This is a genomic window from Pseudoduganella rivuli (genome assembly GCF_009674485.1).
GTDB classification, from domain to species: domain Bacteria; phylum Pseudomonadota; class Gammaproteobacteria; order Burkholderiales; family Burkholderiaceae_D; genus Rugamonas; species Rugamonas rivuli_B.
Genome location: NZ_WKJJ01000006.1, coordinates 224,593 through 282,263, shown reverse-complemented (window position 1 = coordinate 282,263; position 57,671 = coordinate 224,593). Strand labels below are relative to the sequence as shown.

Genomic DNA, 57,671 nt, shown 5'->3' with positions numbered 1-57,671 from the left:
GCGCCTGCTGCACCTGCGGCGCGGGGCCGCCACCACTCAGCATGCCCAGCATCGTGAGCGGATTGATGCCGAAGATCCATGACCCCAGCAGCGCCAGTATCACGGTGCCGATACCGATGGTGCCGCCACCGAATCCGAAACCGCCACCCCCGCCACCGCCGCGGCGGTCTTCCACGTTATCGCTTTCGCGGTTGCCTTCCCATTTCATAGGAATTTCCTCCAATAAACTACTTGCTCTCAAGCTCTTTTTAACACGGCCGTGGTCCGGCTGTCTGTGCGGTGGAGTCCACTGCGGGCACAGATTCGTGGCGACAATGTTGCAACAGGGCGAATTCCATAGGTAATTTGCAACGCCGTGACCGATAATGTAGGGATAGATTCCCGAAGGCTACCATCATGAGCGCCCCAGACCACGCCGCCAGGATGTCCCCCGTTTCCGTCGCCGCCATCGTGCGCTATGGACGCCACAAATACACGTTGATCCGGCGCATGCCGCGCCGCGTCGCACCGTTGCTGGTGCGGATGATGGCGCGCTTGCTGGGCGCCCGCGCCGCCTGGGGCCGAACGGCCGCCGCGCTGGCCCTGTTGACGGGATTATCGGCGCACGCGGCGCCACTGCCATCGAACACGCTGCCAACCGGCGCCACGTTGGCGGCGGGGCAGGCCACGGTCGCGCAATCGGGCAACCGCATGGACATTGTCCAGCAAAGCGGCAAGGCCATCCTCAACTGGGACACCTTCAATATCGGCAGCGGCGCCGCCGTCACGTTCCGCCAGCCGGGCGCCGATTCGGTGATCCTGAACCGGGTGGCGTCCAACGCGCCATCGCTGTTGCAGGGCAGCCTGTCGGCCAACGGCAAGGTTTGGCTGGTGAATCCGGCCGGCATCATGGTGGGGCAGGGCGCCACGCTGGATTTGCACGGTTTTGTCGCCAGCACGCTGGCCGTGCGCGATGCGGATTTCCTGGCCGGGCGCATGCTGTTCAACGCCACGCCGCAAGCGGCCCTGGGCGCGATGGTGCGCAATGACGGCACCATCGCGACACCGTCCGGCGGCAGCGTCTACTTGGTGGGCCCGGATGTGCAAAACCATGGCGTGATCCGCGCGCCCAATGGCGAAGTGCTGCTGGCGGCAGGCGCCAGCGTGGAATTGCTGGACACGGCCACGCCCGGCGTGCGCGTCGCCGTCACAGGGACCGGTGGCAGTGCACTGAACCTGGGCCAGATCGTCAGCACGGCGGGCCGCATCGGCATGGCGGGCGTGCTGGTGAAAAACAGCGGCGTGCTCAATGCCAGCAGCGTGGTCAGCGAAGGCGGCCGCATCTTCCTGCGCGCGACGCAGTCCGCCGTCGCTGACGGCGCCGCGCAAATGCTGGCGACCGGCAGCGGCAGCGGCGGGCGGATCGAGATGACGGGCGACAGTGTCGCCGTGCAGGGAACGGCGCTGCTGGATGCATCCGGCGGCCAGGGCGGCGGTACGGTGCTGGTGGGGGGCGATTACCAGGGCGGCGGCAGCCTGTCGCGTGCGCAAACCGCGCTGTTGGGGGCGGACGCCGTGTTGCGGGCCGATGCGCTGGCCAGCGGAGACGGCGGCAAAGTTGTGCTGTGGTCGGACCGCGCCACCGCGGCGCAGGGAACCATCAGCGCGCGTGGCGGCGCGCAGAGCGGCGACGGCGGAATGGTCGAGACATCCGGCCTGCGGCATCTGTCGATAGACGGGTTGCGGACCGACACCACTGCGGCGCGGGGCAAAACCGGGACGCTGTTGCTGGACCCGGCCAACATCATCATCGGCGCCGTGGCGGACGTGGACGGCACGGGCCTGGGCGGCGATGCCGGCGTGCTGGCGGTCGACCCGGCCGCGACGGTGGTCACGCTGGACGCCGGCACCTATGCCGGCAACACCAGCAAGATGACGGCCGGTTCCATTGCCACGCTGCTGGCCACCACCAGCGTGTCGCTGGCGGCCAGCACCGATATCACCGTCGACAGCAAGATTGAAAAGACGGCCGGCGGCGACCAGTCGCTGACCTTGAACGCGGGCCGCGACATCGTTTTGCGCCAACCCATCAATTCCACCAGCGGCAAACTGGGTTTGAACCTGACGGCGGGCCGTACGATCCAGTCCGACACCTTTGGCTCGCAAAGCCTGAACGGCGGCGCGCTGACGGCAACGGCAGCCGGGGATCTGTCACTCAGCAATGCGGTCGCCGCTTCCGTGTCCGCCACCTCCACTTCCGGCTCTGTGGTCGTCAATGCGCCCGGCGCCCTGAACTTGTCCGGCAGTGCCGGCAGCCAGTACGTGGTGACGGCAGGAGGCGATGTCACGCTGACCAGCCTCACTGCGGGCGGCGATATTGGCATGAATGTCGACGGCCATCAGATCCTATTCAAAGGAGGCACGCTGGCGTCAGGCGGCAACCAGTATTACCAGGGCAACCTGGCGCTTGCCGGCGGCACCACGGTCAATAGCGGCGGTACGGTGGATTTCGTCGGCAATCTCGGTGGCACGCCTGGGTTGGCCTTCGCATTGGGCGTGACCAATACGGGACTGGCGACGTTTGGCGGCGTGCTCGACAATGTGGCAAGCCTGAATGTGAGCGGCACCAGCCTGTTGAAAGGGAATGTCACCACGGTTGGCGCCCAGTCGTATGGGGGGCAGGTACGGATCGCTGGCCCCGTTGTGCTGAAAGGCAGCAGCGTGACCTTGGGGGGCGGCGGTTTGGGCAACGCGGGTTTGGCCGCCGCGCCATTGACGATCCAGGCGCAAAATACGGCGCTGTCCGGCACGTTTGAAGGCTTTGCCCGCGTCAACACCGGAGGCAGCCTTGCTGTGACATCGCTGGCCATGCCTTCGCAATGGTTCCATACCGGCGCGCTGGCGCTGGCCAACAATGGCACGCTGTCGGCCAGCGGCGGCACGACGTTGACCGGCCCGGTGACACTGGGAACGGATGCCGTGCTGACCCTGGCGGCCACCGCCGCCGACACCGTCAGCGGCGGCATCGGCGGCGCCGGCAGCATCGTGAAATCCGGCGCCGGCGCCACCGCGTTCAACAGCGCCAATACATTCACGGGCGGAACAACGGTCAATGGGGGAACCCTGACCGTGGGCGCGGCCAATGCGCTGGGCAGCGGAGACCTGACCATCGGCGCGGCCGGCACGCTCGACACGGCCGGCTTCGCGCAAACGGTCAACAGCGTGTCCAGCGCCGGCACGATCAGCGCCGCCACGGGAACGCTGACCGCGACCAACGGTTTTACACTGACGGGCGGCACGGTGTCCGGCTTGCTGGCGGGCGGCGGCATGGCGCAAATGGCGGGCGCAGTGACCTTGTCCGGTTCCTACAGTGGCGGCGCGATCCGCGTGCTGGGCGGGGGAATGACCATCGGCAGCGCCGGGCTGCAGGCGGGCGCCGCGCTGCTGCAAACAGCTTCCGGTACGACACTGGCCATCAATGGGCCGACCGCCACCGCCAATTTGCTGAACAATGGCGTGGTGGACCTGGGCGCGGCGCTGAATGTCGCCGGCGGCGTGTCGGAAAATGCGGGCGCCATCAATATCAATGGCGCGGCGGGACAATTCGCCATGGCCGCCGGCACCGCCTTCACCAACGTGGCGGCGGGTTCCGTCACACTGGCCGGTACGCACGCCACGCCCGTCAGCGGCGGCGGCACGTTTGCCAACGCGGGCACATTCAGCAAGACGTCGGCCGGCGCGCAAACGGCGGTGCTGACGTCGAATACGGGGACGGTGTCGGTCTCCAGCGGCACGCTGACCTTGTCCGGCATGGCCGCCAATGGCGGTACGCTGACGGTCGGCAACGGCGCCACCGTGGCCACCTCGTCCGGCACGCTGGCCAATGGCGCCGATGGCGTGCTGGCAGGCAGCGGCACGATTGCCGCCAATGTCGTCAACCAGGGGACCCTGTCGCCGGGCGGCGCCGGCGCCATCGGTACGCTGGCGATCGACGGCACGCTCGATACGTCGGCTGGCGCCGTCAATACGGAACTGACGTCCGCCGCCAGCTACGACAAGGTGGCCGCGACCGGCGCGGTGACGGTCGGCGCCGCCACTGTCATCAACCGCACCGACCTTGCCGGCGCCTATGCCAGCGGCGATGCGTTCGATGTCGTGCAAAGCACGGCGACGCAACTGGCCGGAACGCTGCCGGCCGTCAGCGGCTTTGACGTGGAAAAGGCCAGCCCGTCGTATCACGCGCTGCGCCTGACATCGCAGGCCGGCGACAATTTCTGGATACTCAAGAGCGGCGGGACGTATGTGTCCGGCGCGTGGGACGTCGCCGCCAACTGGCTGCTGGGATTGCCCACCGCCGCGCAAATGGTGCACATTGCCCGTCCGGATACATTGACCGTCACCCTGAACGGAACCAGCGGCCCCGCTTCCATCAGCGGCCTGGACCTGGGCAAGGCTAATACGCTGGCGCTGACGGGCAAGGCCGCGCTGGCGCTGGGCGACCGGGTATCGAAACTTGCCGGCGTGATCGACGTGGGGGGCGGCTCGGTGCTGTCGCGCGCGGGCGATCTGGCGCTGGCCGCCACCGGCGTATTGCAGGGCAGCGGCACGGTCGATGTCGGCAGCGGGATGTTCACCAATAATGGCAAGGTGATTCCGGGTGGAGCCGGCATCGGCACCCTGCAAATCAAAGGCAATTACACGCAGGGCAATGGCGGCGTGCTGGCGATGGAACTGGGCGGCCATGGGGCCGGTCAGTCCGACCTGCTGGCCGTCACCGGCAAGGCGGTGCTGGATGGTGCATTGACGACGGAGCTGATGGGCAGTTACAAGCCCGTGGCGTTCCAGCCGATCGCCATCGTGACGGCGGGCGAACGCGCCGGTACTTTCAGCAAGATGACGCTGCCGACCGGCTACCAGCCCGGCTATGGACTGGCCGCGGGCGAAGCGGTGCGTGTCAACCAGGTGGCCGACGCGAATTACTTCAGCAATGGCGCCGGCACGCTGGCCTGGGACGACGGCGACAACTGGAGCAAGCGCAAGGCGCCAGGCAATGCCGACGATGTGGTGATCGACACCGGCCTTGGACTGGTGGCAGGTGCCGGCAAGCAAGCCATGTCGACCTTGCGCATCACCCCGGGAGCGGTGCTGGACGTCAATGCCAGCCAGTTCGACGTCAAGCGTGGCGCCGTCATCGACGGGACCTTGCGTGTCAACGGTGAAGCGGCCGCCGTCACGCTCGATACCGTCACGGGCGGCGGCGCGCTGGCGTTGGGTGGAGGCGCGCTGGCACTGACGGGCAAAACGCCGACCGTCGGCGCCTTCACCATCACGGGCGGTGCGGCCGATATCAGCAAGGCTGCGCTGACGGTGGGTTCCTATACCCAGGGCGGCGGCGAACTGAAAGGCGACGGGACGTCGTCCCTGACGGCCACGTCGGCATTCAGCCAGACCGGCGGCGTGGTGACAGGTCTGGGTACACTCGACCTGACGCAAGCCAGCGGCGCCCTCACGCTGGGCAACATCACGGCCAATGCCGTCAACGCGAAGGCGACGGCCGGCAGCATCGTGCAAACCGATGGTATGGCGCTGGCGGTGGGGCTTTTGCAAGTAGCCGCATCCGGCGACGTGCTGCTGCCGCAGGCCAATACCATTGCCGGTTTGCGTGGCAGTGCGGGCGGCGCGCTGTCGGTGCAGGGTGTGGCGGCGGTGGATGGCGCGTTGTCCGCCGGCGGCGACATCGCGCTGGCGGGAGCGGGCCTGGCGATCAATGCGGGCGTGACGTCGACGGGCGGCAATGTCACGTTGCAGGCAGATGAAGTCGATGTCTATGGCGGCAGCACGGTGGCGTCGGCAGGGGGCGGCGCCAACTTCGTCAAGGTGAATTCGCTGACGGCCGCGCAGCCCATCAAATTCAGTTCGCTGGGCGGCGAAGATACGGGAACCGGCTTGCTGCTCAATGCGCGCGACATGGCGGCCTTTACCACGCCGACCCTGGTGTTGGGCGATGCGTCGCACACGGGTGCCATCAGCTTCATGGACGGCGGTGACATTGCCGCGCCCAACGTCAGCGGGACGCTGCGCTTTGTCAATAATGGCGCGTTCAGCCGCAACGGCGGCGAAACCATTACCGCCAACGGACTCGAAATCACGGCCACGGGCGGAATCCTGCTGGGCGGTGTCAACCACGTGAAGTCCTTCGCTGCTTCCAACGGCGGCAGCGGCGATATCGTCTTCACCAATAACAGTGGCGCGGTGTCGCTGGCGCTGGGGGCGCTGGCTAATCCGGTGGGCGCCATCACGGTCGATAATACAGGCGGCATTGCCGCCAGCGGCCCGGGCGCCATCACGGCGTCGGGCAAGGTCACCCTGACGGCGCACAGTCCGGTCGTGATCAACACTGGCGTCACCAGCGGCACGGGAATCCAGGTCACGGCCAGCACCGGCATCACGCTGGGCGCCGCCGCACGCCTGACCAATACCGCGCGGGGGCCGGTGACATTGTTGGCGCAAAACGGCAACGTGGTACTGGATCCCGCGTCCCGCATCGACAGCGGGGGCGGCTCGACCACGCTGGAAGCACGTGGACCGGGCGGTGCGGTGGTGGCGCCGGCGGGTTCCGTTACGGGCGGCCTGACGATTGCCTCGACGGAACTGGACAATATCGCGGCGGCAGAAGCGGCGGCGCAAGCCGCCGCGGAAGCGGAAGCCAAGGCCGCCGCGGAGGCGGCGGCCAAAGCTGCGGCGGACAAGGCGGCAGCGGAAGCCGCGGCCAAGGCCGCAGCCGATGCCGCGGCGAAAAAAGCGGCGGCGGAGGCAGCAGCGAAGGCGGCGGCGGAAAAAGCCGCAGCGGAAGCGGCAGCGAAGGCGGCGGCCGATAAAGCCGCAGCGGAAGCGGCAGCCAAGGCGGCGGCGGACAAGGCCGCAGCGGAAGCGGCAGCCAAGGCAGCGGCGGACAAGGCGGCGGCAGAAGCGGCAGCCAAGGCGGCAGCGGAAAAGGCGGCGGCCGAAGCCGCGGCCGAAGCGGCCGCCAAAGCCGCGGCGGAAAAAGCGGCGGCAGAAGCGGCGGCCAAGGCAGCAGCGGAGCAGGCTGCCGCCGAGGCGGCGGCAAAAGCAGCGGCGGAAGCAGCCGCCAAGGAAGCAGCGGAGAAAGCTGCTGCGGAAGCTGCCGCGAAGGCGGCGGAACAGGCGGCTGCGGAAGCCGCCGCCAAGGCAGCGGCGGACAAGGCAGCAGCCGATGCCGCGGCAAAAGCAGCAGCCGATGCCGCAGCCAAAGCGGCTGCGGAAAAAGCTGCTGCCGATGCGGCGGCGCAGGCCGCCGCGAAGGCCGCCGCCGATGAGGCCGCGCGGCAAGCGGCGGACAATGCCGCCAAGGCTGCGGCCAACAGTGCTAAACAGCCGGTACAGCAACCGCCACAGCCCGCGCAGGACAACAAATCGCAAGACAGCAAGCCGCCGGAGAATAAGCCGAAGGAAACCACACCGGCAGGCATTGCACAGGAGAGCGCGCCGTCCTCCAGCCCCGCCACCGTACCGTCATCGCCGGCATCCGCAGCGCTGGCGCAGGCATTCGAGCAGCAAACCATCGGCGGCGGCGCCGACAGCTTTGGCGGCGGCGAAGGGACGCCTGCTGGCGATCACAAAGATGGCAAGGATGAGAAAGAGGGCAAAGGCAAGGACGGCGGCAAAGGCGCGTCCGGGGATGGCAAGGACAAGAAAGCCGCGAAGAAAATGGCTGTTTGCAGGTAGTGCCTTCAGCCAGTGCTCAGTCGTCGTCGCCCAGCCAGACTATGCGGCCATGGCCCGCTTCGGTCAGGCGCGACATCAGCGCCGGCGCCGCATCGGCTGGTAACGACAATTCGAACAAGACGTCGTCGCGGTGCGCGACGTTATGCAGCTTGGCCTGCGCCAGTTCCACTTCGCGCCGCACCAGTCCTTCCATCGCGTATGGCGCCGTGCAGCGCAGCGTTTGCATGCGGATGATGGCGACTTTCTGCGCACCCAGCAGCGCCTGGGCCACGCTGTCCGTATAAGCCCGCACCAGTCCGCCGGCGCCCAGCTTGACGCCGCCAAAATAGCGCACGACGGTCGCCAGCACGCCTTCCAGGTCCTGGTGGCGCAGCACGTCCAGCATGGGCCGCCCGGCTGTGCCGCTGGGTTCCCCATCGTCGACGGCCGCCGACTGGCCGCCTGCCAGCAGCGCCCAGCACACGTGCGCCGCGCCCGGATGTTGCGCCCACAGTTCCGCCACCACCGCCTGTGCGGAGGCACGGTCGGGCATGGGCTGAACGCAGGCAATGAAGCGGCTTTTCTTGATGACCAGTTCGTGGTGGACGGGGGCGATGATGGTTTGCGGCATGGATGTGTTTCTATACGGCTGTCAGTACGGCAGAGGTACGATTGTACCTCACGGCTGCCGTATGGGGCGCGGAGCGGTATACTCGCACACATGACTGCTCCCCACGGTACCATCTCAGCACCACACGAACCCTACGACAGCGAAGACGAGCGCCTGTGCGAAGAACTCGGCTTGCCGCAGCGCGGCATCGCGCTGGTCAAGATGGAGGGCCGCGTGTTCCTGCGTTTTGCGGGCGAGGTGGAAGACGTCGGCTTGCGCGTGCCGTACCAGTTGGTGCCGCAATACGGCGTGCTGGCCAAGCCGTCGAAGTGGCGCAAGATGGACCGCGACACGCGCCTGGCGCTGCTGCGCGAACGCAGCGGCGACAAGGCGGTGCGCGACCTGCACGCCTATGTGCTGGAATTCGTGCGCGATATCGCGGTGGAGGCGGACGATTACGGCATGGACCCGATGGCGTTCCTGCATACGCTGTCGGACCTGCAAACGTCGGACCTGGGCAGCGAAGTGTGCGACCGCATCCGCCTGCGCCTGGAGCACGCGTTCGAGCGCCAGCGCGAAGAGCGCCATGCGGAACGTACGCGCCAGAGCATCAGCCTGGGCGAATACCCGGCGTCGTTCATCGCGGCGCACCGCATGCCGCGCCGCTTCATTGCCATCCTGGGCCCGACCAATTCCGGCAAGACCCACAAGGCCATGGAAGCGCTGGCCAAAGCGCCCAGCGGCGTCTACCTTGCACCATTGCGGCTGCTGGCGCTGGAAAACTATGAACGGCTGCAAACCGTGACGCGCCACGGCAAGCCGCTGGCGGTCAGCCTGGTGACGGGCGAAGAGCGCCGCATCGTGGACGGCGCCACGCACGTGGCCAGCACGGTGGAAATGCTCGATACGCGCACGCCGGTCGACGTGGCCGTCATCGATGAAATCCAGATGCTGGCCGACCCGGACCGGGGCGCCGCGTGGACCGCCGCCGTGTGCGGCGCGCCGGCGCGCACCGTGTACCTGGTGGGGGCGCCGGAAGCCAAGAAGGCCATCGAGGCGCTGGCCGAACGGCTCGAATGCCCGCTGGAAGTGCACCTCCTGAAGCGCAAGGGGCCGCTGGCCATGGAGCTGTCCGCCGTGCGCAAGCTGAAAAACATCCGGCGTGGCGATGCGCTGATCGCCTTTTCCCGCCGCGATGTGCTGATGTGGCGCGACATGGTGACGGATATGGGACTGTCGGCCGCCACCGTGTATGGCAATTTGTCGCCTGAAGTGCGGCGCGCGCAGGCGCAGCGTTTCCGCGACGGCGCCGCCGACGTGGTGGTAGGCACCGATGCGATTGCCATGGGCCTGAACCTGCCGATTTCGCGCATCGTGATGACCACCACCGTTAAATACAACGGCCGCGAGGAAGAGGAAATCCCGTCCGCGCTGGCGCGCCAGATCGCGGGCAGGGCGGGGCGCTACGGTATTCATGAGGAAGGCCTGGTGGCGGGGTTTGACGACGACACGCACCAGGTGATGCGCGCGCTGCTGAAGGAAAAGCCGGCGCCGCTCAATGCCACCGGTTTTTCCGTGGCGCCCACGCTGGAGCATTTGCACCTGATTTCATCGGTGACGGCGGAAACTTCGCTGGCGCGGTTGCTGAAGCGGTTCGTGCACAACATCGACGTGCCGGACGGTTTCTTCTATCCCCGCATCACGGAAGAGCAGTTCGAACGGGCCGCATGGCTCGACGCCTTGCCGCTGTCGGTGGCCGACAAATTCACGCTGTCGCTGGTGCCGGTCTCCAGCAAGGTGATGTCGCTGCAGCACGCGTGGGAACAGTGGGCGCTGGCGCTGTCGAAGGGCAAGGCCAGCCGCCTGAAAGTCAACGACCAGCCGATGCGCTACCAGAATTTGCAGGACGTGGAAGACATGTGCCGCCTGTACTCCGCCTATGCGTGGCTCGGCTACCGTTTGCCGGAATGCTTCCCGGACGTGGAGACCGCGCTGGAACTGTCGCGCATGGCATCCGACAAGGTCGACGCCATCCTGCGCGACCAGAACGCGGCGGAGCGCAAGCGCCAGCCGAAGAAATACCGGTAATCCTTATGGCTCCGCGACGGCGCGGTTCAGGTAAGCATTGAACCGGCCGTTGGCAAACGCTTCGCCGGCGGCCCGCAGGTAGCGCTCCACCAGCGACGGTGGCGCGGCCGGCGAAAACGCCGCGTACAGCGCCGTGCCGGGCACCGGCAAATCCAGCAGTTTTAGCGCCATGCCGTTGCGGGCGGCAAAGTAGCGCGCCGTGTGGCGGTCGGAAAAATAGGCGCCGCCGATGCGCCCCAGTTTCAGCTTGTCGAGATTGGTGCGTTCCCAGTCGATGGCGCCGGCCAGGTCAAGGTGGATGCGGGAATCCTGCATGAACGGCGGCAGTGCGCCGGCCTGGACCCAGCCGATGGTGATGCCGGATAAGTCGCCCGGTGCGGTGACGGCGCTGAGCGGATGCCCGGGCAGCACCGCGATGGCCGGCGTGAAGCGGATGTACGGTTCGCCGGCGAAGCGGATGTGCGCGTTTTCCCGCGCCGTGGTTTTTGCCAGGATGGGCGTAAACAGCACCCGCCCCGCGATCAGGCTTTGTTCCAGCCGCGCCACCGTCATCGGCCGCTCCCACTGGAAGCGTACCTGCATGCGCGGGGCGATTTCCTGTTCAAAGAACGCCACCAGCGCGCCTTGCGGGCCGTCCACGCCGGCGATCACGTACGGCGCGACCGTGAACACGCCCACCGTGATGGTTTCCGGCGGCTGGGTGGATTCGGCCGCCGCCGCATGCCCGGAAGACAGGGCATTCACGGCGGCGAAGGTGAAGGCGAGGGTACGTAAGCTGCGCATCGTCACAGGACGTCTCCTGCAGGAGGATGATGGCAGCGTAGCACACTTGCCGGGGGCATTGCTGCCCTGTGGTTCAGCTGTTGTACAGCGCCAGCACCGCCGATGCGGAGAGTGCGCCACGGTAGATGCGGAAGTCGTCGATCTTCCCGTTGAAGTATGGATCGCCGGAATACTGCGACCGTCCGATCCAGTTCTGGCTGGTGCTGCCCAGGCGGAACGGCGCATGGAACATGTTGGTGTTGCTGCCGACGCTGACGCCGTTGACGTACAGGGTGCCGGTATTGCCGGACAGCGTGACGGCCACATGCACCCACTGCCCGGTGGCCAGCGCCGACGTGCTGTTGATTCCCAGTTCACCCTTGCCGCCGTTGACCGTGATGGCGAAACGCGCGACGCCGGAACTGCTTTTCGGTGACAGGAACATGTACTGGCCGGTGCCGTCGCCGAAATCAAAGATGCGCTGCCAGTTGCTGGCGGTATTCCAGTAGACCCAGGCGGCAATGGTGAAGTCACCGACGTCGGTCATGAAGTCAGCCGGCAGGCTCACGTAACCGGTGCTGCCATTCAGCGACACCGCATTGTTTTTCTTGCCGGCGACCCAGCTGGCGCCGCCGACCAGCGTGCCGGTGTGGCCCAGTCCCGTCGCATCGGCGGCGGTGGTGCCGCTGCTGGCGTCGAAGGTCAGGTAGGTGTGCAGCGGTGTGCCGGTGATGACGGTGGCCTGGTTCGATACCGCCGATTCGACGCCCGAGATGATCGCGGTCACCACATAATAATTGGCGCCGGCTGGCGCGCTGGTGTCGGTATAGGTCAGCAAGTCCGTGATGCCGGTCTGGATCGTCGTGTACGGGCCGCCCGAGACCGTGGCGCGCTTGACGTTGTAGCTGGTCGCATAGGCGCTGCCCCACCAGGACAGCACCGGCACGCCGGCATTGACGTAGCCGGTCAGGCCGCTCGGCAAGGCGCCGCTGGCGATGTTGTCGCGCTTGCAGGTCAGCGTGCCGAAGCCCAATTGGTCGAAAGCGCCACTGGTGTCGCCGCCGTTGGGGCCGCCTTCCGGTTGCACCACCGTCGCGAACTGCTTGGAGTACGGCGCGGCCAGGCCCTTGCGGTTGACGTAGTGGTTATAGACCAGCGCCCAGCAAGGCCGTCCGATGCCCTGCGCCGAGGTGGAGAAGGCGGTCTGGTTGACGTTGTCGACGTTGTTGTAGGTCACGTAAGGCACCGTGTAATACGTGGTGCCGGACTGGATCAAGTTCGACTTCGCGACATATTCGGCGCCGGCCAGGAAGCGGTTGTTGTCGTAGCCATACAAGTCCACACCCTGGTTCCACGCCATTTCGCAAATCGCCCCGCCCAGCGCGATACCCAGCGTAGCGTGGCCCTGGTCGCGGCCGGATTCCTGCCACTGGCCGAGATAGCCCGGGTGCAGGTAATACACGGCTTTGAAAATGCGGCCATTGCCGCCGCCGCTCTTGAAGTAATTGACTGCTTCATCGAACTTTGCGCCATCGTCGCACAGCACGCCGATGGCCAGGATGCAGGCGATTGCGCACAAGTCCCAGTTGGCCCAGTAATGGGTCCACTCGGTGTTATTGTGGCGGACCAGGAAGTCGGTGCAGATCGGGTAGAAAATCCCGGTCATCATGTTCTTGAAAGCGGTCTGGTCGGCAGCTGCCCAGCCGCTGTAGGAGCGCATGATCTCGCCGGCGTTGGCGAATTCATAGCCATAGATACCGGCCGCCAGCAATGCATTGGAGTCGCCGCCGATAGCGGTCAGTGTGGCCGCCCACTGGTTCATGATTTGCACGGCCTTGTCGGCATGCGCGGTACTGCCGGCAATTTTCCAGCGTAGCGCACATTGATAGGCGGCTGCCACGTCGTTCATCAGCCGCACATAATTTTCCGAATGTACGCCGTCGTTACCACGGTACACCACGGTCTGCGGCATGGCCGTATAAGTGCTCTGCGAGTGGGAGTTATTGATCAGCAGGGTCCAGCTGTCGCTCCACGGGCTGGTGGTGTATTTAGCCGCCATGCGCGTGAAATCAGCGTTCGTATGCAGCAGGCCCGGATGCGTGAACGGCGTGGGTGCGCCGGCTGCGCGCGGCGTTGGCGCCGCGGCAGACAGCAATTCGCCGGCGCCGCCGCCACAGGCGGTCAGGGCCAGCGCGCCCAGGCTGTACAGGAAGGTACGGCGCGACAGGTGTTGCGCCAGCGCGGCGTCATCAGGAGGGGAAAGCATATCGATCGGCTGCGTCATCAGGGATCTCCGCAAATAGGTAGGGTGGGTGGCATGGGTATTCCGACAGCGCGACCATGGTAATACAAATACAGATATATTAGTTATCGATAACTGATATCGATAACCGTGATAATGATGGAATCCGCATATAGGTCGACGCTTGACAAGCCGTGCGGCTGGGGCAGACTAGGCATCTCATCCACTTCGCCGGGAGCTTCCCATGCTGCGCAACGCCATCCTGACCGCCACCGTCCTTGCCGCCGCTGTTGCCGGCCCCCTGGCCCGGGCCGACGACAAGCCCGTGTTCGATGAAGCGCTGGCCAAGTCGGTCGGCGCCGACCAGCGCGGCATGCGCAGCTATGTGTTCGTGCTGTTGAAGACGGGCCCGAACAAGATGGCGGCCGGCCCCGAACGCGACGCCATGTTCAAGGGACACTTCGCCAACATCGAGCGGCTGGCAAAGGAAAAAAAGCTGGTGGCGGCGGGACCGTTTGACGGCGTCGACGGCTGGCGCGGTATGTTTATCTTTGCCGTGTCCGACATCGAAGAGGTGAAAAAGCTGGTGGCGACCGATCCCGTCATCGGCACGGGCGAGATGGTGGCGGAGTATCACAAGCTATACAGTTCGGCGGCGCTGATGATGATGAATGACCTGCACGGGAAACTGAGCAAGCCGTAACGCCATGCGGCCAGTGTCCGGGCCGCCTGGTCGGCACCGGGGCCCCGACACCATCGTGCTCGCCGCGCGCCGCCTCGGCCGGACCATATTTCGGCCGGCGGGTGGCCGACCGTAGTATGTAGCAATTTTGCAACGAAAATCGTCGCATTTTCGCCGACTATGCCGCCTCGTCGACGTGAGCCGGAACGGGCTCGTAGAGCTCATCGGCGCTTCAGCAGAGGCTCTGCGGCCCACGCTTTCAATGTATCGTCGCGGCTACAAATGTGAAATGATTGCAAGGAAAAGAATTTACTTTCTATTTACTTTTCATTTTTAGTAAGTAATAATAATCATGCATCTAATTGCATAATTGATATGTCTTCACGGGTGTATGGAAAGGTACAGCGCCAAGCTTCCTTTTACTTGCATCTTTGTAGTTGCACATATCGCGCCGCTGCCCGCCGGCGAATTAGAAAGACACGCCAACATCGAGCCAAACTAAACGCTCAATGGAACGGCCTGGTCAACGAAACAAGGAACGCAATTGAACAAAGATATGTTTACAGTCGTTGTCAATCACGAGGAGCAATATTCCATCTGGCCTAGCGAGCGCGCCATCCCTGCCGGCTGGGAGAGTAAATCCATGCAGGGCTCCAGGGAAGAGTGCTTGGAATATATCCGGCTGCACTGGCTGGATATGACGCCGGCCAGCTTGAGGAAATGAGTGGCCTATTTTCGCCTGCGAAAGAAGAAAGCGTAATCGTCCCGGATTTGGCTTCACAGGCGCAAGGTAAAGAATGCCAGGGAATTCGCGCCACGCGCGCAGGGGTTGTTGTTGGACTCGGCCTGATCAATCCGCATATCGCAGAAGAGTACGCGCGTCATACATCGCGAGCATTCGTCAATGCCGCGTCGGTTGCCGCGCTTGCTGATATAGCAGATATCGCTGTCGTTTTAGTGCATGCGGATAACCTTGCCGCGGAGCTTTATGAGTATTTATACGACGGCGCATCGACGCCAGCGCCGGGAATTATATTTGCAAGTAGTGAGGCCGAGCTGGCATTGGTAAGTCAACGCCTTGCGAAAAGCTTGCTGCCTTTGTCAAAGCCTGAGGCAAACCGCGCTTGTGTTTCCATATTCCGGGAAATAGACAGTGAAAATGCGCCATATGATCTTGTCGCTGACAGGTACTCATCCTTTGAAGAGACTTGTGGTGTTTTATCTTCCGATGTCGAGTTTCTCACCTTGGAGGGGCACGGTAACGGTTTGCACCTCGCCGCGCCAGGTGGGACCACGTTATGCCCAATGTCCACGCGGTTGAAAGCCCGATCCGCGCTGAAGCCTTATTGCCTGGAAAAGCAGTGCTGCACAAATCTGCATCATCTGCCGTCGCTAGAGAACGCATGGACTTCCAACAGGCTGATCAACGTGGAAAGGGTCAATGCGAGGGTGGTATTTTACGACAGCTGCTTTGCATTCCGCGTTGTCGATCATGTCGTAAGCCCTGGCTACAGCTTGGCCTGCTCCCTGGGGGAGCGCTCCAATGTTCTTAACATTATCGGTAGTTGGCAGATTACGCTGGGCGATGAACAGGTGGACGAGTTCATTGCCGCTGGTTTGGAGGTGGGCGAGGAAATCGGCGCGGTAATCTCGCGATTCAACCGTTTGGACGAGAAGCGTCGACATGGACGCCGCTTGGCGCTGTTCGGAGATCCTGCTTATCGGTCATATACCGGGCAGGCTTCGCAGCACGTCTGCCAGTAACAGGGATTGATATGAGCGAACAAGATATGCCGGCGCCATACCGGTCCCATATGCTTGCTGCCGGATACGGAAGTTTTTTACGTGCGTGTATTCAGGATGCGCTGGACAACCTGCGCTTTTGCAATGAAGAGGCCGCTGAATCGCTATCTGAACAAGTCGCAATTGCTGAGCGTGCGACTAATCATGGTGACGTCAATTCGCCGGATTTTCAATTGGCGATCTTGCGATTCTTTTCCGGTTTTCACATCCTGAGTCTCGCATGGGAGGGTTTTTCGCGCCAAAGATTTATTGATAGCAGAGTACGGTGTCCTTTTTGTGCTGCGCGTGCTACTTCTTACGAGTTTTGTTTTGAGAACTGCGATTCGCGGTTGGTAATTAGCTGCCCCCGTTGCGCGGAAGTAGTCGATATACCGTTTGGCGCTGCGGTGCCATCGCTATTGGTTTCATTGACTGGCACGCTTAGCTTAAATGACGTTCCACCGTATGCCAGGGCAGTGGTGAATATTCCATCTAAAATAGCCTCGGAGCGGATCAATATAGATTGGCCAATGGACGAGACTGGAAAACTGGTTTCGCATTTCCAGTTGCCACTGGATGTGATTTCGAATGCAGCATTGGTTTGCCGCGTCCTTTTTGCCTGGGATCGACAATTTGGTTGCATCTCGTTCAAGTTCCGCAAAATTGATGGGGAAATCCACACCCCCGCGCGGCCCGCCAGCGGGATTCCATAGCCAGTGGAATAAGTTAAAAAATTTAACGCTTTATATTTTCGGCGCTGGTTGTGGGGCCGGTATATATCGCGCCGTCTTTGGTACTGAAATAGCTATGACCTGCGACGCCCATGAGGCGAGTGCGACTGGTGGAAATGAAAGATCTGCGCTTTCTTTCCACCCTTGCGCAAGATCTGCAGATTGCAGATGACACAGGTGGTTGAGCAATAATTCAATTAATAGGACATATATAATTTGTGCCCGAATACTCGCAGAGAAAATCATCATGTCATCGCGTCGCGCGGCCGGTGTGAACTTCAACTGAAGCCGGGTTTGATGGCGCTGTTGTTGGGTTTCCCCGTACTGGTTGCGCATACCGTTCCCGCGTACGCTCAATTGGCGGCGCCGGCAACCGACGCGCCCGCCCCCGTGACCGTTGAAGTGACCGGCAGCGCCAACGATGTTCGCCGCAATGCGTCGGTCGCCAAGGTCGTCGTCGGCCGCGCCGATCTGGTCCGTTTTGGCGACAATAACCTGGCAGACGCCTTGCAGCGTATCCCGGGGGTGTCAGTCGATCGTTCGCCGGGCCAGGAGGCAGTGATCCGGCTGCGCGGATTGGGAAGCGGCTATACCCAAATATTGCTCAATGGTGATCCGGTACCAAAGGGCTTTTCCATTAATTCAATCTCACCGACGCAGATAGAACGCATTGAAGTGTTGCGCACGGCCACCGCCGATACAAGCAGCCAGGCGATCGCCGGTACGCTCAATATCGTGCTGAAGACGGCCGGCGCCAAGCCACAGCGCGAGTTCAAGCTGGGCGCGGGCGCCTACGGAGGCCGCGTTTCGCCGATGATGGCGGGCGACTATGGCGACCGTGCGGGGGCGCTGTCCTATGGCATGGGTCTCAGCGCCAGCGTCGACCGCGACCGTTGGCCGGCCACATCGGTCACGGAATCATCGGAGGGGCAGGCAGCACGCACCAGTATTTATCGCACTGTCACCGACGAACAGCAGCGCGAGAGCAAGCTTGCCCTGAGCCCGCGCGCCACCTGGTCGCCCGGCAAGAACCAAAGCCTGAGTTTCAACGGCTTGCTGCAGTTCCGTAAAGTGGACTACCAGGCGCCGGACAGGCGCGTGACGGTATCCGGTGATGCACCGGAATTTGCCGGCGACGCGCTGGTCACGGCCACGGACAGCAGACAGGCGCACGCAAGTACCCAATGGAAAACGCGGGTTGGCGAGAATGGGCGTCTCGAATCCAAACTGACCATGAGCGCGCTGCACCGCACCGCTCACTCGCAATTCGATGCCGTCAATGCACAGCAAATGCCGGTGTTACACCGGAGCATTGAATCGGAGCTGAATGACCGCAGCCTGGGCTTGAGCGGCAAGTATGCGCTTGGGCTCAGCGCCGATCACTCGCTGGATGTCGGGTGGGATGGCGCGGGCGGCCGCCGGCGGGAGAACCGCGACCAGAAGGAAACCAGCCCGGTGCATTTCCCAACCGAAGACTTGTCGGAAGATTACGACGCGACCGTGTCCCGGCTGGCGTTGTATGCCCAGGATGAGTGGACGGTTTCGAGCCAGTTGTCGGTTTATTTGGGTGTGCGCCACGAAGTGCTGACCACCAAAACCAGTGGCAATGTCCTGGCCGCCGTCAGTTCGCGCTCCAGCGTGCTTAGCCCGATGACGCAGGTGCTGTGGAAAATTCCCGATACCTCGTCCGATCAGCTGCGCGTGGCGCTGGCGCGCACGTTCAAGGCACCCACGACGCGCGAGCTGATTCCGCGCCGCTGGGTCGTGAATCAGAATGCGGCCACCGCCCCCAACTTCCAGGGGAATCCGAACTTGCTGCCGGAGTTGGCGTGGGGACTTGACGTGGGCTACGAGCGCTATCTGCCAGGGGATGTGTTCCTGGGGCTCAATACGTACGGACGCCATATCAGCCGCGTCGTGCTGCCGCGCATTTACCAGAGTGGCGCCACCTGGATTGAAACGCCGACCAACAATGGCAATGCCGATGTCTATGGCATCGAACTGGAGCTCAAAGGCAAGCTCAAAAAGTTGATCGCGACCAGCGCCGACGTGGACCTGCGCGCCGGCTTGTCACGCAACTGGTCACGCATACACAATGTGCCGGGGCCGGACAACCGTCTTGATCGCCAGCCCTGGCTGACCGCTTCATTCGGCGCCAATTGGCGCTTGCCAGACTCGCACCTCACTCTGGGCGGCAACTTTATGTACGAGGCGGGCGGCTTGACGCGCTTGTCCACAGAACGTTCGATTGACAAGTCAAACAAGCCCTTATTGGACCTGTATGCGCTGGCAACGCTCAACAACACGACGTCGCTGCGCTTCCTGCTCACCAATTTGCTGGCCCATGACGCCACGCAGCAAACGCGCTATGCCGACGACAGCATCAGTGAAACGTTGCGTACGCGTACCACGACCTTCCGCACCTATAAGGTGGTGCTGGAGATGAAGCTGTAGTGGCGTTGGCGTGACATCACGGCGCGATCCGGAACGGTTTGCGCTGCAAACGAATATTTGAACTCGGTTAAGTGGCTTGTCGTGCGGCTGGCGACGGGGACACTTCGGCCATTTTTTTCTGAGCGGACGGGAGGCTGGCCAATGAACGCAACAACAGAGCTGGCGGCAAGCCAGCACCGGTTTGCCCTGACCAGTGCCCAGCGGCGCATCTGGTATGCGGACAAGGCGGGCGGCGAATGCGGTGCGTACAATATTCCGATGGCCTGGCAGGTCACGGGGCCTTTGAACGAAGCGTTGCTGGAGCGGGCGCTGCAACTGCTGCTGCAACAGCATGACGCGCTGCGCACACGACTGATCGATACCGGTGAGGTACCGATGCAGTACATCCTGGCGCACGCCGACTTCGCGCTGCAGCGCGTGTCGGTCCCGGCCGACACCGATGCGATACAGGCGGCCATACGACGCGAAGCGCGCATGCCCTTCGAGCTGACATCGGAATTGCCGATTCGTGGCACCGTGCTGCAAATCGCTCCCGAGCAGACCGTTTTCCTGATGACGGTCCACCACCTGGTTGCCGATGGCTGGTCGATGGGCCTGCTGCTACGCGATTTGCGTGCCTTGTATGCGGCGTTGTTGCATGACGCCGAGCCAAGGCTGCCCGCACTGCCGTTGCGCTACGCCGACTATTTGGCACAGCAGGAACAGACACCGGAAACGGACGACAGCAACGGCCGCGCGTATTGGACTTCGCTGCTGCGGGAAGCGCCGCCGCTGCTGTTGCCGACGGATTTCCGCCGCTCCGACCAGGTGCAGTCCGGCGGCGACTGTCACCATTTCGACCTGGACGCTCAACTGGTCGAAGGATTGCGTGCCCTGGCCACCGCGCAGCGCGTCACCCTGTTTGCCATATTGGCCAGTTGCATGCAGGTGCAGTTGCACCGCTATACGGGACAAAGCGATGTCTGTCTCGGCTACCCTGCGGCGAACCGCGGCCAGCGCCGGACGCAGCGCCTCGTCGGCTGCTTCATCAATACGCTCGTCTTGCGCAGCGAGCTGAAGCCGCAGGACATCTTCAGTACCCAACTGCAAAAGATAGCGGCCGACATTGCCGCTGGCCGCCAGCATGAGGGGGGCGACCTGTTGCCGCTGATGGCAAAATCTCCCGTGCGCGCGCTGTTGAATTTTAATCCGTACGATCAGCCTTCGTGGGAGCTGGAGGGGGTACAGGTGCAGACCATGCGCCGGGTCTCGACTGCCGCCGCTTTCGACATGGCGCTGATTGTTTCGGACAATGCGGGCGCCATGCGCGCGCGGCTCGAATACCATACCGGCTTGTTCGATGCGCGCACGGCGGCACAGTTTGCCGCGCATTATTGCAACGTGCTGCGCGCGATTCTGGCAGAGCCGGACGCTGAGATCGGCGCATTGCCCTTGCTCGACAAGGCGCAGGCCCGGCGCCTGCTGGTCGACTGGAACGGCGCCCCGGCGGCGGACGCCGCCTGTCCCGACATCTATCGCCTGTTCGAAGCCCACGCCCTGGCCAGGCCGGATGCGCCTGCCATTCTCGGTGGCAGCGATCCCCTGACTTATGCGCAGTTACATCGCCAGGTGGAAGCCATGGCCGGGCAGTTGACAGCAGCCGGCGCCGGACCGGAACGGATGATTGCGGTGCTGCTGGAGCGCGCTCAGGTCAATATCGTGGTCTTGCTCGCTGTGTTGAAAACCGGCGCCGTTTATGTACCGCTGGACCCGGCAGTGCCGGACGCGCGCCTGACCGGTATGCTGGACGAAGTGGCGCCGACCGTGCTGCTCACCCAGCGTGCCCAGCAGCACAGGCTGTCCGCCTATACAGGCCGGTTATTGCTGCTGGATGGTCCGGCCGCCGGCGCGCCGGCCGTACTGCCGCCGGTCCGCCCGATGATTCACCCGCAGCAACTGGCCTATTGCATCTTCACGTCAGGATCGACCGGCAAACCCAAGGCTGTCATGGTGCCGTATGGCGCGTTGGCCGATCACCTTCGCACGTGCATCGCGACTTATGACGTCACGGCGGCGGATCGCGCCTTGCAGTTTGCCTCGACCAGTTTCGATACGTCGATCGAACAGATGCTCGTGCCGCTGTGCGCCGGCGCCTCCTTGCTGATACGCCCCGAGCAGGTATGGTCGCCCATGGAACTGACGCGGGAACTCAACGAGCATGCGATCACGATTGCAGATATCCCAACGTCGTATTGGCATGCGTATGCCGGCGGGGAAGGGGGCGGACTCGCCGTCCCCTCGTTGCGCCTGTTACTGACTGGCGGCGAACCGGCGCTTGCCGCGCGCAGCGTTGTCCTCAACAACGGCGTACGTGCCCTGAATGCTTACGGTCCCACCGAAGCCACGGTCACTTGTACGCTGGGCGCGCTGGTGAACGTACGCTTTGGCAGCAGCCCCTTCGTGCCGATCGGGCGCCCGCTAGCCAATACCCGTGTCTACATCCTCGATGCGGCGCTGCAGTTGGTGCCTGCCGGTGTGGAGGGGGAAATCCACATTGCCGGCCCACGCCTGGCGCGTGGCTATCTGGCCCGGCCGGAGCTCACTGCTGCGCAGTTCATACCCGATCCGTTCGGCGCGCCGGGCTCGCGCATGTACCGCACTGGCGACGTCGGGCGCCACTTGCCGGACGGTAGTATCGAGTTCCTTGGCCGAAAGGACCAGCAGGTCAAGGTGCGCGGTTTCCGCATCGAGCTGGGTGAAGTGGAGGGCGCCCTGCTGCAGTGCCCAGGCGTGCTGCAGGCTGCGCTGTGTGTCGAGCGTAACGACGCCGGTGACAACGAGCTGGTGGCGTTTGTCGCAGGCGATGTCCCGGCATTGTCCGCGGCCGGGTTGCGCCGCCATGTACAAGGCCTGCTGCCACACTACATGATTCCCTCAGTATTCACATTCATCGATTCCCTGCCGTTGACGAGCAATGGCAAGGTCGATCGCAAGGCCCTGCTGGCGATGCCGCGCCAGGCGCCAGGGCGCACCGCGCCACCGGTGCAGGCCGGCATCGGTCCTGACGACAAGGTATTGGCTGGCGTGCTGGCCATCGCCGCGCACATCGCCGGCGCCAATGATTTGCAGCTGGACGAAGATTTGATCGCCAGCCGAGGTTTTCATTCGATGCAGTGGGTACGTATGGTCGCCCAGTGCAATATTGAGTTTAGCTGCCGACTGTCGGTACGGGACGTTGTGAAGGCCCGTACGGTGGATGGCATCGCCAGCCGGATTCGCCCCTATTACCAGCCCAAGCAATGACTCCTTCTATCCAGCACAACTACAATGAGCAAAGCATGCACTGCCCGCCGGCCTTGGTTTCATCCGCGCCGCCGCAGTGGCCGGTCCACCTGACGCGAAGCAGTGAGGGCGGGTGGTGTTGGTGGCGTGATGCAGTGCTGCGCAGTGCAGGGTTTCCGGCCGAGATGATTCTCTCGCTGTCGGATGCACCGCTTGCCGCCTGCGCCCGACAGCTAACCGCGGCACGTGCCGCCCTGGAACAAGCGTGCCAGGAGGCTCTGGCCCATGTCTCGCAGCGGGTGGCGCAACAGCGCGCAGGCGCGGCGGATGCTGAACAGCTACGCGCCCTGGGCCGCGCCAACAAGGTACTGCGGCGGCGTGAGCCGGCGTCCTTCCTGCTCGATTTGTTGCCGCGCGATCTGTACGAACGCGTATGCCTGCGCGCTGCCGAACATGGCGAGATGAGCGCCGGCTTTGTGCAGCAATATGCCGCCGCGTTGGAACGTCAGAGCAAGGCCTTGGCCGCGGTCGCCGCCGATCCTCTGTTCCGCCAGGCCGTAACCTGGCAAAACCACGCGGCAATCGACATGGTGCTCGACCCATTGATGCGTCAGGACAGCATGCCCGGCTCCAAGCGCAAGCAGCGTGAAGCCCTGGTGGCCAACTACCTGCAGCGCTACAGCCTGAAGAACGACACGATTGGATTCTTCGGCCCCATGGCGTGGGTGCGCGTGGGCGAGGCGGCGTCGCAGTTCGAGGCTGGCCAGAATTTTATCCGGCGCCGAACCGTGCGTTTCGAGGATTGGGCGGTGTCCACGCTGGCCGAGCGCTTCGCCGCGCAGGACGATGTGCTTCCGTCCCTGATTCCGCGCCGCCATCCGTTCATCCGTCTGGAAGGGCGGCAAATCGTGCTGCCAGGTGGGGCGCGGGTCGAATTGCCGCAGCCCCAGTTCCTGGTCCTGGCCGCATGCGATGGCGTGCGTACCGTCGGCGCCATCGTTCGTGGTTTGCTGGCCAATCCCTTTTCGCCGTTCGCCGGAGAGGCCCAGATCCATGCGCTGGTGCGTCAGCTGGAGCGGGAAGAACGCATTGCGCTGACGTTTCCCGTTTCCAGCTGTTCCCCGCAGCCGGAGCTGGGATTGCGCCAGCATTTGCAGCAGATAGAGAACAGCACTGCCCGTGAACGCACCACGCAGCAGTTGGACCGCCTGGTGGCCGCCCGCGACGATATCGCCCACGCCGCCGGCGACGAGACGCTGCTCAAGACCCGCATGGCGGCGCTGGACGCGGTATTTCTCGAATTGACCGGCGCAGCGGGACGGCGGCGTCCGGGCGAAGTGTATGGCGGCCGCGCCCTGGTGTATGAGGATTGTCACCGCGATACCACCCTGGCCTTGAGCGCACAGGCCATCGAAGAGCTGAGGCGCCCGCTGGATCTGATCGTGACCAGCGCCCGTTGGCTTACTTGCGAAGCGGCCAACAGTTTTCATGGTGAATTCCTGGCACTCTTCGAGCAGATGGCGTGCGCCGGTGGGGTTGACAAGGTGCCGTTCTGCGACCTGTGGCTGCAGATACAGACACTGCTGTTCAATGATCACGCGCCGATTGCAGTTCTTGCCGCAACGCTGCGCGAACGCTGGCAGGCATTGCTGCAACCCTATCTTGCATCGGGCGAGCGCCAGGTCAGCTTGCGTTCGCAAGACATCGCCAAGGAAGTCAAGGCGGCATTTCCATCGTCTTGCGCCGGCTGGAACCTGGCCCGCTACCAATGCCCTGACTTGATGTTCTGCGCTCCGGACGCCGCGGCTTTACTGGCCGGCGACTTCCTGGCCGTCATGGGCGAGGTTCATCTGGGCGGCAATACTGTCGTTACCAATCTGTTCGTGTCGCAGCATCCGGACGAAGCGGCGCTGCTTGACGCCATGCGCAGTGACCTCGGCCATCCCTATGTCTTGCCCAAGCTGAGCCCGGCCGCTTCGAATACACCGATCCGTACCCAATGGATCGACGACCCGCAGGGCAGTACCGAAGTGCTGTTCTCGAGCGGCCTGGTGCCGGCCAATAGCGCGACCGCCGTTCCGATCAGCGAGCTTCTGGTGGAGCTGGTCGATGGCCGCCTGATGGCACGCAGGATTGGCCACGACTGGCAGGCGGAATTGCTTGATGTGCTGGGCGACTTCCTGTCGCTGTCGGTGATGAATCGTTTTGGCCTGTTGAAGAAGGGCGCCCGCACGCCGCGTATCACCATCGACAAGCTCGTCGTGCAGCGGGAAGCCTGGCAGTTCGCTCGTGCGGACATCGCGGCGATCCTGGACGACGACGAGGCGCGGAGTTTCCTGGCCATGCAATCCTGGGCCGACAGCCATCAGATGCCGCACGCCGTCTTTGCCAAGGTTCCATGGGAAGACAAGCCATTCTTCGTCGACTTCACCAGTCCTGTCTTCGTGCGGCAATTTGCCAAGCAGATCCGCCGCGCCGAAGAGCTGGGGCGCGATGCCGGCGAAACCGTGGCGCTGAGCGAAATGTTGCCCGCGTTCGAACACCTGTGGCTCAACGATGGCAGCCAGCGCATGTTTACCAGCGAACTGCGGATCGTCTGCATGCACAAGGACGATGTCTGCCATGCTTGACCTGGCACCGGCCAAATCGGCGTACCCGGCTGTCCGGCGGATCACGCCGCAGCCAATGGCGCGCCGGCTGCACACTCGCCTGCCTGCTGCGGCGGAAGCGGTCTCCGGGCTGATGCGGCCGGATGCCCAACCACTTGGCGCCGGATGGCGCCAGGTGACGGTACAACTGGCCGACCTGGAGCATGTGCTGCAAGGACACGACCTGACGCCGCTTACCCCCGAACTCGGCGCCTGCGTCAGGCGGCGTCAACTGACGTTCCTTGCGGGACGCCTGTGTGCCGAGGCCGCCATGGCCAGCGCAGGTGGCGCGGCTGCCTGGGTCGCGCGCGGCCTCGCCGGGCAACCCGTGTGGCCAGTCGGCTGGTGCGGGTCGATTTCCCATAATGAGGACAGGGCGCTGGCGATCGTTGCCCCGCAAGACCAGCAATGGTCGGTTGGCGTGGACGTCGAAACCATCGTGATGGGCGATGCGCGCACGGCTGTTGAGTCGGTGTGCCTTACCGCTCGTGAACTGGCTTCGCTCGCCTTGTCCACGGCGCCCGGGATCGCGGCGACGTTGCGCTTCAGCGCAAAGGAAGCCTACTACAAGGCGTTGTATCCGCACCATGGCCGCCATGTGGACTTTCTCGAAGTGGAAGTCGCGCACAGTGACGGTCAGCAGGGCGTATTTCAAATCGGCCCGGCGGCCGCAGGGGAAACGTGCCGGCCCACGCTGCCATTGGCGCGTGGCCATTATGCGGTGCGGGACACACAGCTGATCACCTGGGTATGCCTCTCGTTGCCCGTATTTCTCAAGCAAGGTTACGATGACCACCCACAACACTGACGAGATGGACGATACAGTGCCGGGCGGGGTCGCCACCCTGATTGTCACGCGCGGCTTGAGTTCGATCGGTGCAACGATGTTTTCGTTCGGCCTGGATATATGGATTTACCGCAAGACCGGCTCATACGCCGTGTTCGCTTACTTTGCGGTCCTGATCGCCCTGCCGAATCTGGTGTTGGCGCCAATCGCCGGCGCGCTGGTCGACCGGTACAACAAGAAGACCATATTGATGGCCTGCGAACTGGTTTCAATCGTGGCCATCTTGCTGGTGGCGTTGCAGCATGGGCGCGGTGTGCTCGATCTGTACACGGTGGCGGTGGCCATCTTCATGCTGTCGGTAGTGGGTTCCGTGCGGTGGATTGCCATGGGGGTAGCGATTTCACTTCTGGTGCCGCCGCGCGCACGGGATCGCGTCAACACCTTGCAACAATCGTTTGAAGGCGGCGTCATGCTCACCGGCCCATTGCTGGGAACGGCTGTGTTGACTTATTTCGGCCTGGACACGGTAATTGCTGCCGACCTGGCCAGCTCGCTGCTGGCCGCCGCGTCGCTCGCTTTCATTGCCGCGGAGCGCTTCCATCTCAAGGAGGCGCAGGCGAAGCCAAGACGTCATTTCTGGAGCGAGGTCACGTTCGGTTGCCGCTGGATTTGGGGCGAACCCGTGCTGCGCCGGCTGCTCCTGTTCATTGTCGGTTATAACTTTGCCGCCGGCCTGTTCACGACCACCTCAACCCCTTATCTGCTGTCGTTCACCAGCGACAAGATGCTGGGCGCTTCCCTGGCCTTCGAAGGGGGCGGCGCGTTGCTGGTGGGCGGGTTGCTGGCACGTTGGGGGCGGCTGTTGTCGCCGGAACGCCGCGTGGTGCTGGCTGCCGCTTCGTTCGGTCTCCTCATGCTGGCGTGGGGGCTGGCCCGGCGGGACACGCTGGTTCTCGTTCTCAGCATGGCGGCCGGCGTGCTGACCACGATGCTGATCGCGGCGCTGCAAACGACCTGGCAAAACCGGGTGCCGGTGGCGATACAGGGCAAGGTGTTTGCCACGCGCCGTATGGTGTCGAACGCATTATTGCCATTGTCCATACTCATTTCCGTACCCGTGTCGGAGCGCATGTTCATGCCCTTGCTGCAATCCTGGCCCGGGGCTGACGCACTGTGGGGGAGCGGGCAGACGGGGGCGCTGGGCATGATGCTGTCCATCGTTGGCGTGGCGCTGTTCGTGGGCTGCTACTTCTATCACCGGCACGGGGGCTTGTACCCGGTGCGTCATGACAAGCGCATTAGCAATCTCAAATCGAAAGAATCCATATGATGAGCAATAAGATGCCGATGACAATCGGCCAGCAAGGTTTGTGGTATCTCAGCCAGATCGATGCCAGCGTGAACGCAGCGTACAACGTCGTATTGGCGCTTGAGACTGCGCAGGCACTCGATCCCTCGCTGCTGGCGCAAGCATTCAATACGGTTGTGGCGCTGCATCCGCAGCTGTGCGCACGGATTGTGGTGGCCGACTTTGTTCCGGCCCTGGAATCGCAGCAAGGCGCGGCTGTTCCCCTGCGCCAGGTCAGCGGCGCGCTGGTTGAGGTTGCGCAGGCCGAGAGTCACACCCCCTTTGATCTGAACCGCGCACCGTTGTGCCGGGCGACACTGGTCGACGGGGCTGGCGCGGCCCGCCATGGCCTGGTCATCAGCATTCCCCACGTTGTATTTGACGGGCCCTCGGTTACCGTATTGCTGGACCAGCTGTCCAGCGCGTATACAGCCCTGGCCCGCGGCGCTGAACCGGCATGGGAAAGGCCGGCATGGGGCAGCCAGGAGCAGATCGCAGTCGAGAACGCCTACTTGGCCAGCGAAGCGGGGCAAACACGCCTCCACGAAGCGGTGGAGCAACTGCTGGCTTTACCGGCCGCGCCAGTTTTCCCCATGCGGGCTCAAGCCCAGTCGGGGCATGCGTTTCTCGCCAGCACGATTGAGACGACATTGCCGGCGGAGTTAGGTGCGCGCGTGCGGGCCTATGCGCAAGCCGAGGCGCTTAGCCCGGCCGCCGTGTATCTGGGCGCGCTGCAGATCCTGCTTTGGCAGCACAGCGGCCGCCGGGAATTCGGCATCAGCCTGCCGGTCAGCTGCCGTGATACCGAGGCGGCCCAGGGCGCTGTCGGATACTTTACCAACTTTGCCGTGTTGCGCGCACGGTTGGACGGCGGGGCGACCGCCTTGTCCGTGCTGGAAGCCGCCGCTGACGAATTGTTCGCTGTGCTCGACAGTCGTCATCTGCCATACCCCGAACTGGTGCGGGCTTACAAGATGCGGGGCGGCGAGCCGCTCAGTGGCGATGGCATGGTCGGCTTCAACTACCAGCGCATTGAACGCACCAGCTGGAGCTTTGGCGGCGTCCTTGCCCATAGCATTGTCGTACCGCCTCACTTTACCAAGGACCGGTTGAAATTCGAGGTGGAAGACGGCACACATGGCGTACGCTGCGCGCTCGACTTCGACCGGGATGCCTTCGCGCCTGAATTCCTGCAAGCGGCGTTGGCGCGTTATGCTGACTTGCTGAACGCCATGCTGGCCCACCATGACGCCACGCTGAATGAGTTGCCGCGTCACTCTCCGGCAGAATTGCAGCGCCTGCTGAACGATTGGAATGGGGCGGCGCCCGTCAATGCCATGGCGGTGACGACCTTGTTCGAAGCCCGCGTGCGGCAAGCGCCCGACAGCGTGGCCGTGGTGGCCGGCGCCGTTCAACTGAGCTACCGGCAATTGAATCAGCGGGCCAATCGGCTGGCGCACCAGTTGCGCGCCGCCGGCGCCCGCTCCGACAGTGTAATCGGCGTGTGTGTTGAGCGTGGCGCCGGCGCCGTGGTCGCGCTACTGGCCGTGCTGAAGTCCGGTGCTGCTTATCTGCCGCTGGACCCGGCGTATCCTGCAGCACGCCGCGAATACATGCTGCGCGACGCAGGCTGCAGCGTCCTGGTGACGCAAGCGTCCCTGCAGGCACAGCTGGCCATGGACGGCATCACGCCGCTTACCATCGATTCGCTGAGCGCAGCCATTCCGGATGAGGACGTGACAGATTTGGCGCCGATCGGCCATGGCGACAATATCGCCTATTGCATTTACACGTCTGGTTCGACCGGTACGCCGAAAGGCGTTGCCGTGCCGGTAGCCGCGCTCAGCGCGCACATACAAACCTGTATTGCTCTGTATCAGTTGGAGCCTGCGGATCGGGTGTTGCAATTTGCCGCGACCAGTTTTGACGCATCGATCGAGCAAATGCTGGCGCCTCTGTGCGCGGGCGCCACCCTGGTCGTGCGGGAGGCTGAGCTGTGGTCACCGCAAGAACTGCTGCAAGTGATACGCCAGCAGGCGCTGACGGTTGCCGACATTCCAGCGGTGTATTGGCATCATTATGCGACGACGAACGACCTGGATGGCGGCGTCGGCGCGTTGCGCCTCATGATCGTCGGCGGCGAGCCGATCAAAACATCCAGCTATCCCGCCGCCGTCAACGGCATTCGTGTGCTCAACGCCTATGGCCCGACCGAGGCGGCCATCACCGCCAGCGTGGGGGAGTTGACCGCCGCCGCATGCAGCCAAAGCGGCCAGTATGCCCCCATCGGCCGCCCGCTCGACGGCACCCGCATCTACGTGCTGGATGACGCCTTGCAACTGGTACCGACAGGCGTGATTGGCGAGCTTTGCATTGCCGGGCCCCGCCTGGCGCGCGGTTACTTGAATCGCCCGGATTTGACGGCCGCCAGCTTCGTGCCCGATGCGTTCGGTCAGCCTGGTACCCGTATGTACCGCACGGGAGACCTGGGACGTCATTTGCCGGACGGAACACTGCAATTCATCGGACGCCGTGACCAGCAAGTCAAGCTGCGCGGTTTCCGGATCGAGCTGGGCGAGGTCGAGAACGCCTTGCTGGCTTGTGCCGGCGTTCGGGAAGCCGTTGTGCTGGCGGTCGACGACGAGCACGACAACAAGCAGCTGGTCGCCTACCTGGCATGTGACGGCGGCCCGGCGGCCGCGACGGCGTTGCAACAGCAACTTGCTGCCCGGTTGCCGGCGTATATGGTGCCGACAGCATGGCTCTTCCTCAATAGCCTGCCGCTCATGGCCAGCGGCAAGGTTGATCGCAAGCTGCTGCCGAAACCTGAGAAACGCGCAGAGGACATCGCGCCGGACTATGTGGCGCCGCGGACTGCGCTGGAACAGGATGTGGCGGCGGTGTGGACGGAAGTGCTGAAGGTGGCGCGGGTCAGTGTCGACGACAACTTCTTTGTTTTGGGTGGCCACTCCTTGCTGGCAACGCAAATCATCGCCCGCGTTGCGGAAAAACTCGGTGTCAAACTGCCCCTGCGTACCTTGTTGGAAGCCCCGACAGTCGCGGGCCTCGCCCACCGCATCGAGCAAATGTCGCAAAAACTCAACGCAGCCAAAAAATAGATCCGCACTGTAACGGGTAATTACTTTCGCCATACAGAGGTGGGAGCGGAAGAGTGGCGGGCTTTATTACAATAATTTACAAATGTCTAATTTTTGCATGGCTTGACAGAAATAAAATATTATTGAATAATAAATTTTTATTTGAAAGTAATTTTTATATTTCCGTTGCTGGGTCGTTACTAAGCATCGGTTAATTTGAATGATGTGGCAGCCAGTAATTTAGAAGCGGAATTGGGATGTGAAATTGCATCCCAATACTATGTACAGGTGGATTAATTTTTTAATCATTGGAAAAGAAGAGATTATGAGTATTTCGATGTACCAGTCGTCGGTTCCGGTCATGCTTCGTATGCTGGAGAATTTACGCGGTCTGCTGTATAAGGCTGCGGAATACGCGGAAACAAAAAACTTCGATGTCTCCGTGCTTATCAACGGCCGCCTGGCGCCGGATATGTATCCTTTTTGCAGGCGTGTGCAAGTTGCCACGGATATGGCCAAGGGCGGGGCTGCCCGCCTCTCTGGCATCGAGCCTCCGGTGTATGAGGATAACGAAGCAACTATCTCCGAGTTGCTGGCAAGGATAGACAAGACGGTCGCCTACCTGAAAACGTTCCAGCCCGAGCAGATCGATGGCAGCGAGAACCGGCCCGTCGTCTCGAAAACCCGTCATGGCACGATGCACTTCGACGGTGGCCAGCAATATCTGCTGAACTACGTATTGCCAAATTTTTATTTCCAAATCTCGACCGCCTATCTGATATTGCGCCATAACGGTGTCAATATCGGGCTCGATGATTATCTTGGTTCTCTGCCAGCCTGATAGGTATTGAGTGGTCCCGCCCGGTTTTAGTTATTAATCCGGGCAAGCCGGACAACTCGGACAATTCGGAACTTCATTCAATGCACACGCTCTGGTGGCGATACGCTTCCAGTGCGGTGTATGAATAGTTACGCCTATCGTAATTGTATTCGCTGTTAATCGCTCATGCCGGAGTGCCAAGGAGGCTCGCTAAAGTTTTTCACCAGGACTATGCGAGCGAAATTGCGATGGAAACGCATCCCATCCATGACACACCGGCAGCTTGATCTGTCTATAACTGAAAATTAGGGAGAAAGTCGATGAATTCTGGTTGGGACCCGGTCGTATACGACGTGACTGACAAAAACCTGGCGGACCTGCAACTCTTGCGGAAACTGATCACCGGAGACCATCCGGTGGTGGTTCTGCGCGGGCTGCTGGAGAAGGAAAAACTGAACGATGGACTGGCACGGATCAACGAGCTGTACGAGAACGCAAAAGTAACCCCGTATGTCAATGGCTCGTTGACGCTGATCGGAACCTTTCTCGTCAAGTACCTGCACGACGTCGACCAATACTTTGCCGCGGCGAAGGAGGCGGACGAACGGGCGGCGGCCGCCGGCCTCGACCTCGCCGCATACGTGCGGAACAAGCTGCGCACCGTTCTCGGCCTGAACAGTTTCGAGGTGGCGTCGGAGCCGGATGGCCGACGGTATGCAAGCTCCAATGTCCGCATCTGCAAGAACTCGATCGACACTCCCCTGCACAACGACAACATCATGCGTGATGGCGCCGGGCACAACATCGTCCTTGCTGATCTCAAGCATCAGTTGAGCTGCGTGGTTTGCCTGCAAGGTCCAAAAGAGGGCGGTGAGCTGAGCATTTACCGCAAACCTTGGGAGCCGGCAGATGAAGTCTACAAAATTTCCGCAGGACTCGGATATGAGCTGGGCGTCGTGGAGGGCAGGGACCACTGCCAATTCAGGCCGCAAAGCGGCGACGTGTACTTGCTCAATCCCACCAACCACCATGCGGTGGAACGGGTATACGGCCATGACCGGATCACGTTGGGCTTCTTCTTTGGGTTCTTCAATGATCAGCTCAAAGATGGCGTGACCTGGGTTTGACAGGTGCGATCCCACAATCGGGATCGACAGCTTGTTTTCCAGCTTTCTCATATCGCGGTTGTGAAAAATGTCCGAAAAGGAAAGAACGATGTATCCCCCATCTGTAAAAGATTATTTGAATCATCGAAAGGTGCGCTTCGGTGACGTGACCTATGACTATTACGTCACCCTTGGCAACAGCGCCTTGCAAAGCGTTTATCAACGCCTCAAGGATCTGGACGCGGACCGCTTTGTCATCGTCGCGGACCAGGGCCTGACCCCGGCGGCGATCAGGGAAATCGAGCATCATTTCAGGGAATTTGCGCCGACCGTCGTGCTCGCGGCGCAAGCCTGCGAGAAGGACAAATCGCTGGGCACCATTGATGAGCTGGCCGAAAGGGCGATACAAAGCGGCGTCACCAGGCGTTCCGTGGTGGTCGCCCTCGGCGGCGGTATCGTGGGCAATGTCGCCGGTTTGCTTGCCGGACTGCTGTTCCGCGGCATTCGCCTGATTCATGTGCCGACCACCCTGTTGAGCATGTCGGATTCGGTCCTGTCGCTCAAGCAGGCAGTCAATTCCCGGCTTGGCAAAAACCACCTCGGCGTGTTTCATCCGCCCATCCTGGTGTGGTCGCGGATCGAGTTCATGGACACCCTGCCGGTGGAGGAAATTCAGTCGGCCCTGTGCGAGATGATCAAGAACGTCCTGGCGATCTGTCCCGAACGGTACGACGAAATCGCCGCCAAACTCAGGCCTGACGGGCGCTATTCTGCCGCAGTCCTGGCTGATTTTATCGATTTATGCATCGAGGCCAAGGTCAAGGTGATGTGCGACGACCATCTGGAAAAGCAGGACGGCCTGGTCCTCGAATATGGCCATACCATTGGGCACGCTGCCGAACTGCTGAGCGAGGGCAAGCTGCGGCACGGTTTCGCGATCGGGGTCGGCATGCTGGCCGCCGCACGCATTTCCAGGCTGCTGGGCTATCTCAGCGAGAGCGACGAAGCGGCCCATGCCGTGCTGTTGGAACGCAATGGCTCTCCCACCACCCTGCCAGCCTACCTGGACATCGAAGCGATCATGCACAAAGTCCGGTTCGACAATAAGCGCGGGTACGTGCGCAGCCGCGCCGGCTATTGCGACTTCGTTTTGCTCGACGGTTTGGGTCGGCCGCACTACGACGATAAAAAACTGATCACGTCGGTCGACGAGGACATCGTCCGGGCTGGTGTTTCACATGTCATGAGCCAAGTGTAAAGGAGCAATCTGATGGGTACTGTTGTGAATGGCGAACGCCGCCGGTTCGGGCCGATCTCGAATGACACGGCCGGGTTGGCGACCACGTTGGGTCAGATCGGCGGCGAAGGCGTCTGCCGCTGGAAGATGCTGATGAATGGCATGCATCTTGAAGGACATTGGAATTGCGTCGAGTACGTGGTCATCGAGCCGGGCGCGTCGATTGGCGAGCACGTGCATGTCCGCACCGAGGAGATCTACTACATCATTTCCGGCCAGGCGCTGATGAAGATTAATGGTGAAGTCATCCCTTGCTCCGCTGGCGACCTCATTACGGCGCCAATCGGCACCGCGCACGGGATCGAGAACCGGTCCGACGAAGAAGTACGCTTTTTTGTCGTGGAAGTCTTCCCTGGCGAAGGCGGCGGGCTCCAACCCGCACTCGTTCATTTGCCGGGCCTGGCCGCCAACAACGGCTCGACCGATGTCGATCTCAAACCATACTTCACCGGCGACTGGCGCCGTTTCCGGCTGTTGGAAATAGCGGCGCAGTCGCATGACGACGCCGTCACGACGAACTCGGAAGTGGTCCATGTATTGAACGGCAGCGCGTCGATCCACGTTTCGGACCAGTGGCACTATCAAGGCAAGGATGGTTTGTCGGTCGCCCTTCCTCCCGGCACTCAGCGGCGCATCAGCAATGCCGCCAGCAATGAGCCATTACGATTGATCATTACCGAAGTGGCGGCGGCATGAACCTCAATCTCAACGATAAAGTCGTCCTGATCACGGGCGCCGCAAGCGGCATCGGACTGGCGACCGCCCGCAGTTTCGCCGCCGAAGGCGCCAGGCTGTCGCTGGTCGACCGCGATGCCGAAGGATTGGCCAAAGCGAAAGAGGAACTCTCGGCCCATACCGAAGTCATGGTCACGGCCGCCGATCTCGCGGGAGCGGAAGGCGTGCGGCTCGCGGTCGAATCAACGCTGGAAACGTATGGCGGCGTCATCGACGTGTTGGTCAATAACGTCGGTCAATGCTTTGCGCGCCGGTTCGACGACCTGCGGGATGAAGACTGGCTGGCCACGTTCGAGATCAATTTCATGAGCGCCGTCCGGGCAATCCGGGCAACCCTGCCGGCGATGCGCCGCAATGGACGCGGCGTCATCATCACCAACGCGTCCGACCTTGCGCGCCAGCCGGAAGCCGCGCAGCCGGACTATCAGGTATCCAAGGCGGCACTGCTCAGTTTGACCAAGAGCCTGGCATTACATGAAGGGCCGGCTGTGCGCGTCAACGCCGTTGCTCCGGGACCGGTATGGACACCACTATGGACCAGGCCTGGCGGGTTTGCTGACACGCTGGGCACGGTCCACGGCCAGGACGCCAAAGCCGCGGTCGAATATGAGTTGAGCAAGCGCCAAATGCCATTGGGCCGGCTTGGCACACCGGAGGAGGTGGCTTCGGTGATTACGTTCATGGCCTCTGACGCTGCATCCTTCGTGACGGGAAGTATCTGGGGCGTGGATGGCGGAACCGTTCGAGGGCTGCTTTGATTGCGCAACCGTTCGGTGTCGATGACCCGATGGCGGCCGACTGTCTGGCCGGGTTGCCAAGCCATATACTCGACAAGATGGCGGCAAGCGATATCCAGCTGATCCGTTTCATCTGGGTCGATCACAATGGGATCAGCAGAGGGAAGGCCGTCAGCCGCCGGTACTTGAGCGAGCGCATCGTTTCAGGCATCGGCCTGGCGAAGTGCCGGCAGGCTGCCAATGCGTTTGACCGGATTGTACCGTTCGAAGGATACGGCGCCGTTGGCGAGGTCCGGATGATACCGGACCCCGATACGTTCATTACGCTGCCGCACGCTCCCGGGTCGGCGGCCATGCTGTGTGACCTGGTCGATCTCGGCGGCCAGGCCTGGGAGGCATGCCCGCGTCAATTCCTCAAGGATGCCATCAGCGCCGCCCGGGAAATGGGTTTCGACCCGGTCGCGGCATTCGAGCCGGAGTTCACGCTGTTCCGCAGCCAGCCGACGGCAAACGGCGCCGAACTGTTTGACGATAGCCTTTGCTTCGACAACGTCGGGTTTGATATCGCCAATGATTTCACGATCGGATTGACCAGGGCATTAATACAACAGGGCGTCGACGTCGAGATATATCACCCCGAGTTTGGCGCCGGTCAGCACGAACTCACTTGCCGCCATGCCGATGCGCTGAAAGCTGCGGACACCTACGTCTGGCAGCGCGCGATCACGCGCGGCATGGCAATGCGCGATGGTCACTGGGCATCGTTTGCGCCGATCCCCCAAAAAGGCTTTCGCGGCAATGGCAACCATGTCCACCTGTCGCTGTGGCGGGATGGCGTGAATGCTTTCCATGATCCGCACGACCAGTACGGTTTATCGCAGCTCGGCTATCACTTCATTGGCGGATTGCTGGCGCATGCGCCGGCCCTGACCGCATTGACCTGCCCCAGTGTCAACAGCTACCGGCGGCTACAGCCGGGAATGTGGTCCGGCGCATTCGCCAGCTACGGCCCGGACAATCGGGAGGCGGCCGTACGCATTCCTTCGGCTTTGCGGGGCAGGGCGGCTGCGTCGACCAACATCGAGTTCAAGCCCTGTGACAGCACGGCAAATCCTTATATCGCGCTGGGCGCCTTGTTGTTTGCCGGGCTCGATGGCATCCGCAATGGCATGGACCCGGGCGCGGCCTTGACGCAAGACCCGAACCGGCTGACGGGCGCAGAGTTGCGTATGCAGGGGATCCACACGTTACCGTCCAAGTTCGAGGAAGCATTGGAAATGCTGGACCACAGCGCGTTTTTCCGGTCCGTCCTTGGTCCGCTTCGTCACCTGCTGTATCTGAGCATCAAGAAATCTGACGTGCGGGAATTCCGGAGCCTGGATGAAAGCAAAGAGTTCCTGCATTACTCGACGCGATATTGACAAGGCGACGTCAGTTCACAATCAACATCTGAAGGGGAAAAATCGTGAAGCATCACAATTCAACCATTGGGGCGTCCATACAGGAAGTGCGCAATGAAATCCGCGAATATATTTGCGCCAGCTTCATGCGTTTGCGCCAGTCCAGCGACATCGCGGATACGGATGATTTGTTGGAGACCGGCATACTCGACTCGCTCGCGTTCACTGAGCTCATCGCCGAGTTGGAACACCGTTACGGCGCTGCCATACGGGCGACCGATGTGATACCTGAGAATTTCGGTTCAATTTCCGCGATCGCAGACTATGTACAACGTGCACGCACAATCTGAACTGGGTTCGCTCACCTGCGCCCTGCGGCGCAATGTGGCAGAACGGCCCGACCACCTTGCGATATGGACCAGCGGCCGATCGCTCAGCTATCGGGAATTCGAAGACCTTGCCCGAAGGTTTGCCGTTGGCCTGCTGGCGTCTGGCGTCGAACGTGGCGACCGGGTCGCGATCGCCTTGCCGAACGGGATCGAAGCCACCATCGCCATTTACGGCGTCCTGCTTGCCGGCGGCGCGTTTGTGCCATTAAATCCCACGATCAAGGCCGATAAACTTGCCGCGATCCTGGCAAACTGTGCCGCCTCGGCCCTCATCGGCACGGCATCGATTGCGGACATGCTTGCACCGGCCATGACTGCGCAGCCCGGCCTGCGCGTGATCGTCACCGGCAACGAAGTGCCCGGCAATATGCTGAGCTTTGACCGTTTGCTCGAGCAGGACGGTGCGATCGGGCCGGCGCCGCTGGCGGTGGATCTGGCCGCCATCATCTACACATCCGGCTCTACCGGAGTGCCCAAGGGCGTGACGATGACGCACCAGAATATGGTGTTCGCATCGTCCTCCATTTCCACGTACCTGCGGATGACGGCGGACGACCGTATCTTGTCGGTGCTGCCCTTGTCGTTCGATTATGGCCTGTATCAGCTGTTGCTTTGCGTGCATGTAGGCGCCAGCCTGTTTCTGGAGCCGGGCATCGGCTTCCCGGGGACACTGGTGCGCACGATTACGACGCACGGGATTACCGGGCTGCCCGGCGTTCCGACGCTGTTTCAAGTCCTGTTGTCGCTCCCCGCCCTCGACGAATACGACTGGAGTGCGCTGCGATTCCTCACCAACACGGGGGCCGCGCTACACCGCAGCACCATCCAGGCCCTGCGCACGTTGATGCCGGACGCCAGCCTGTACGCGATGTACGGCCAGACCGAATGCAAGCGTGTCTGCTACCTGCCGCCTGCCGAAATCGATCGAAAACCCGATTCTGTCGGCATTGCCATTCCTGGCACCGAAGTCTGGATCGAGGATGATACGGGCCGCCGGGTTGCACCGGGTGAAGTCGGTGAGCTGATGGTGCGGGGACCACATGTCATGCAAGGGTATTGGAACGATCCCGAACGCAGCGCCAAACGCCTGCGCCCCGGGCGCTGGCCTTGGGAGCGGATACTCGCCACAGGCGACCTGTTCCGGCAGGACGCCGAGGGATTTCTGTATTTCGTGGGCAGAAGTGACGAGATCATCAAATCGCGCGGGGAAAAGGTGTCGCCGCGCGAAGTCGAGGATCGCTTGCTGGAGGCGCCTGGCGTACTCGACGTGGCGGTTGTCGGGGTGCCTCATACCATTCTCGGTGATGCCGTATGGGCGCACGTGTCGCCCCGGCCAGGCATATCGCTCGATGCGCGCGGCTTGCAGCAGTTTTGCCAGGCGCGGCTCGAAAGCCATCTGGTTCCCTACAAAATTGTTATTCATGAGCAATTACCCAAGACTCCAAACGGAAAAATCGATAAGCGGGCACTGGCCGCTACCTAGCGCGAGAAAGCAACAATCATGGAAGAAGCAATGACTACCCAAGGCGCGTGCCCCGATTTCGAGGCACAGATGAAAGATTTGCTCACTGCCAGTCGTGAACAGCTGGGCTGCTCTGCCGCGGATATTGGCCGTGGTACGGGCATTGCGGACTGGACCAGTATCTCCAGGCACCTTGCCGCCACCGGCGACGACAATCCGCTGTATGCGGATTTCCAGCATGCGGCCCAATCGTGGTGGTGCGGTCCGCTGGCGCCGCCGGGATTCGTGCTCGGCGTGTTAGTGCCCGAATCGGTCGGCGCGCTGTACCAGAAGCAGTATGACGCCGTCGAGCTGCTCAACCGCGTCGACCTGTGGTGGAACGACCATATCAGGCTCGGCCAGCAAGTCGACGCCCATGCCGCACTCACCGCCGCGGAACCGGGACCGCTGGTGCGCGACCGCGCGACAGTCGACCTCACGACCCGGGCCGCGTATCGCACCGGCGGCCACCCTGTCGCGACAGCGACCGGCGTGGTCCGCGTGCAGCCGCTACAGCTCGGCAAGGAATTGATCGCCGACCGCACGATCCATCGCTACAGCGATGCCGAGATCGCGCACATCGAGGCCTGCCTGGCTGCCGAGCCAGCAATACGCGGCCCGGAACCGCGCTGGCACTCGTCGGTGTCGGTTGGCGACCGGCTGCCATCGATGGTCCGCGGCCCGGTAACCTGGTCGGAGCTCATCACCTGGATGGTAGCGGAAGGCCGTTCCGCGCCCGCCGGCAACCTGCGTTACCGACAACTGCTGGAGCAGCCCGGCAATGTGCGTGCGCATGCCGGTACGGATTGGAAGTTTTCCGAGCGCAACAAAGCGCGGGAAGACACCTTGAGCTGTGCCGACGTGGGCTTCCCGGCGCCCAGCACGCGGGGGGCGATAATGCCGGCCCTGGCAGCGCAGATGCTGACCCGCTGGATGGGCGACGATGCCTTCCTGCGGCATCTTTCGGTCTCGCTGGAGCAGCCCGTGTTTTACGGCGACACGCTGTTCATGGGGGGGCAGGTAACGCGCAAATTCATCCAGGTAATTGACAGCAAAGAATACTTTGCAGTTGCAATCGAGATTTGGGGACGCAACCAACTGGAACAGCTGGCCTTTTCGGGCAGGGCGATTGTATTCCTGCCTGAAAAAGGTCATCCGATTCAATTGCCTGTACAGAAAGAATTTTGTTCATTATGAATAATCATCAGTTTGAATCCGCCGTTGACGAATTTCTTGATCGCACCAAGGCAATGGTTGGCAGGGAAAGCGTTGAAGACCTGGCTCCGAATGCCCCGGTAGATGGCAGCGGCCCGGCGATCACGCGCTCTTTGCTGCGGCTCGACGCGGAAACCATCCGGCGCTATGCCGGCACGATTGGCGACGACAATCCGCTGTTCACCGATCCCGCCTATGGCAAGCAGTCGCTGTACGGCAGCCAGATCGCACCAGGGCCGATACTGGTGCATGCACGGTATCCCGCGGAACATGGCGCGAGCCGGCCATTTGGCTACCCGCTGGCCAATTTCATTGGCGGGATCGTGTGGGAATTTTTTGACGTCATTCGTCCCGGCATGCAGATTTCCACCTCGAAGACCCTGCGTGAAGTGCTTGAGCCGCATAGCGTGCGCGGCACACGCATCTTTCTGCTGGCGTGCGAAGTCACGTACTACGATGCCAGCAAGAAGCCGTTGGCCAAAGCGTACGGGACACTGGTGCAGGTGCCGATGAAGAATATGGGCACGACGCGGGTCATGCCGCTGGAGGCGTTGGGCGAAGCGCTCCTGTACGACCGGAAACCGTACCGCTACAGTGAGGCGGAGATGGCAGAGATTATTGCCGGTATCGACGGCGAACAGCGCCGGGGCGCGACGCCGCTGTATTGGGAAGACGTCACGATTGGCGACATGCTGCCTGCAATCCATCAGCCACCGTATGCGCTGCCGGATGCGTTGAGCTATCAATCACTGCACCAGGGCCTTGTTGGCGGTTACAGCGGCGGGCTGCTGGCCCGTTCGTTCACCCCAGCCTACAGGGATCATAAGGCCGGTGTAGGCTATCCGGATTATTCACGCGTGCACCCCGTGACGCGCTGGCCATATACGCCGGGCGACGAGCACGAGGACGTCCATCTGTGCGGCTATCGCGGACAACCGCTGCCTTTCGACTTCGGGATCCAGCGTGGCCAGATACCACAGCGCCTGCTCAGCAACTGGGCCGGCGACCAGGGGTTTTGCCGGAAGATGTCGATGACGATGGGCCGGCCCTTGTTCCATGGCGATGCCCTGGTTGTGCAAGGCCGTGTCATCGACAAAAAGCAGGTCACGGAAGCGGGTTCGAACACCGTCTATCACGCCGCCGTCGTGGCGATGGAAGGTTTCAATCAGCGCGGCGAATCGGTTTCGCGTGGTTTCGCCACGATGTATCTGCCCGCGCGCGCCACCGGCAACCCTGTGCTTCCTGTCGCGCTGACCGCTCCTGCCGAGTACGTGCCTTATCACGTGCATCGTTCGCACACCTGGTTTTAACGAAAGATATCGATATGACGTACCAAGTCATTAAATCGCCGTACGATCTTGTTGCGGACACATGGGATCAGCTTGCCCATCCCTCTCTGTACCTGAGCAGCGGTTGGCTGCGCGCCAGGAGCCGCACTGTCAAGGCCGCCGAGCGCTTCATCCTGACCTCCGGCGCCGATGGCAAGCCGCTGGCCTCCGCCCCCTGTTATCTTGCGACCGACAAGGCCCATCCGGGCTATGCGCCCGCGCAACTGCTCAGCTTCGAAGGCCTGTCCGAGCCCGAATACCAGGGTTCGGCCGAGGAATTGGCCGCGATCGAACAGCATCGCGCGATGCTGAACGCGCACAGCGCCGCATGGAATCCCGGTTTCGTGGTCGGGGCGCCTGGGCGGTATGGCGGCATCAGCACACGAGCCGGTCTCGACGAGAAACAGGCGGCAGACGCGCGCAGCGGCTTGATCGATGCGGTCGAGCACCAGGCCCGTGAAGACGGCGCACGTTCCATCAGTTGGCTCTATTTTGTCGAGGGGGAGGATGCGCTGCTGGAACAGATGCTGATGGAGCGCGGCTATGCGCGGCTGATTCTCGACGCCGAATGTTACATGCCGATCCGGTGGAACAATTTTGACGACTATTTAGCTGCGTTCCGAAATGAATATCGTGGAACTGTGAAGCACGAGATGGCGGCCATGGACGCTGCCGGCGTCAAGGTCGAAATGCACGGCGCCGAGGTACTGGGACCGGAACTGGCCGCGTTGGAGCGGCAGTGGCGGCTCAAGTATGGCCGCACACCGCCAGTGGAAGAAATCGTTGCCGACTACGAGGAATTGCGCTCCTGCATGCCCGACAGTTTGCGGGTGTTTGTCGCGACGTTGGATGGCCGGGCGATTGGCTTCGCGGTTTTCCTGGAAGAGAACAACATCTGGTATTCGCGTTTCGGCGGATTCGACTACACGGCCGGTAATCTGTTCCTGTATTTCAATTTGCTGTTCTACCGTCCGATCCAGACCATGATCGAAAGCGGCGCCGTCTCGGCCCGTTATTCCCTCAAGTCGTACGTTGCAAAACGCAGCCGCGGCTGCCTGTTGCGGAACGTACTGGCTTTCGTCAAGGCGCCGGAAGACAGTCCCATCGTGGCGCCGGCGGTACAGGCCATCAATTCGGCCCAAACGGCGCGCTTCAACGAAATCTCGAGCAAGCGAATCACGAAGGAGGAGGCATGAGCCCGCCCCTTGCGATCCACGGGGGGCAGCCCGTGCGTGAAGGGGGCTGGCCTGTCTGGCCGATCCCGGCTCCCGGGGCGCTCAATGCATTGAACGAAGTATTGCACTCGGGCCGCTGGTCGATCAGCGGACCTTATCGCGGCCAGGCCAGCTTTGACCGGCGCTTTGCCGAATCGTTCGCGCAGTATCATGATGTGCCACACTGCGTGCCGGCCGCGAGCGGCACAGCCAGTCTCATGATGGCGCTCGAAGCGTGTGGCGTCGGCGCCGGGGACGAAGTCATCACCCCGGCCTTGTCATGGGTCGCCTCGGCATCCACGATCCTTGGCGTCAATGCGATTCCCGTCTTTGCCGACGTCGACCCCCATACCCTCTGCATCGATCCGGATTCAGTGGAGCGGCTGATCTCGCCGGCGACGAAAGCGATTGTGGTCGTGCATCTGTACTCAGGTGTGGCGGACATGGAGCGTCTGACCAGGATCGCCGAACGCGCATCGATCAAACTGATCGAGGATTGCGCCCAGTCCCACGGTGCGCAATACAAATCCAGAAAAGTCGGCACCTTCGGACATGTCGGTGCTTTCAGCATGCACCATACGAAGGTGCTGACGTGCGGCGAGGGGGGCGCGACGATTACCAGCGATGCCGAACTTGCGCGCCGTCTGCAGTGCCTGCGCGCCGATGGGCGCCGCTATGCGGCGGACGCGCCGCGCCGCGGATATAGCGAGTTGATCGAGACTGGCGAGCCGATGGGGAGCAACCGCGCCCTCTCGGAGTTTCAGTCCGCCTTGCTGATCGAGCAGCTTGCCCTGCTCGACGGGCAAAACGAAACGCGCAGGCGCAACGCCGCGCTGCTCGACCGCTATATGGCCGAAATCGGCATACAAACTCAGCAGAGCGCTCCCGGTACCACGTTGCGTACGTATTCCAGCTATGTCGCGACCTTTCCTGAGGAACGCCTGAAAGGCGCCGACATCGCCGCTGTCGGGGAAGCGTTGAGTGCCGAACTGGGCATGCTGGTACGGCCCGTCTATCCGCCCATCTATGCCAATCGCCTCTACCAGCCACGATCGAGGCGGCGGTTTGCGCTGGGGGGCGATTATCCAGCTCGCATTGATGCGGAACAGTTTGCGCTGCCTGTCGCAAACGACATCGCCCGCCGCTCGGTGGCCTTCCATCATGCTGCATTGCTGGGGCCCGGGTCCGATATGGCTGACGTTGCCACGGCATTCGAGCGCGTCATCAAGCAAGTCGCCGATATCCGGTCCCATCAACCATAGCCATTTCTTTCGAGGACAGACCAATCCATGTGCCGTATGATACTTGCTACCGGTAAATTCAATACTGCCGATATCGTCCAAGCGATGGTAGCCGTCGCGCGCGGAGACACTGCGGATCACGAAGCCTCGTTTTCCCAACATCCGCACGGTTGGGGCGCCGTGTGGCGCGACATGGACGCGCCGACTGGATTGTCGGCCATGCGCGAAACCACGGCGGCCGAGATCAGCCTCCTTGCTTCCGGCCTCGCGTCGGTGAAGACGGACTTCCTGGCGATCCACGTCCGTCGAACCACGTCATCGACCACCATCGGCGCGCAATTCACGCACCCGCTGAAGCGTCCGGCGGAAGACTGGTACTTCATGCACAACGGCAGCCAGCCGACGGTCCATCAGTTTCTCGGCTTGCCATCCTCGACCTTCGATTCTGCTGAGTACTTCGATTACCTGGTGCCAGAAGGTACAGCATCGCTCGACCAGTCGGAAGCATTGGAGCGGCTGCGGAACATTCCCGAACCTGGAAGCAACTCGGGAAACGCGTTCGCGATCAAGCCCGATTGCGCCTATGTGATCCACTGGCGCTCGCCATCCGACACCTGGCCGCGCTATTTCACGATGCATGAAACAGTGTCGCCCGACTGCAGAATCATTTCTTCGGAAATCGTGCCAGCGCTGGCGCCTGCCGAACAGTGGACGCCGTTACCGCCTCAAACCATCCTGGAAATTCCAATTCCCAACGACTGATGGGACGCACCGCGCCGGCGTGACGCATTGAGGACGCAAAAAAGGCTTTCGCGCCGAAGCGGGAAAGCCTGATCTGTACAGCATGTATTCGTGGTAGGCCGTGCGGGATTCGAACCTGCGACCAACGGATTAAAAGTCCGCTGCTCTACCAGCTGAGCTAACGACCCGAAGGGCCCGCATTATACGGACCCGGCTTCGATCCTGCAAGCGATGCGGACATGATATTGAATTCGATATCAGTTTCACAAGCTTGTCATTTTTGCTGAATACAATCCGCCCGACCTCAACTCGGAAGGATTGCACAATGAACCACTTCGTACGAACCGCCATGGCCACCAGCCTGCTGGCGGCGCTGGCCGCCTGCGGCAGCACGGAAAACCCGCTGCCTACGCTCGATGGCAAGGCTCCGATGGTGCTGGCGCACCGTGGCGCCAGCGGCGCGTTGCCGGAAGAAACCGTGGAGGCGTATGCGAAAGCCATCGACATGGGTGCGGACGCCATCGAGCCGGACGTGGTTTCCACCAAGGACGGCGTGCTGATCGCGCGCCACGATCCGAATCTTGCCTACAGCACGGACGTTGCGCAGCACCCGGAATTCGCGTCGCGCAAGCGCACCATGCATGTCGATGGCGAGCTGCAGGAAGGCTGGTTCGCCGGCGACTTCACGCTGGCGGAAATCAAGACGCTGGGCGGCATCTCGACCGACGCCCAGCGCCCGCGGGAATTCAACGGCAAGTACCGCATCGCGACGATCCAGGAAATCATCGACATGATCAAGAAGAGCGGCCGCACCATCGCGCTCTATCCCGAAACCAAGAACCCCACGTTCCACCGCCAGCAAGGCTTGCCGCTGGAAGACAAGTTGCTGGCGCTGCTGGCCAACGCGGGCTGGAGCGACCGCAGCGCGCCCGTGTACATCCAGTCGTTCGAGCCGGGCAGCCTGAAATACATGCGCAGCAAGGGTTCCACGCTGAAAATGGTGCAATTGATCGATGCGGACGACGTCGATCTGACGACCGGCAAGCTGACGTACGCCGCGCCATACGACCGCCCGTACGACTGGGCGCAGGCGGGCGACACGCGCCTGTTTTCCGCCATGGTGACGCCGGCCGGGCTGGCGGAAATCAAGACCTACGCGGACGGCATCGGCCCATGGAAGCGCTATATCGTGAGCGTCAAGGGTTCCGTGGGCGCGGACGGCAAGGTGGCGGACCTCAATGGCGACGGCAAGGTCAATGAAGCGGATACGGCGACCCTGCCGGCCACCACGCTGGTCGACGATGCGCACAGGGCCGGCCTGTTCGTGCACCCGTACACTTTCCGCAATGAAAAGCGCCGTCTGGCCGGCGATTACAAGGGCGACCCCAAGGCGGAATACAAGCAATTCTTCACGCTGGGCGTCGATGGGCTGTTTTCCGACTTTGCCGATACGGCATTGGCGGCGCGTGCGGAATTCCTGCAGGAGTGGGGCCGCTGACGCACCGATCATGGCGCTACGTGTTATCCCCGATGGCCGTTGCCGGATAGCGACCTAGAATGACCGGCAGGCAGCCCGCGTGGCTGCCCCATAGTTACAGCACAGACCGTGGCAAAATAGCGGTACTGGAGCGAGGGAAAAGGGACAACCATGAAGTTCACGGGGCGCGGCGGCATCGTCATCGCCGCCATCGCCGGCGCCATCAGCGGCACCTTCGCGGCTGCTGCATGGGCCGCCGTGCCGGCACATGCCGCCGATAGCATTGAATTGCGCACCGCGGCACAGCAAGGCACCGCACCGAAATTTGTCGCGGCGGACGGCGGCGCGGCAGGCTTGTGCATCGACATTCATCGCGCCATAGAAAAAAACGATCCCGGCCTGCGCATCACAGGCGACCAGCAATGGCGGCCGTTGCCCCGGCTGGAAGCGGAATTGCGCAGCGGGACGCTCGACATCGGCTGCGGCCTGATGCGCAACCGCGAACGCGAAGCGGATCTGTCGTATGCGGAACCGGCGCTGTTTTCCGTGACGTATCACCTGGTGGCGCGCGCCGATGATCCCGTCGACGTCGCCTCCTGGGAGGACGTGCGCAATCTCGGGGAGAAGGGCGCCATCCTGGCCATTCATGGTTTCGGCCAGGTGGCGCGCTTGCGGGAACTGGGCGGGCTGGCCATCGATTCCGGCGCCACCGACGCCACCACCAACCTGCGCAAGCTGCTGGCGGGACGGGGCCGTTTCTATTACCACCGCTCGCCCGGCATTGGGGCGGAAATCCGCAAGGCAGGACTGGACGGCAAGGTGCGCGTGCTGCCCGCGACCATGGATACGCAGCGCTTCTACATGGTGGCGGGACGCCATGTGCCGGCCGGCACGGTGGCGCGCCTCAACCGCGCATTGGCGCAACTCGATGCCAGCGGCGAGTTGAAGCGCCTGTTCAGTAAATGGTACGAGGACGTGCCGCTGGAAGCCGTGCCGCCACGGATGGTGCTGGCGCGGCGCTGACGGTTCACGGCGCTTGCAGCTTGTGACGCCGGCGCGCCAGCCAGAACATTGGCAGGCTGACGGCGCCCAGCGCCACCGCCCACAGCGACGCTTCGCGTCCCATGCCGTAAAACGCCCACGCGCAATAGATGGCGGCGGCGATGGCGCAAAAACGCAGCCACGCCGCTTCGCCGTTGATTAACCCGCGCCGCCACAGCTTGTACAAACCCAACGCCCCCACCAGGTACAACGGCAGGTTGGCGGCCGTCGTCACCACACTGAGAAAAGTAAAGCCATCGGCCAGCGTGCGGCTGTAATTCATGGCCACCATGGCGCTGGCCAGCACCGCCATCAGCAGCAAGCCGTGGCCGGGCGCGTGGTGGCGGTTTTGCGTGCGCAGCCACGCGGGGAAAATGCCGTGCGCCGCGACGGACGCCGTCAGTTCGCCACCCACCAGGGTCCAGCCATTGAGCGCACCGAGGCCGCTGACCACGACGAACAACGCGACCCAGCGTCCCGCATCGGCGCCCCAGTAGCGGTTGAACAAGTCGACAAACGGCGCCCCCGATTGCGCCACGGCGGCCTGCGGCAACAGCAGCAGCGGCACGGCGGAGACGGCGATCGACACCAGCGCGGCAATCAGGGTGCCGGCGATCGTCGCGCGGGGAATGGTGATTTCCGGCCGTGTCACCTTGCCGGACGGGATGGTGGCGCATTCCACGCCCAGCATGGCGAACAGCGATACGGTGCCTGCCGCCGCCGTGGCTTCCAGCGACAGCGGGACCGCCGGCACGTGCGCCGCATACGCTTGCGGATCCGTGGCCAGCACCATCGCACCGAGCACCATGACGGCCGCCATCGGCAGCAATTTCAGCAGGGTCGATCCCATCTGCACCCGGCCCGACATGCGCGCGCCCAGCAGGTTGATAATCGTGAAGAGCCAGATCAGCAGCAGCGCCACCATGGGCGCCAGGACCGGCGCGGCTTGCACCGCCTTGCCCAGTGGTGGCGCCAGCGCCGTCAGGTAGCCCGTCACGCCGATGGCCAGCGTGGCGTTGGTGATCCACGTCGATACCCAGTAGCACCACATGACGAAGAAGGCGACGCCGCCGCCAAAGGCCCGCTTGGTGTAGCCATACGGCCCGTCTTCGTCCGGCAGCGCTTGCGCATAGCGGGCAAACACATAGGCGATGCAGCAGCATCCGGCCACGGTGACGCCCCAGCCGATAAAGGCGTTCAATCCGTAGGGCGCCAGCGATGCCGGCAGCAGGAAAATGCCCATGCCGATCACGTTGCCGACGATCAGCGACGTGCACATCCAGAAGCCCAGCGGGCGTTCCGGGGTGGCGGCGGGATCAGCCATGGGTTTGCGCATAGGCTGCGCGCAGCAGGTTCTGGAAGTGCCACACGCCGCTTTCGCGCTTCGGGTTCAGGCGCCCCGCCTGGTACGAACCGGATGCCAGTCCTTGCTGCACGTGTTCGCAAATGCCGATGTCCTCGGCCTGGATTTCATCGCTGAACGCCTGTTCCGCCGCGATGCGCGCCTGCACGTCCGGATCGTCCGTGTAGTAGTAATCGAATTCGACGACGCAATGGCCGTGGCCGTCCGGCAGCACGCGGTTGGTTTGCAGCCGTCCCGGCGTGATGTTGAGCATGATGTTCGGGTAAACGAAGTAATAAAACGCGTCGCCGTCACCATAGATGCCGTCGTTGTTGCGCAGCGGCGAATGCTGCAGCGAGTACCACGTGAACAGTTCCGTGTCGTAGGCGCGGTAATCGAGCACCTTATTCAGGCCAGGATGTACGAAGGGCAGGTGGTAGCCTTCGAGGAAATTGTCGACATAGACTTTCCAGTTGCAGGCGATACGGTAGGTATCGCGCTTGGCAAAGCGCATCGCCGATAGATCGATGGGGGCGATGCGTTCGCGGATGCCGCCAAACACGTCGTCAAACGGCGGCGCCTCATCCGACAGCGCGACGAACACCAGCCCCTGCCACTCGCGCACCTGCACGCGCGGCAGCCGTATCTGCGTCATGTCGAATTGCTGTGCATCCTGCATTTCCGTGGCGGCGCGCAAGCGGCCATCCAGCGTGTACGTCCAGCCATGGTATTTGCAGTGCAGCGCACGGGCGCCACGGCCATCGCACACGGCCAGCGGACCCGCGCGGTGGCGGCAGACGTTGTAAAACGCGGCCAGGCCGCCATCGGGCTGGCGCACGATGATCACCGGCTTGCCCGCGATGACGCCCACCACGTGGTCGCCGCTGTGTTCCAGGCTGTCCGCATGTGCGGCCAGTTGCCAGCTGCGGGCAAACACGGCCTCCTGCTCCACGTCCAGCCAGTGCGCCTCCCGGTAAAACGCGGCGTGCAATGCATGCGCGTGCTCCAGTGGCTGGAGGCGGCACGATTCCGGAGGCAACGTCAGTGGCGGCAAAGTCAGCGGCGGCAAAGGCATGGCGTCTCCGTGGCGGCAAAATTGCACTTTCGCATAATTTAATGGCGCCGGTACAGTGAACTGTCGGTAATACAACGCTCTGGCCGCGCGGCCTCCTGTCCGCATGGCTGAAATGGAGGGCGCCATGCATACTGTAACCATGGGCAGCCGCGCTGCCGTCAACCGATGAGACCCTATGCTGTTCCGCTCCGCCATTGCCGCAGTTTGCCTTGCCAGCACGTCCGTTGCGACCGCCGCCCCCGCGCAGCATGCGCCCGGGTTCGCCGATGCCGTGCTGGGGCGCTGGAACCTGACGGTGACGGGCAAGGATGGCGTGCAATATCCCAGCTGGTTCGATATCCGGCTGCGCAAGGAAACCGAATTGATGGCCACCATGGTCGGCCGCTTCGGTTCGGCGCGGCACGCGACGGAAGTCGATTACAGCGGCGGCAAGCTGGTGTTGCGCGTGCCGCGCCAGTACGAAAAAGATACGGCGGACCTGATCTTCGACGCCATGCCGGCGGGCGACCGCATGAGCGGCACCACCATCGATGAAGACGGCATTGCACTGTCATGGGTCGCGCAACGGGCGCCAGTCCTGCCGCGCAAGGCGAACCAGCGCTGGACCCGCCCGGTGGAGCTGTTCAATGGCCGCAACCTGGAAGGCTGGCGCGCGCAGCAACCCGCCGCGCAGCCATGCTGGAAAGTCGAAAAAGGGATTTTGACCAACAGCGCCGCCTGTACCAACTTGATCAGCGATGTGCTGCTGGGCGATTTCAAACTGCGCATGGAATTCATGACGGTGGCGGGCGGCAACAGTGGCGTCTACCTGCGCGGACGCTATGAAGTGCAGCTGGGCGACGCTTACGGCGCGCCGCCGGACCCGCTGCGCATGGGCGCCATCTATGGCCACCTGCGGCCGCAAACGAACGCGTCGCGCAAGCCTGGCGAATGGCAGGTGCTGGAAGTGGCGCTCAGCGGGCGCTTCGTCACCGTGACATTGAACGGCGTGACCGTCATCGATAACCAGGAAATCCCCGGCATCACGGGCGGTGCGCTGGACAGCCGCGAAGGCGACAAGGGACCGGTGATGCTGCAGGGCGACCATACGCCCATCATGATCCGCAAGGTCAGCGTGGCGCGCGCCGCCGACTGAATCGCATAACGATATAAATAAATAAACTAATTGCGGCCCAGGGGGCGTGCTAGCATGGACTCGACCTGTACAACATGGAGAGTCCGATGTCCCATCCCGTCCTGATCGTCCCCGGCATCAGCAATTCCGGCCCCGAGCACTGGCAAAGCCGCTGGCAGCAGCACAATCCGTCCTATGTGCGCGTGCCGTTCGCCGAATGGGATGCGCCGGACCGCCATGACTGGGTCGCCACCCTGGAAGCCAAGGTGCGGGAACTGGGACCGGATACCGTGATCGTGGCGCACAGCCTGGGCACGCTGGCGGTCGCGCACTGGGCGGCCGGCTACGCGGGGCGCAAGGCGCCGGTGGCGGGTGCGTTATTGGTGGCGGTGCCCGACCCGGACGGGCCGAATTTCCCGCAGCAGGCGCGCAATTTCAAGCCGCTGCCGTTGCAGCCGCTGGGTTTCCCGGCGGTGATCGTGGCCAGCGATAACGATCCTTATAGCGGCCCAGTGTATTCCGCCGCGATTGCGCAGGCTTGGGGCAGCCGTTTCATTTCGATCGGCGCGTATGGGCATATCAATGCGGCCAGCGGCCTGGGCGACTGGCCGCAGGGCAGGGCGCTGCTGGAGGAGTTATTGCAGGAGGTGGCGCAAACCGCGTAGGGCGGCTTTTACAAAGCCGCCTGCATGCGTCAACGTGGCGCATGCTTGGCGGCTTCCGCTGCGCGGAAACCGCCCTACGGATTTGTGTGCACAGGAAGGTGGGCAGCAAGACAGGACGCAAAAACGCCGCGCATCAGGCGCGGCGTTGTCGTTTACAGCGGCGGAATTACGCGCGGCTCGCGTAGCCTGCCGCCATGATGGTTTCATGCACGCCGGACAGCACGGCGCGGGTTTCATACGCGCCTGGCAGCGGTTCGTCCAGCATCAGGACGCAGGCGGTCGCCATCATCAAGCCTTCCACCATGCCGACGCGCGGCGATTCCGAAGGCTGGTTCAGCGCGGCGCTGGCCAGCGAATCGAACATGATGAAGTATTTTTTATTGCGTTTGCGTGCGCGGTCGGCGCTGCGCATCAATGCACGGCGTTGGATATCCTGCTGTGTCGGGCAAGGATCGGTTGCGAACAGCACCAGTTCCAGCTGGCCGTGACGCTCGATGTCGTCGGGGAGGCTGGCATGGCTTTCGCCATGGGGGATTTTTTCGCTGAGCATCAGGCCGGTGGATATACTGGCCAGGATCCGTATCATCATTCGGTTCTCCGGGGTCTGGGGATAACGTGACCGCAAGAGTACACCATTGTTATGTGCGCAAAATACGCACATTGTCACATTGGTAGTGCACAACTATACATTTGATTGTCTGATTGTCAGCTTTGTTTCATCTGCGCGTCACCAGTGCCTGAAACCGGTGTGGCGGTCCAGTCTTTTGCCAGCGCGCGCACTTGCTGTAACACTGTTTCTTTAGCAACGTCAGGCCGCTTTCCACTGCGCCAGGCGACCATCAATTCCCATTCCCAGCGCGGCAAATCCGATAGCGCTAACTGCTGCAATTGCCCAGTGCGCAGCAGGCGCGCCGCCGCCATTTCCGGCATAAAGGTGAGGAATCCATGCTCCAGCGCCAGTTCCAGCGCGGCGCTCGACGGCTGGATCGTGTGGATCGGCTGGTCGACCGTGCGGTGCGCGCGCAGCCGGGAAATCAGCGTGTCACATTCCGGACCCCAATATTGTGGTGCAAGTTGCGCGTTTGCCACATCGGCCACCGCGCGGGCATGCGCCAGCGGGTGGCCGCGCCGTACAACCGCCACGATCGGCGACAGGCACAGGCGCTCCAGGCGGATGCCGGCCACCGCCGGGCAATTCAGCACGAAGCCCAGTTGCGCGCGGTCCGTCAACAGCATGTCCATGATGATGGGCGAATGGTCCGTCGTGCAGCGGATTTCCAGCCGGGAGCTGACCAGCGCCGGCAACAGCGCGCCAAACACGGTGGAGGCCAGCGATGGCAGGCATGCCAGCGTCACGGTGGGCAAGGCCGGCGTGCCCCGGACGGCCAGTTTGCCGGCATCGAGCGCGGCCAGCGCGTCGCGCGCCGACGGCGCGAAGGCCAGGCACGCTTCGGTCGGCATGGCGCCGCGCCGGTGGCGGCGGAACAGTTGCGCACCCACCTGCTGTTCCAGCGCGCCGATGCGCTGGCTCACCTGCGGCTGCGACCAGCGCCGCCGCGCCGCGGCCTGGCTGAAACTGCCGCACGCCACGATGTCCAGCATCAGACGGAGGTCATCGAAATCAATCGCCATGTTGATCGCCCGTATTTTCTGTCATAAAAAATTCAAATAGAAATTATTTCAGTATTATGGATTCTATTATGGCTGGACCTTCCCTACCATGACAGCTCAAACGGGAGATGATCATGCAGGGTGCGGAGCGGGCAAGGAAGTTGGGCAAGCGGTTTGTCGTGACCGACCACATGCTGGTGGTGATGGGGTTTTACCTGGTGTTCCCGATGGTTGCACTGCGCTTTGTCGACCAGCTGGGCTGGGCGGCTGCGGCGGTCGGGCTGGCGCTGGGCGCGCGCCAGGTGGCGCAGCAGGGACTGGGGCTGGTAGGCGGATCGCTGTCGGACCGCTACGGCGCGCGGCCGATGGTGGTGGCGGGCATGCTGTTGCGTGCGGCCGGATTCGCCGTGCTGGCGTATGCGCATAGTCCGCTGCATTTGTTTATTTCCTGCGTGCTGTCCGGGCTGGGAGGCAGCCTGTTTGAACCGGCGCGCGGCGCGCTGGTGGTGAAGCTGACGCGGCCCAATGAGCGCAACGGCTTCTATGCGTTGCTGATGACATTGGAAAGCGCGTGCGCCGTGACGGGCGCGCTGCTGGGCACGTGGCTACTGTCATTTGATTTTTACTGGGTGGCGCTGGGCGGCTGCGCCGTGTTCGTGCTGGCCGCGCTGCTCAATGCGCTGGTGCTGCCGGCCTACCGCGTCGCGGCCCCCGGCACGGGGGCGCTGGCGGCGCTGCGCACGCCGCTGGCCGACAAGCCCTACCTTATGCTGGTGCTGGCGCTGAGCGGCTATTACGTGCTGAACGTGCAGTTGATGATGCTGCTGCCGGTGCTGGTGACGAAGGTGGCGGGGACGCCGCAAGCCGTGGCGTGGATGTACAGCATGGATGCGGCGCTGTCGGTGCTGCTGCTGTATCCGCTGGCACGGCTGGGTGAGCGTTATCTGACGGAGCAGGTGCGTCTGTTGTGCGGGCTGGGATTGATGACGGCGGCGCTGGCCATGGTGCCGCTGGCCGCCGGTGTATTGCCGCTGTTTGCCGTGGTGGCGCTGTTTTACCTGGGCTTGCTGGTGGCGGAACCGGCCCGTGAATCGCTGGTGGCGCGGTATGCCCGTGTCAGTGCACGCGCCAGCTACATGGGGCTGAGCCGCATCGGGCTGGCGCTGGGCGGCTTGCTCGGCTATGTGGCGGGCGGCTGGCTGACCGACAGCAGCCGCGCGCTGCACATGCCGGCGCTGCCATGGCTGGTGCTGGGCGGGATCGGCGCCATCACGTGGCTGATACTGGCGCGCCAGTTCAACCAGCCGCGTACGCCGCTTACGCCAGCTCCAGCACTTCCGACAGCGGCTTGCGGCGCTTCGGCGGCCAGTTGTCCTGCGCCGCATACCCCACGGTGACCAGCATCACCGGTACCTCGCGCTCAGACAAATTGAATTCCCGCGCCACGCCGGCCGCATCGAACCCGCTCATCGGACACGTGACCAAGCCCATGCCTTCCGCCGCCAGCATCAACGTCATGGCGGCCAGCGAAGCGGAACGCACCGCTTCATCGCGCTGTAATTGCGGATTGCCCGGGTGGGCACTGCTGGCCATGGCGACCCAGCTGTCCACTACCGGCTGGGGCAGAATGCCCGCGTCGACGGATGGTTGCAGCGCGCGCGGCAATCCCTCGTGCGCATTCAGGGTGCCGCAGATAATGAACGTGACGGCGGCATCGGTCACCTTTTGCTGGTTGTAGGCGACGGCCTTCAGGCGCTCCTTTGCCGGTTGCGCGCGCACGGCAATGAATTTCCAGTTCTGGAAGTTGTAGGCCGACGGCGCCAGCGTGGCCAGGCGCGCCAGTTCCGTGATTTGCGCATCGGTGAGCTGGCGGCTGGTATCGAAATGATTGACGGACGCGCGGGATTCGATCAGTGACGTGATGGTGCTTTGCATGGGACTCCTTCGGTTTCAGGCGGAACGGCGTTGAACAAGCTGTGAAGCAGGCGCCTTGCCTTGCGCCGCCCACTGCACGGTAAGAATGCTGGCCAGGACGATCGCCATGCCCAGCAGTGAAATTCCATCGAGGCGCTGGCCCAGCAGCGCCCAGCCCAGCACCACGGCGGTCAATGGACTGAGCAATCCCAGCGACGACACCGCCACCGGCGACAGCCGCGCCACGCCGCGGAACCACAGCGCATACGCGGCCATGGCGCCCACCAGTGACAGGTAGGCGTAGGCCAGCACTTGCGCGCCGGTCAGCGCTGGCAGTGGCGGGTCGAACGCCAGCGCGGCGGGCGCCAGCATCACACCGCCCGCCAGCAATTGCCAGCCCGTGAAGGCCAGCACGGGCACATCGGTTTTCCAGCGCTGCGCCAGGTACATGCCGGCCGCCATGCTGGCGGCGCCCGCCAGTGCGGCGGCGATACCGGCCGCATCCCATACGGCGCCCGGCGACAGCAACAGCGCGGCCATGCCGCCGATGCCGGCGACGGCGGCGGCGATGGCGACACCGCTGGAACGGCGCCCATCGAGCGCCCACGCCAGCGCCATCACCAGCAACGGCTGGATCGCGCCCACCACGGCGGCCACGCCGCCAGGCAAACGGTAGGCCGCAACGAACAGCAGGGCCTGGAAGAAACCGATGTTCAGTGCGGACAGCAGCAACAGGCGGCCCCATTGCCCTTTCGCGGGCAACTGCCGCGTGTATGCCGTCAGCAGCAGGCCGGCGGGCAAGGTGCGCAGCAGCGCGGCAATGAAGGGGCGGTCCGGCGGCAGGAATTCCGTGGTGACGATGTACGTCGAGCCCCAGATCGCGGGCGCCAGCGCGGTCAGCAGGACATCCAGTTTGCGTTGCTGCACAGGTCCTCCGATTTATCTTCAATTCAAGATAAATCCAGCATAGCATATAATTTGAAATCAAGATAAATCGTGCAATGAACCGGAGCCGCGTATGGCAAACAGCAGAGGTGGGAAGGCGCGCAGGGCGCCGGACGCGGTGGACGCCATCCTCGCGCAATGGGAACGCGAGCGGCCCGACCTCGATTGCAGTCCCATGGGACCGATCGGCCGCATCAAGCGCTGCGCCGCGCTGTTGCAGCGCAAGCTCGATGAAACGTTCGCAAAATTCGGGCTGAGCTTCTGGGAGTTCGACGTGCTGGCCACGCTGCGCCGCTCCGGCGCGCCTTACTGTCTGGCGCCGACCGCGCTGTTTTCCACGCTGATGATCACGTCCGGCACCATGACGCACCGTTTAAAGGGACTGGAAACGCGCGACCTGGTGCTGCGCCTGCCAAATCCCGAGGATGCGCGCAGCGTGCTGGTGCAGCTGACGCCCGCCGGGCTGGCGCTGATCGACCGCGCGGTGGCCGCGCACGTGGAAAACGAGCGGCGGATTTTGTCGGCGATCGGGGCGGAGGAGTTGGCGGTGCTGGATGAGCGGTTGTCGCAGTTGCTCAATGCGCTGGAGCGGGAGTGACGGAGACATCGCCGATGTGCGGGCTTGGCGGCTTCCGCTGCGCGGAAACCGCCCTACGGAGTTGGCGTCAACAATTGGATGAGCGGCATGCGGCCTGAAATCCGTAGGGCGGTTTCGCGCAGCGAAGCCGCCATGCCTGCGTCGACGCGGCTCACGAACCAGCCAATTCCCCCAATGTGATAGTCAGCGTCGTCCCCGCTTCCACCGACGTCTCCAGCAAAATGTCCCCTCCATGCGCCCGCGCAATCAGGCGGGCCGAATACGTCCCGATCCCTGATCCATCGCGCTTGCCATGGGTGGCATACTTGTCAAAGAACCGCCCCCGCACTGCATCGGCCACCGCGCCCGGATTGTGGATGCGGATGATACCGGCCGCGTCGAGCGTAACACGCACAGCCTGGCCCTCCGTCACCGCCTCCACGGCATTTTTCACCAGATTGTGCACCATCGAATACAGTAGCAACGGATTGCCCAGTCCCTGGGGGGCATCGGGCGCCATGCCGGCGGCGATCGTCGCGCCACGGGCGGCGGCCAGCGGCCGGCATTCCGCGGCCACGCGCAACAGCAGCGCCGCCAGGTCGACCTGCTGCACGGCGAAATCCGGGGCGCCGCTTTCTATCCGGTACAGCGCGTTCGACAGTTGCAGCATCTCCAGCGTATCGTGCGCGGCCGCCTCGATGGCCTGCACCTGGCCCAGCTGCGCCGGTGGCAACCCACCTTCATCAATCAGGCGTGCCGCCATGCCGACGATGGCCGCCAGCGGATTTTTCAAGTCGTGCCGCATCATGCGTTCCACTTCGTCGCGCAGGCGGGCGTTTTCCAGCGCAAGGTCCATTTGCTCGCGCAGCGCTTCATGGGCGCGCGATACGCGCAGCGCGGCAGCCACGCGCGCTTTCAGAATGGGCGGTTCGATCGGCTTGGCCACGTAATCGACAGCACCCAGTTCCAGGCCAGCCACCGTGCGTTCCGCATCGCTGACGGCCGTCAGGAAAATGACCGGGATGTGCGCCGTGTCCGGGTTGGCTTTCAGCCGGCGGCACACTTCAAAGCCATCCATTTCCGGCATCAGCAAATCCAGCAGGATCAAGTCCGGTGGCGATGCCGCGCACAGTTGCAGCGCCTTGTCGCCCCGCGCCGCCAGCTTGACCTGGTATGCGTCGCGCAGCAAGCCGCTGACCAGCGTCAGGTTGGCGGGGGTGTCGTCCACCACGAGGATGCGCGGCGCGCCCGTGGCAGGTGAAGGACTTGCGGCCGCTTCGCGGCGCGCCACGGGCGCATGGCCCCGTCCCGCCAGCAGTGCGCCGATGCGGCGTGCGAATTCTTCGGAACGGAAGGGCTTCAGCAGGAAGTCGTCGACGCGCGCGGCTATCGCCGCTTCCAGCCGCTCGCGCTGCACTTCCGCCGTCACCAGCACGAACGGCACTTGCGCCAGTTGCGGATGGTTGCGTACACGCTGCAGCAATTCCAGGCCGCTCATGCCTGGCATCGACCAGTCGGACAGGATCAGTGTGTATGGCCACAAGTCCAGCAGGCGCAGCGCATCTTCGCCGCTGCCGGCAGTGTGGACGTTGGTGATGCCCATGCTTTTCAGCTGGTAGACGAGGATATCGCGCATGGCGACGAAATCGTCGACCACCAGCACCATCTGGTTCGACATAAAAACTCCCTATTTCCGCAGCAGGATGTTCAGGCCCGGCTTCACATCCGCTTCGTCGATGTATCCCAGCGCTCCCGGCGTACCCTGCACATAGCTGATGACGTCGGCGGCGCTGGCCAGCTCACGGGGCGGCACGCCCTTGCCGATATAGCGCCGCACGGTCCAGTAAGCCGTGTACTTTTCCTCGTCCTGGTTCAGGTACGCTTGCAGGAACTGGTTGCGCTGGGCGCTGCCGCTGCGCAGATGCACGGCAGCCACGCTGACGCCGGCCACTTCCACCACCTTGCCGCTGTAGATTTTCTGCACCACGG

Annotated in this window: 43 protein-coding genes and 1 tRNA gene (2 of these 44 only partly in view); 31 read left to right on the top strand and 13 right to left on the bottom strand. The window is 62.9% G+C overall.

Going from position 1 to position 57,671, the window contains the following annotated elements:
* Positions 1–208, bottom strand: the 5' portion of a protein-coding gene (gene ypfJ, locus GJ700_RS11900) for a KPN_02809 family neutral zinc metallopeptidase (protein WP_154373921.1). It extends 665 nt beyond the left edge of the window; 208 of the gene's 873 nt are visible here — the first part of the coding sequence; it begins with the start codon at positions 206–208; the stop codon falls past the left edge of the window.
* A gap of 188 nt (positions 209–396) precedes the next feature.
* On the opposite strand from ypfJ, the gene GJ700_RS11895 reads away from it, so the two are divergent.
* On the top strand, positions 397–7,725 hold the full coding sequence (locus GJ700_RS11895; RefSeq protein WP_154373919.1) for a two-partner secretion domain-containing protein: 7,329 nt from the start codon (positions 397–399) through the stop codon (positions 7,723–7,725).
* 16 nt (positions 7,726–7,741) lie between these two features.
* On the opposite strand, the gene GJ700_RS11890 is transcribed toward GJ700_RS11895, so the two are convergent.
* Positions 7,742–8,335 (bottom strand): IMPACT family protein, encoded by a 594-nt coding sequence (locus GJ700_RS11890; RefSeq protein WP_154373917.1) that lies wholly within the window; start codon positions 8,333–8,335, stop codon positions 7,742–7,744.
* A 90-nt stretch (positions 8,336–8,425) separates the two neighbouring features.
* On the opposite strand from GJ700_RS11890, the gene GJ700_RS11885 reads away from it, so the two are divergent.
* Positions 8,426–10,402 (top strand): helicase-related protein, encoded by a 1,977-nt coding sequence (locus GJ700_RS11885; RefSeq protein WP_154373914.1) that lies wholly within the window; start codon positions 8,426–8,428, stop codon positions 10,400–10,402.
* Positions 10,403–10,405: 3 nt separating this feature from the next.
* Here the strand turns inward: GJ700_RS11885 and GJ700_RS11880 are convergent, their stop codons facing one another.
* Together GJ700_RS11880 and GJ700_RS11875 are read right to left on the bottom strand one after the other, a co-directional pair.
* Positions 10,406–11,191 (bottom strand): substrate-binding periplasmic protein, encoded by a 786-nt coding sequence (locus tag GJ700_RS11880; protein WP_154373912.1) that lies wholly within the window; start codon positions 11,189–11,191, stop codon positions 10,406–10,408.
* Positions 11,192–11,258: 67 nt separating this feature from the next.
* Positions 11,259–13,448: a LamG-like jellyroll fold domain-containing protein gene (locus tag GJ700_RS11875; RefSeq protein ID WP_229506939.1), complete on the bottom strand. Its 2,190-nt coding sequence runs from the start codon at positions 13,446–13,448 to the stop codon at positions 11,259–11,261.
* 202 nt (positions 13,449–13,650) lie between these two features.
* Between GJ700_RS11875 and GJ700_RS11870 the strand changes: the two genes are divergently transcribed.
* The 23 genes from GJ700_RS11870 (at position 13,651) to GJ700_RS11760 (ending at position 43,942) form a co-directional block, all read left to right on the top strand.
* Positions 13,651–14,109, top strand: coding sequence for a YciI family protein (locus GJ700_RS11870; protein ID WP_154373910.1), 459 nt, complete (start codon positions 13,651–13,653; stop codon positions 14,107–14,109).
* Between the two features lie 523 nt (positions 14,110–14,632).
* Complete coding sequence (locus GJ700_RS11865) at positions 14,633–14,812, top strand: MbtH family protein (RefSeq protein WP_308700667.1); 180 nt, start codon at positions 14,633–14,635, stop codon at positions 14,810–14,812.
* The gene (locus tag GJ700_RS11860; RefSeq protein WP_154373908.1) at positions 14,809–15,852 is read left to right on the top strand and encodes a hypothetical protein; all 1,044 of its coding nucleotides are present in this window, start codon (positions 14,809–14,811) and stop codon (positions 15,850–15,852) included. The genes GJ700_RS11865 and GJ700_RS11860 overlap by 4 nt, the downstream gene beginning before the upstream one ends.
* An 11-nt stretch (positions 15,853–15,863) precedes the next feature.
* Positions 15,864–16,583, top strand: coding sequence for a hypothetical protein (locus tag GJ700_RS11855; protein ID WP_154373906.1), 720 nt, complete (start codon positions 15,864–15,866; stop codon positions 16,581–16,583).
* A gap of 315 nt (positions 16,584–16,898) precedes the next feature.
* Complete coding sequence (locus GJ700_RS11850; protein ID WP_154373904.1) at positions 16,899–19,055, top strand: TonB-dependent receptor plug domain-containing protein; 2,157 nt, start codon at positions 16,899–16,901, stop codon at positions 19,053–19,055.
* Between the two features lie 141 nt (positions 19,056–19,196).
* On the top strand, positions 19,197–22,337 hold the full coding sequence (locus GJ700_RS11845; RefSeq protein ID WP_154373902.1) for a non-ribosomal peptide synthetase: 3,141 nt from the start codon (positions 19,197–19,199) through the stop codon (positions 22,335–22,337).
* Positions 22,334–24,946 (top strand): lantibiotic dehydratase, encoded by a 2,613-nt coding sequence (locus GJ700_RS11840; protein ID WP_154373900.1) that lies wholly within the window; start codon positions 22,334–22,336, stop codon positions 24,944–24,946. The genes GJ700_RS11845 and GJ700_RS11840 overlap by 4 nt, the downstream gene beginning before the upstream one ends.
* Positions 24,939–25,772 (top strand): 4'-phosphopantetheinyl transferase family protein, encoded by an 834-nt coding sequence (locus tag GJ700_RS11835; protein ID WP_195763866.1) that lies wholly within the window; start codon positions 24,939–24,941, stop codon positions 25,770–25,772. The genes GJ700_RS11840 and GJ700_RS11835 overlap by 8 nt, the downstream gene beginning before the upstream one ends.
* Positions 25,753–27,081, top strand: a complete 1,329-nt coding sequence (locus GJ700_RS11830; protein WP_154373896.1) for an MFS transporter — start codon at positions 25,753–25,755, stop codon at positions 27,079–27,081. Before GJ700_RS11835 ends, GJ700_RS11830 begins: the two co-directional genes overlap by 20 nt.
* Complete coding sequence (locus GJ700_RS11825) at positions 27,078–30,218, top strand: non-ribosomal peptide synthetase (RefSeq protein WP_154373894.1); 3,141 nt, start codon at positions 27,078–27,080, stop codon at positions 30,216–30,218. Before GJ700_RS11830 ends, GJ700_RS11825 begins: the two co-directional genes overlap by 4 nt.
* Positions 30,219–30,522: 304 nt before the next feature.
* On the top strand, positions 30,523–31,038 hold the full coding sequence (locus GJ700_RS11820) for a DUF1993 domain-containing protein (protein WP_154373892.1): 516 nt from the start codon (positions 30,523–30,525) through the stop codon (positions 31,036–31,038).
* Between the two features lie 299 nt (positions 31,039–31,337).
* The gene (locus GJ700_RS11815; protein ID WP_154373891.1) at positions 31,338–32,144 is read left to right on the top strand and encodes a 2OG-Fe(II)-dependent halogenase WelO5 family protein; all 807 of its coding nucleotides are present in this window, start codon (positions 31,338–31,340) and stop codon (positions 32,142–32,144) included.
* Between the two features lie 88 nt (positions 32,145–32,232).
* Complete coding sequence (locus GJ700_RS11810; RefSeq protein ID WP_195763865.1) at positions 32,233–33,381, top strand: 2-deoxy-scyllo-inosose synthase; 1,149 nt, start codon at positions 32,233–32,235, stop codon at positions 33,379–33,381.
* A 12-nt stretch (positions 33,382–33,393) separates the two neighbouring features.
* Positions 33,394–34,116, top strand: a complete 723-nt coding sequence (locus GJ700_RS11805) for a cupin domain-containing protein (protein ID WP_154373886.1) — start codon at positions 33,394–33,396, stop codon at positions 34,114–34,116.
* Complete coding sequence (locus tag GJ700_RS11800; protein WP_154373884.1) at positions 34,113–34,913, top strand: SDR family NAD(P)-dependent oxidoreductase; 801 nt, start codon at positions 34,113–34,115, stop codon at positions 34,911–34,913. The genes GJ700_RS11805 and GJ700_RS11800 overlap by 4 nt, the downstream gene beginning before the upstream one ends.
* On the top strand, positions 34,910–36,313 hold the full coding sequence (locus tag GJ700_RS11795) for a glutamine synthetase family protein (RefSeq protein ID WP_154373882.1): 1,404 nt from the start codon (positions 34,910–34,912) through the stop codon (positions 36,311–36,313). Before GJ700_RS11800 ends, GJ700_RS11795 begins: the two co-directional genes overlap by 4 nt.
* Positions 36,314–36,357: 44 nt before the next feature.
* Positions 36,358–36,642 (top strand): acyl carrier protein, encoded by a 285-nt coding sequence (locus tag GJ700_RS11790; RefSeq protein WP_154373880.1) that lies wholly within the window; start codon positions 36,358–36,360, stop codon positions 36,640–36,642.
* On the top strand, positions 36,617–38,164 hold the full coding sequence (locus GJ700_RS11785; RefSeq protein WP_154373878.1) for a class I adenylate-forming enzyme family protein: 1,548 nt from the start codon (positions 36,617–36,619) through the stop codon (positions 38,162–38,164). The genes GJ700_RS11790 and GJ700_RS11785 overlap by 26 nt, the downstream gene beginning before the upstream one ends.
* Positions 38,165–38,194: 30 nt before the next feature.
* Positions 38,195–39,379 carry a hotdog family protein gene (locus GJ700_RS11780; protein WP_154373876.1) on the top strand — a complete coding sequence of 395 codons (1,185 nt, stop codon included), beginning with the start codon at positions 38,195–38,197 and terminating at the stop codon, positions 39,377–39,379.
* Positions 39,376–40,707: an FAS1-like dehydratase domain-containing protein gene (locus tag GJ700_RS11775; RefSeq protein WP_154373873.1), complete on the top strand. Its 1,332-nt coding sequence runs from the start codon at positions 39,376–39,378 to the stop codon at positions 40,705–40,707. The genes GJ700_RS11780 and GJ700_RS11775 overlap by 4 nt, the downstream gene beginning before the upstream one ends.
* 14 nt (positions 40,708–40,721) lie before the next feature.
* Positions 40,722–41,921, top strand: a complete 1,200-nt coding sequence (locus GJ700_RS11770) for a peptidogalycan biosysnthesis protein (protein WP_154373871.1) — start codon at positions 40,722–40,724, stop codon at positions 41,919–41,921.
* A complete protein-coding gene (locus GJ700_RS11765) occupies positions 41,918–43,201 on the top strand; it encodes a DegT/DnrJ/EryC1/StrS aminotransferase family protein (RefSeq protein WP_154373869.1) in 1,284 nt (427 codons plus the stop codon). Before GJ700_RS11770 ends, GJ700_RS11765 begins: the two co-directional genes overlap by 4 nt.
* Before the next feature lie 36 nt (positions 43,202–43,237).
* Complete coding sequence (locus tag GJ700_RS11760) at positions 43,238–43,942, top strand: class II glutamine amidotransferase (protein WP_195763864.1); 705 nt, start codon at positions 43,238–43,240, stop codon at positions 43,940–43,942.
* A gap of 91 nt (positions 43,943–44,033) precedes the next feature.
* Here GJ700_RS11760 and GJ700_RS11755 read toward each other — a convergent pair.
* Positions 44,034–44,109, bottom strand: a tRNA-Lys gene (locus tag GJ700_RS11755).
* Positions 44,110–44,246: 137 nt separating this feature from the next.
* Between GJ700_RS11755 and GJ700_RS11750 the strand changes: the two genes are divergently transcribed.
* Complete coding sequence (locus tag GJ700_RS11750; RefSeq protein WP_154373865.1) at positions 44,247–45,419, top strand: glycerophosphodiester phosphodiesterase; 1,173 nt, start codon at positions 44,247–44,249, stop codon at positions 45,417–45,419.
* Between the two features lie 150 nt (positions 45,420–45,569).
* On the top strand, positions 45,570–46,421 hold the full coding sequence (locus GJ700_RS11745) for a substrate-binding periplasmic protein (protein ID WP_154373863.1): 852 nt from the start codon (positions 45,570–45,572) through the stop codon (positions 46,419–46,421).
* Between the two features lie 4 nt (positions 46,422–46,425).
* On the opposite strand, the gene GJ700_RS11740 is transcribed toward GJ700_RS11745, so the two are convergent.
* Together GJ700_RS11740 and GJ700_RS11735 are read right to left on the bottom strand one after the other, a co-directional pair.
* Complete coding sequence (locus GJ700_RS11740) at positions 46,426–47,763, bottom strand: APC family permease (protein ID WP_154373861.1); 1,338 nt, start codon at positions 47,761–47,763, stop codon at positions 46,426–46,428.
* A complete protein-coding gene (locus GJ700_RS11735; protein ID WP_154373858.1) occupies positions 47,756–48,856 on the bottom strand; it encodes an aromatic ring-hydroxylating oxygenase subunit alpha in 1,101 nt (366 codons plus the stop codon). The genes GJ700_RS11740 and GJ700_RS11735 overlap by 8 nt, the downstream gene beginning before the upstream one ends.
* A gap of 175 nt (positions 48,857–49,031) precedes the next feature.
* Here GJ700_RS11735 and GJ700_RS11730 point away from each other — a divergent pair, with 175 nt between their 5' ends.
* Both GJ700_RS11730 and GJ700_RS11725 read left to right on the top strand, forming a co-directional pair.
* Positions 49,032–49,991 carry a 3-keto-disaccharide hydrolase gene (locus tag GJ700_RS11730; RefSeq protein WP_154373856.1) on the top strand — a complete coding sequence of 320 codons (960 nt, stop codon included), beginning with the start codon at positions 49,032–49,034 and terminating at the stop codon, positions 49,989–49,991.
* Between the two features lie 86 nt (positions 49,992–50,077).
* Complete coding sequence (locus tag GJ700_RS11725; RefSeq protein WP_154373854.1) at positions 50,078–50,635, top strand: RBBP9/YdeN family alpha/beta hydrolase; 558 nt, start codon at positions 50,078–50,080, stop codon at positions 50,633–50,635.
* 166 nt (positions 50,636–50,801) lie between these two features.
* On the opposite strand, the gene GJ700_RS11720 is transcribed toward GJ700_RS11725, so the two are convergent.
* Together GJ700_RS11720 and GJ700_RS11715 are read right to left on the bottom strand one after the other, a co-directional pair.
* Complete coding sequence (locus GJ700_RS11720) at positions 50,802–51,224, bottom strand: hypothetical protein (RefSeq protein ID WP_154373852.1); 423 nt, start codon at positions 51,222–51,224, stop codon at positions 50,802–50,804.
* 116 nt (positions 51,225–51,340) lie between these two features.
* Positions 51,341–52,267, bottom strand: a complete 927-nt coding sequence (locus GJ700_RS11715) for a LysR family transcriptional regulator (protein WP_154373849.1) — start codon at positions 52,265–52,267, stop codon at positions 51,341–51,343.
* 113 nt (positions 52,268–52,380) lie between these two features.
* Between GJ700_RS11715 and mdtH the strand changes: the two genes are divergently transcribed.
* Entirely contained in the window at positions 52,381–53,643 is a 1,263-nt protein-coding gene (gene mdtH, locus GJ700_RS11710) for a multidrug efflux MFS transporter MdtH (RefSeq protein ID WP_154373847.1), read from the top strand.
* On the opposite strand, the gene GJ700_RS11705 is transcribed toward mdtH, so the two are convergent.
* Both GJ700_RS11705 and GJ700_RS11700 read right to left on the bottom strand, forming a co-directional pair.
* Positions 53,564–54,181: a nitroreductase family protein gene (locus GJ700_RS11705; protein WP_154373845.1), complete on the bottom strand. Its 618-nt coding sequence runs from the start codon at positions 54,179–54,181 to the stop codon at positions 53,564–53,566. The genes mdtH and GJ700_RS11705 overlap by 80 nt on opposite strands.
* Positions 54,182–54,196: 15 nt before the next feature.
* Complete coding sequence (locus tag GJ700_RS11700) at positions 54,197–55,087, bottom strand: EamA family transporter (RefSeq protein ID WP_371867925.1); 891 nt, start codon at positions 55,085–55,087, stop codon at positions 54,197–54,199.
* A 91-nt stretch (positions 55,088–55,178) separates the two neighbouring features.
* Between GJ700_RS11700 and GJ700_RS11695 the strand changes: the two genes are divergently transcribed.
* The gene (locus tag GJ700_RS11695) at positions 55,179–55,703 is read left to right on the top strand and encodes a MarR family winged helix-turn-helix transcriptional regulator (RefSeq protein WP_154373843.1); all 525 of its coding nucleotides are present in this window, start codon (positions 55,179–55,181) and stop codon (positions 55,701–55,703) included.
* Between the two features lie 151 nt (positions 55,704–55,854).
* Here GJ700_RS11695 and GJ700_RS11690 read toward each other — a convergent pair whose 3' ends face one another.
* Together GJ700_RS11690 and GJ700_RS11685 are read right to left on the bottom strand one after the other, a co-directional pair.
* On the bottom strand, positions 55,855–57,360 hold the full coding sequence (locus GJ700_RS11690) for an ATP-binding response regulator (RefSeq protein ID WP_154373841.1): 1,506 nt from the start codon (positions 57,358–57,360) through the stop codon (positions 55,855–55,857).
* A gap of 9 nt (positions 57,361–57,369) precedes the next feature.
* Positions 57,370–57,671, bottom strand: the 3' portion of a protein-coding gene (locus GJ700_RS11685; RefSeq protein WP_154373839.1) for a hypothetical protein. 100 nt of this gene lie beyond the right edge of the window; 302 of the gene's 402 nt are visible here — the last part of the coding sequence; the start codon falls outside the window, past its right edge; the stop codon is at positions 57,370–57,372.

What these genes read in the sequence shown, in the direction of transcription:
- GJ700_RS11895 (WP_154373919.1), top strand. Translation starts at nt 397, where the DNA reads ATGAGCGCCCCAGACCACGCCGCCAGGATGTCCCCCGTTTCCGTCGCC.
- GJ700_RS11890 (WP_154373917.1), bottom strand. Translation starts at nt 8,335, where the DNA reads ATGCCGCAAACCATCATCGCCCCCGTCCACCACGAACTGGTCATCAAG.
- GJ700_RS11885 (WP_154373914.1), top strand. Translation starts at nt 8,426, where the DNA reads ATGACTGCTCCCCACGGTACCATCTCAGCACCACACGAACCCTACGAC.
- GJ700_RS11875 (WP_229506939.1), bottom strand. Translation starts at nt 13,448, where the DNA reads ATGACGCAGCCGATCGATATGCTTTCCCCTCCTGATGACGCCGCGCTG.
- GJ700_RS11870 (WP_154373910.1), top strand. Translation starts at nt 13,651, where the DNA reads ATGCTGCGCAACGCCATCCTGACCGCCACCGTCCTTGCCGCCGCTGTT.
- GJ700_RS11860 (WP_154373908.1), top strand. Translation starts at nt 14,809, where the DNA reads ATGAGTGGCCTATTTTCGCCTGCGAAAGAAGAAAGCGTAATCGTCCCG.
- GJ700_RS11855 (WP_154373906.1), top strand. Translation starts at nt 15,864, where the DNA reads ATGAGCGAACAAGATATGCCGGCGCCATACCGGTCCCATATGCTTGCT.
- GJ700_RS11850 (WP_154373904.1), top strand. Translation starts at nt 16,899, where the DNA reads ATGGCGCTGTTGTTGGGTTTCCCCGTACTGGTTGCGCATACCGTTCCC.
- GJ700_RS11845 (WP_154373902.1), top strand. Translation starts at nt 19,197, where the DNA reads ATGAACGCAACAACAGAGCTGGCGGCAAGCCAGCACCGGTTTGCCCTG.
- GJ700_RS11840 (WP_154373900.1), top strand. Translation starts at nt 22,334, where the DNA reads ATGACTCCTTCTATCCAGCACAACTACAATGAGCAAAGCATGCACTGC.
- GJ700_RS11835 (WP_195763866.1), top strand. Translation starts at nt 24,939, where the DNA reads ATGCTTGACCTGGCACCGGCCAAATCGGCGTACCCGGCTGTCCGGCGG.
- GJ700_RS11830 (WP_154373896.1), top strand. Translation starts at nt 25,753, where the DNA reads ATGACCACCCACAACACTGACGAGATGGACGATACAGTGCCGGGCGGG.
- GJ700_RS11825 (WP_154373894.1), top strand. Translation starts at nt 27,078, where the DNA reads ATGATGAGCAATAAGATGCCGATGACAATCGGCCAGCAAGGTTTGTGG.
- GJ700_RS11820 (WP_154373892.1), top strand. Translation starts at nt 30,523, where the DNA reads ATGAGTATTTCGATGTACCAGTCGTCGGTTCCGGTCATGCTTCGTATG.
- GJ700_RS11815 (WP_154373891.1), top strand. Translation starts at nt 31,338, where the DNA reads ATGAATTCTGGTTGGGACCCGGTCGTATACGACGTGACTGACAAAAAC.
- GJ700_RS11810 (WP_195763865.1), top strand. Translation starts at nt 32,233, where the DNA reads ATGTATCCCCCATCTGTAAAAGATTATTTGAATCATCGAAAGGTGCGC.
- GJ700_RS11805 (WP_154373886.1), top strand. Translation starts at nt 33,394, where the DNA reads ATGGGTACTGTTGTGAATGGCGAACGCCGCCGGTTCGGGCCGATCTCG.
- GJ700_RS11800 (WP_154373884.1), top strand. Translation starts at nt 34,113, where the DNA reads ATGAACCTCAATCTCAACGATAAAGTCGTCCTGATCACGGGCGCCGCA.
- GJ700_RS11785 (WP_154373878.1), top strand. Translation starts at nt 36,617, where the DNA reads ATGTACAACGTGCACGCACAATCTGAACTGGGTTCGCTCACCTGCGCC.
- GJ700_RS11780 (WP_154373876.1), top strand. Translation starts at nt 38,195, where the DNA reads ATGACTACCCAAGGCGCGTGCCCCGATTTCGAGGCACAGATGAAAGAT.
- GJ700_RS11775 (WP_154373873.1), top strand. Translation starts at nt 39,376, where the DNA reads ATGAATAATCATCAGTTTGAATCCGCCGTTGACGAATTTCTTGATCGC.
- GJ700_RS11770 (WP_154373871.1), top strand. Translation starts at nt 40,722, where the DNA reads ATGACGTACCAAGTCATTAAATCGCCGTACGATCTTGTTGCGGACACA.
- GJ700_RS11765 (WP_154373869.1), top strand. Translation starts at nt 41,918, where the DNA reads ATGAGCCCGCCCCTTGCGATCCACGGGGGGCAGCCCGTGCGTGAAGGG.
- GJ700_RS11760 (WP_195763864.1), top strand. Translation starts at nt 43,238, where the DNA reads ATGATACTTGCTACCGGTAAATTCAATACTGCCGATATCGTCCAAGCG.
- GJ700_RS11750 (WP_154373865.1), top strand. Translation starts at nt 44,247, where the DNA reads ATGAACCACTTCGTACGAACCGCCATGGCCACCAGCCTGCTGGCGGCG.
- GJ700_RS11745 (WP_154373863.1), top strand. Translation starts at nt 45,570, where the DNA reads ATGAAGTTCACGGGGCGCGGCGGCATCGTCATCGCCGCCATCGCCGGC.
- GJ700_RS11740 (WP_154373861.1), bottom strand. Translation starts at nt 47,763, where the DNA reads ATGGCTGATCCCGCCGCCACCCCGGAACGCCCGCTGGGCTTCTGGATG.
- GJ700_RS11735 (WP_154373858.1), bottom strand. Translation starts at nt 48,856, where the DNA reads ATGCCTTTGCCGCCGCTGACTTTGCCGCCACTGACGTTGCCTCCGGAA.
- GJ700_RS11730 (WP_154373856.1), top strand. Translation starts at nt 49,032, where the DNA reads ATGCTGTTCCGCTCCGCCATTGCCGCAGTTTGCCTTGCCAGCACGTCC.
- GJ700_RS11725 (WP_154373854.1), top strand. Translation starts at nt 50,078, where the DNA reads ATGTCCCATCCCGTCCTGATCGTCCCCGGCATCAGCAATTCCGGCCCC.
- GJ700_RS11720 (WP_154373852.1), bottom strand. Translation starts at nt 51,224, where the DNA reads ATGATGATACGGATCCTGGCCAGTATATCCACCGGCCTGATGCTCAGC.
- GJ700_RS11715 (WP_154373849.1), bottom strand. Translation starts at nt 52,267, where the DNA reads ATGGCGATTGATTTCGATGACCTCCGTCTGATGCTGGACATCGTGGCG.
- mdtH (WP_154373847.1), top strand. Translation starts at nt 52,381, where the DNA reads ATGCAGGGTGCGGAGCGGGCAAGGAAGTTGGGCAAGCGGTTTGTCGTG.
- GJ700_RS11705 (WP_154373845.1), bottom strand. Translation starts at nt 54,181, where the DNA reads ATGCAAAGCACCATCACGTCACTGATCGAATCCCGCGCGTCCGTCAAT.
- GJ700_RS11695 (WP_154373843.1), top strand. Translation starts at nt 55,179, where the DNA reads ATGGCAAACAGCAGAGGTGGGAAGGCGCGCAGGGCGCCGGACGCGGTG.
- GJ700_RS11690 (WP_154373841.1), bottom strand. Translation starts at nt 57,360, where the DNA reads ATGTCGAACCAGATGGTGCTGGTGGTCGACGATTTCGTCGCCATGCGC.